The 56044-nt window shown below is 63.0% G+C and carries 53 protein-coding genes and 1 tRNA gene (2 of these 54 only partly in view); 29 read left to right on the plus strand and 25 right to left on the minus strand.

Features of this window, described 5'->3' with window-relative positions:
• The 3 genes in view from ACYG9Y_RS01070 to ACYG9Y_RS01080 are tightly spaced (at most 37 nt apart) and all read left to right on the plus strand, a layout consistent with a single transcriptional unit that may run on beyond the window.
• Positions 1-223 carry the final stretch of an ROK family protein gene (locus tag ACYG9Y_RS01070; protein WP_023698617.1) on the plus strand. The gene continues 653 nt to the left of window position 1, outside the view, so only the last 223 of its 876 coding nucleotides appear in the window; its start codon lies beyond the left edge, outside the window; it ends in the stop codon at positions 221-223.
• On the plus strand, positions 220-990 hold the full coding sequence (locus tag ACYG9Y_RS01075; RefSeq protein WP_023683130.1) for a GntR family transcriptional regulator: 771 nt from the start codon (positions 220-222) through the stop codon (positions 988-990). The genes ACYG9Y_RS01070 and ACYG9Y_RS01075 overlap by 4 nt, the downstream gene beginning before the upstream one ends.
• A 37-nt stretch (positions 991-1027) precedes the next feature.
• Positions 1028-1819, plus strand: a complete 792-nt coding sequence (locus ACYG9Y_RS01080; RefSeq protein ID WP_023686509.1) for a sugar isomerase domain-containing protein — start codon at positions 1028-1030, stop codon at positions 1817-1819.
• Between the two features lie 60 nt (positions 1820-1879).
• On the opposite strand, the gene rsgA is transcribed toward ACYG9Y_RS01080, so the two are convergent.
• On the minus strand, positions 1880-2893 hold the full coding sequence (gene rsgA, locus ACYG9Y_RS01085; RefSeq protein ID WP_245260180.1) for a ribosome small subunit-dependent GTPase A: 1014 nt from the start codon (positions 2891-2893) through the stop codon (positions 1880-1882).
• A gap of 268 nt (positions 2894-3161) precedes the next feature.
• On the opposite strand from rsgA, the gene ACYG9Y_RS01090 reads away from it, so the two are divergent.
• Positions 3162-3299 carry an endonuclease/exonuclease/phosphatase family protein gene (locus ACYG9Y_RS01090; RefSeq protein ID WP_023691904.1) on the plus strand — a complete coding sequence of 46 codons (138 nt, stop codon included), beginning with the start codon at positions 3162-3164 and terminating at the stop codon, positions 3297-3299.
• A 459-nt stretch (positions 3300-3758) separates the two neighbouring features.
• On the opposite strand, the gene ACYG9Y_RS01095 is transcribed toward ACYG9Y_RS01090, so the two are convergent.
• Entirely contained in the window at positions 3759-5354 is a 1596-nt protein-coding gene (locus ACYG9Y_RS01095; protein WP_023737577.1) for a GMC family oxidoreductase, read from the minus strand.
• A gap of 304 nt (positions 5355-5658) precedes the next feature.
• Here ACYG9Y_RS01095 and ACYG9Y_RS01100 point away from each other — a divergent pair, with 304 nt between their 5' ends.
• From ACYG9Y_RS01100 to ACYG9Y_RS01115, 4 genes are all read left to right on the plus strand, one after another.
• Positions 5659-6729: a sugar ABC transporter substrate-binding protein gene (locus ACYG9Y_RS01100; protein WP_023683136.1), complete on the plus strand. Its 1071-nt coding sequence runs from the start codon at positions 5659-5661 to the stop codon at positions 6727-6729.
• 159 nt (positions 6730-6888) lie between these two features.
• Positions 6889-7872 (plus strand): ABC transporter permease, encoded by a 984-nt coding sequence (locus ACYG9Y_RS01105; protein WP_023737578.1) that lies wholly within the window; start codon positions 6889-6891, stop codon positions 7870-7872.
• Positions 7873-7877: 5 nt separating this feature from the next.
• Entirely contained in the window at positions 7878-9380 is a 1503-nt protein-coding gene (locus ACYG9Y_RS01110) for a sugar ABC transporter ATP-binding protein (protein WP_023737579.1), read from the plus strand.
• Positions 9381-9384: 4 nt separating this feature from the next.
• Entirely contained in the window at positions 9385-10353 is a 969-nt protein-coding gene (locus ACYG9Y_RS01115) for an ABC transporter permease (RefSeq protein ID WP_023737580.1), read from the plus strand.
• A gap of 74 nt (positions 10354-10427) precedes the next feature.
• On the opposite strand, the gene gloA is transcribed toward ACYG9Y_RS01115, so the two are convergent.
• A complete protein-coding gene (gloA, locus tag ACYG9Y_RS01120) occupies positions 10428-10838 on the minus strand; it encodes a lactoylglutathione lyase (RefSeq protein ID WP_023737581.1) in 411 nt (136 codons plus the stop codon).
• 157 nt (positions 10839-10995) lie between these two features.
• Here gloA and ACYG9Y_RS01125 point away from each other — a divergent pair, with 157 nt between their 5' ends.
• Both ACYG9Y_RS01125 and ACYG9Y_RS01130 read left to right on the plus strand, forming a co-directional pair.
• Complete coding sequence (locus ACYG9Y_RS01125) at positions 10996-12435, plus strand: FAD-binding oxidoreductase (protein ID WP_023737582.1); 1440 nt, start codon at positions 10996-10998, stop codon at positions 12433-12435.
• 3 nt (positions 12436-12438) lie between these two features.
• Positions 12439-13233: a FadR/GntR family transcriptional regulator gene (locus ACYG9Y_RS01130; protein ID WP_023737583.1), complete on the plus strand. Its 795-nt coding sequence runs from the start codon at positions 12439-12441 to the stop codon at positions 13231-13233.
• Between the two features lie 323 nt (positions 13234-13556).
• Here the strand turns inward: ACYG9Y_RS01130 and ACYG9Y_RS01135 are convergent, their stop codons facing one another.
• The 4 genes from ACYG9Y_RS01135 to ACYG9Y_RS01150 form a co-directional block, all read right to left on the minus strand.
• Positions 13557-14441, minus strand: a complete 885-nt coding sequence (locus ACYG9Y_RS01135) for an AraC family transcriptional regulator (RefSeq protein WP_031253193.1) — start codon at positions 14439-14441, stop codon at positions 13557-13559.
• Between the two features lie 220 nt (positions 14442-14661).
• The gene (locus ACYG9Y_RS01140; protein WP_023749079.1) at positions 14662-14925 is read right to left on the minus strand and encodes a hypothetical protein; all 264 of its coding nucleotides are present in this window, start codon (positions 14923-14925) and stop codon (positions 14662-14664) included.
• 327 nt (positions 14926-15252) lie between these two features.
• Positions 15253-16881, minus strand: a complete 1629-nt coding sequence (locus ACYG9Y_RS01145) for an HNH endonuclease signature motif containing protein (protein ID WP_198018607.1) — start codon at positions 16879-16881, stop codon at positions 15253-15255.
• A 135-nt stretch (positions 16882-17016) separates the two neighbouring features.
• Positions 17017-17919: an NAD(P)-dependent oxidoreductase gene (locus ACYG9Y_RS01150; RefSeq protein WP_023737586.1), complete on the minus strand. Its 903-nt coding sequence runs from the start codon at positions 17917-17919 to the stop codon at positions 17017-17019.
• A 125-nt stretch (positions 17920-18044) separates the two neighbouring features.
• Between ACYG9Y_RS01150 and ACYG9Y_RS01155 the strand changes: the two genes are divergently transcribed.
• From ACYG9Y_RS01155 to ACYG9Y_RS01165, 3 genes are all read left to right on the plus strand, one after another.
• Complete coding sequence (locus tag ACYG9Y_RS01155; protein WP_023737587.1) at positions 18045-18785, plus strand: FadR/GntR family transcriptional regulator; 741 nt, start codon at positions 18045-18047, stop codon at positions 18783-18785.
• Positions 18786-19011: 226 nt separating this feature from the next.
• Positions 19012-19998 carry an aldo/keto reductase gene (locus ACYG9Y_RS01160; RefSeq protein WP_023737588.1) on the plus strand — a complete coding sequence of 329 codons (987 nt, stop codon included), beginning with the start codon at positions 19012-19014 and terminating at the stop codon, positions 19996-19998.
• A gap of 208 nt (positions 19999-20206) precedes the next feature.
• Complete coding sequence (locus ACYG9Y_RS01165; protein WP_023737589.1) at positions 20207-21355, plus strand: extracellular catalytic domain type 1 short-chain-length polyhydroxyalkanoate depolymerase; 1149 nt, start codon at positions 20207-20209, stop codon at positions 21353-21355.
• 53 nt (positions 21356-21408) lie between these two features.
• Here ACYG9Y_RS01165 and ACYG9Y_RS01170 read toward each other — a convergent pair whose 3' ends face one another.
• The 4 genes from ACYG9Y_RS01170 to ACYG9Y_RS01185 all read right to left on the minus strand — a co-directional run bounded on the left by ACYG9Y_RS01170 (position 21409) and on the right by ACYG9Y_RS01185 (position 24033).
• Positions 21409-22029 carry a hypothetical protein gene (locus ACYG9Y_RS01170; protein ID WP_031253194.1) on the minus strand — a complete coding sequence of 207 codons (621 nt, stop codon included), beginning with the start codon at positions 22027-22029 and terminating at the stop codon, positions 21409-21411.
• Between the two features lie 181 nt (positions 22030-22210).
• Positions 22211-22816 carry a general stress protein gene (locus tag ACYG9Y_RS01175; RefSeq protein ID WP_023671087.1) on the minus strand — a complete coding sequence of 202 codons (606 nt, stop codon included), beginning with the start codon at positions 22814-22816 and terminating at the stop codon, positions 22211-22213.
• A gap of 31 nt (positions 22817-22847) precedes the next feature.
• Positions 22848-23600 carry a DUF4142 domain-containing protein gene (locus ACYG9Y_RS01180; RefSeq protein WP_023728480.1) on the minus strand — a complete coding sequence of 251 codons (753 nt, stop codon included), beginning with the start codon at positions 23598-23600 and terminating at the stop codon, positions 22848-22850.
• A gap of 259 nt (positions 23601-23859) precedes the next feature.
• Positions 23860-24033 (minus strand): hypothetical protein, encoded by a 174-nt coding sequence (locus ACYG9Y_RS01185; protein WP_155923304.1) that lies wholly within the window; start codon positions 24031-24033, stop codon positions 23860-23862.
• Positions 24034-24178: 145 nt separating this feature from the next.
• Between ACYG9Y_RS01185 and ACYG9Y_RS01190 the strand changes: the two genes are divergently transcribed.
• The 4 genes from ACYG9Y_RS01190 to ACYG9Y_RS01205 all read left to right on the plus strand — a co-directional run bounded on the left by ACYG9Y_RS01190 (position 24179) and on the right by ACYG9Y_RS01205 (position 27128).
• Positions 24179-24529, plus strand: a complete 351-nt coding sequence (locus ACYG9Y_RS01190; RefSeq protein ID WP_023671090.1) for a hypothetical protein — start codon at positions 24179-24181, stop codon at positions 24527-24529.
• A 196-nt stretch (positions 24530-24725) separates the two neighbouring features.
• On the plus strand, positions 24726-24935 hold the full coding sequence (locus tag ACYG9Y_RS01195; protein WP_023671091.1) for a hypothetical protein: 210 nt from the start codon (positions 24726-24728) through the stop codon (positions 24933-24935).
• Positions 24936-25451: 516 nt separating this feature from the next.
• Positions 25452-26000 (plus strand): dihydrofolate reductase family protein, encoded by a 549-nt coding sequence (locus tag ACYG9Y_RS01200; RefSeq protein WP_023737591.1) that lies wholly within the window; start codon positions 25452-25454, stop codon positions 25998-26000.
• Between the two features lie 693 nt (positions 26001-26693).
• Entirely contained in the window at positions 26694-27128 is a 435-nt protein-coding gene (locus ACYG9Y_RS01205) for a hypothetical protein (RefSeq protein ID WP_023671095.1), read from the plus strand.
• A 406-nt stretch (positions 27129-27534) separates the two neighbouring features.
• On the opposite strand, the gene ACYG9Y_RS01210 is transcribed toward ACYG9Y_RS01205, so the two are convergent.
• The 7 genes from ACYG9Y_RS01210 to ACYG9Y_RS01240 form a co-directional block, all read right to left on the minus strand.
• Positions 27535-28347 carry an SDR family NAD(P)-dependent oxidoreductase gene (locus ACYG9Y_RS01210; protein WP_023737593.1) on the minus strand — a complete coding sequence of 271 codons (813 nt, stop codon included), beginning with the start codon at positions 28345-28347 and terminating at the stop codon, positions 27535-27537.
• Complete coding sequence (locus ACYG9Y_RS01215; protein WP_023737594.1) at positions 28344-29369, minus strand: sugar phosphate isomerase/epimerase family protein; 1026 nt, start codon at positions 29367-29369, stop codon at positions 28344-28346. The genes ACYG9Y_RS01210 and ACYG9Y_RS01215 overlap by 4 nt, the downstream gene beginning before the upstream one ends.
• Complete coding sequence (locus tag ACYG9Y_RS01220) at positions 29366-30133, minus strand: SDR family NAD(P)-dependent oxidoreductase (protein WP_023737595.1); 768 nt, start codon at positions 30131-30133, stop codon at positions 29366-29368. Before ACYG9Y_RS01220 ends, ACYG9Y_RS01215 begins: the two co-directional genes overlap by 4 nt.
• A 44-nt stretch (positions 30134-30177) precedes the next feature.
• Positions 30178-31284 (minus strand): ABC transporter ATP-binding protein, encoded by a 1107-nt coding sequence (locus tag ACYG9Y_RS01225; RefSeq protein WP_023737596.1) that lies wholly within the window; start codon positions 31282-31284, stop codon positions 30178-30180.
• A gap of 25 nt (positions 31285-31309) precedes the next feature.
• Positions 31310-32215, minus strand: coding sequence for a carbohydrate ABC transporter permease (locus tag ACYG9Y_RS01230; protein WP_023671100.1), 906 nt, complete (start codon positions 32213-32215; stop codon positions 31310-31312).
• The gene (locus ACYG9Y_RS01235) at positions 32208-33143 is read right to left on the minus strand and encodes a carbohydrate ABC transporter permease (protein ID WP_023700958.1); all 936 of its coding nucleotides are present in this window, start codon (positions 33141-33143) and stop codon (positions 32208-32210) included. Before ACYG9Y_RS01235 ends, ACYG9Y_RS01230 begins: the two co-directional genes overlap by 8 nt.
• 93 nt (positions 33144-33236) lie before the next feature.
• On the minus strand, positions 33237-34502 hold the full coding sequence (locus ACYG9Y_RS01240) for an ABC transporter substrate-binding protein (protein WP_023737597.1): 1266 nt from the start codon (positions 34500-34502) through the stop codon (positions 33237-33239).
• 145 nt (positions 34503-34647) lie between these two features.
• Here ACYG9Y_RS01240 and ACYG9Y_RS01245 point away from each other — a divergent pair, with 145 nt between their 5' ends.
• The gene (locus tag ACYG9Y_RS01245) at positions 34648-35853 is read left to right on the plus strand and encodes an ROK family transcriptional regulator (protein ID WP_023737598.1); all 1206 of its coding nucleotides are present in this window, start codon (positions 34648-34650) and stop codon (positions 35851-35853) included.
• Between the two features lie 29 nt (positions 35854-35882).
• Here the strand turns inward: ACYG9Y_RS01245 and ACYG9Y_RS01250 are convergent, their stop codons facing one another.
• Positions 35883-36962 carry an aminopeptidase gene (locus tag ACYG9Y_RS01250; protein ID WP_031253196.1) on the minus strand — a complete coding sequence of 360 codons (1080 nt, stop codon included), beginning with the start codon at positions 36960-36962 and terminating at the stop codon, positions 35883-35885.
• Between the two features lie 196 nt (positions 36963-37158).
• Positions 37159-37392 (minus strand): hypothetical protein, encoded by a 234-nt coding sequence (locus ACYG9Y_RS01255; protein ID WP_023686482.1) that lies wholly within the window; start codon positions 37390-37392, stop codon positions 37159-37161.
• 185 nt (positions 37393-37577) lie between these two features.
• Here ACYG9Y_RS01255 and ACYG9Y_RS01260 point away from each other — a divergent pair, with 185 nt between their 5' ends.
• Both ACYG9Y_RS01260 and ACYG9Y_RS01265 read left to right on the plus strand, forming a co-directional pair.
• A complete protein-coding gene (locus ACYG9Y_RS01260; protein WP_023737600.1) occupies positions 37578-39578 on the plus strand; it encodes an AI-2E family transporter in 2001 nt (666 codons plus the stop codon).
• Positions 39579-39707: 129 nt separating this feature from the next.
• A complete protein-coding gene (locus ACYG9Y_RS01265) occupies positions 39708-39866 on the plus strand; it encodes a hypothetical protein (protein WP_023726519.1) in 159 nt (52 codons plus the stop codon).
• Between the two features lie 431 nt (positions 39867-40297).
• Here the strand turns inward: ACYG9Y_RS01265 and ACYG9Y_RS01270 are convergent, their stop codons facing one another.
• Entirely contained in the window at positions 40298-40666 is a 369-nt protein-coding gene (locus tag ACYG9Y_RS01270) for a response regulator (RefSeq protein ID WP_023737601.1), read from the minus strand.
• A 155-nt stretch (positions 40667-40821) separates the two neighbouring features.
• Here ACYG9Y_RS01270 and ACYG9Y_RS01275 point away from each other — a divergent pair, with 155 nt between their 5' ends.
• The 3 genes from ACYG9Y_RS01275 (at position 40822) to ACYG9Y_RS01285 (ending at position 48468) form a co-directional block, all read left to right on the plus strand.
• The gene (locus ACYG9Y_RS01275; RefSeq protein WP_023737602.1) at positions 40822-42615 is read left to right on the plus strand and encodes a PAS domain S-box protein; all 1794 of its coding nucleotides are present in this window, start codon (positions 40822-40824) and stop codon (positions 42613-42615) included.
• 192 nt (positions 42616-42807) lie between these two features.
• On the plus strand, positions 42808-43101 hold the full coding sequence (locus ACYG9Y_RS01280) for a hypothetical protein (RefSeq protein WP_023704064.1): 294 nt from the start codon (positions 42808-42810) through the stop codon (positions 43099-43101).
• A gap of 408 nt (positions 43102-43509) precedes the next feature.
• The gene (locus ACYG9Y_RS01285; protein ID WP_156929733.1) at positions 43510-48468 is read left to right on the plus strand and encodes an autotransporter outer membrane beta-barrel domain-containing protein; all 4959 of its coding nucleotides are present in this window, start codon (positions 43510-43512) and stop codon (positions 48466-48468) included.
• Between the two features lie 903 nt (positions 48469-49371).
• Here the strand turns inward: ACYG9Y_RS01285 and ACYG9Y_RS01290 are convergent.
• Positions 49372-49770: a hypothetical protein gene (locus tag ACYG9Y_RS01290; protein WP_023683172.1), complete on the minus strand. Its 399-nt coding sequence runs from the start codon at positions 49768-49770 to the stop codon at positions 49372-49374.
• A 509-nt stretch (positions 49771-50279) separates the two neighbouring features.
• On the opposite strand from ACYG9Y_RS01290, the gene ACYG9Y_RS01295 reads away from it, so the two are divergent.
• Complete coding sequence (locus ACYG9Y_RS01295; RefSeq protein ID WP_023683173.1) at positions 50280-50732, plus strand: BA14K family protein; 453 nt, start codon at positions 50280-50282, stop codon at positions 50730-50732.
• Positions 50733-50898: 166 nt separating this feature from the next.
• Here the strand turns inward: ACYG9Y_RS01295 and ACYG9Y_RS01300 are convergent.
• A tRNA-Ser gene (locus tag ACYG9Y_RS01300) sits at positions 50899-50988 on the minus strand.
• 359 nt (positions 50989-51347) lie between these two features.
• On the opposite strand from ACYG9Y_RS01300, the gene ACYG9Y_RS01305 reads away from it, so the two are divergent.
• The 4 genes from ACYG9Y_RS01305 (at position 51348) to ACYG9Y_RS01320 (ending at position 54325) form a co-directional block, all read left to right on the plus strand.
• Positions 51348-52103 carry a DUF2569 family protein gene (locus ACYG9Y_RS01305; protein ID WP_023735054.1) on the plus strand — a complete coding sequence of 252 codons (756 nt, stop codon included), beginning with the start codon at positions 51348-51350 and terminating at the stop codon, positions 52101-52103.
• A 105-nt stretch (positions 52104-52208) separates the two neighbouring features.
• The gene (locus tag ACYG9Y_RS01310; RefSeq protein WP_023683176.1) at positions 52209-52532 is read left to right on the plus strand and encodes a hypothetical protein; all 324 of its coding nucleotides are present in this window, start codon (positions 52209-52211) and stop codon (positions 52530-52532) included.
• A gap of 252 nt (positions 52533-52784) precedes the next feature.
• Positions 52785-53774 (plus strand): BMP family lipoprotein, encoded by a 990-nt coding sequence (locus ACYG9Y_RS01315; protein WP_023683177.1) that lies wholly within the window; start codon positions 52785-52787, stop codon positions 53772-53774.
• A gap of 89 nt (positions 53775-53863) precedes the next feature.
• Positions 53864-54325 (plus strand): GNAT family N-acetyltransferase, encoded by a 462-nt coding sequence (locus ACYG9Y_RS01320; protein WP_023691864.1) that lies wholly within the window; start codon positions 53864-53866, stop codon positions 54323-54325.
• On the opposite strand, the gene ACYG9Y_RS01325 is transcribed toward ACYG9Y_RS01320, so the two are convergent.
• Positions 54320-54706, minus strand: a complete 387-nt coding sequence (locus ACYG9Y_RS01325) for a hypothetical protein (RefSeq protein WP_023735053.1) — start codon at positions 54704-54706, stop codon at positions 54320-54322. The genes ACYG9Y_RS01320 and ACYG9Y_RS01325 overlap by 6 nt on opposite strands.
• A gap of 13 nt (positions 54707-54719) precedes the next feature.
• Positions 54720-54926: a SlyX family protein gene (locus ACYG9Y_RS01330; RefSeq protein WP_196813821.1), complete on the minus strand. Its 207-nt coding sequence runs from the start codon at positions 54924-54926 to the stop codon at positions 54720-54722.
• Positions 54927-55144: 218 nt separating this feature from the next.
• Between ACYG9Y_RS01330 and ACYG9Y_RS01335 the strand changes: the two genes are divergently transcribed.
• Positions 55145-56044: the 5' portion of an ABC transporter ATP-binding protein gene (locus ACYG9Y_RS01335; protein WP_023698756.1), read on the plus strand. It continues 633 nt past the right edge of the window; only the first 900 of its 1533 coding nucleotides appear in the window; it begins with the start codon at positions 55145-55147; its stop codon lies beyond the right edge, outside the window.

Consider the following 56044-nt stretch of genomic DNA (forward strand, 5'->3'; position numbering starts at 1 on the left):
AGGCGCTGTCGCGCTGCTCGATCCGCAAGCGGTTCTGATTTCGGGTGGTTTGGCGGAGGCGCTGGATGTGATCCGGCCGCCGCTGCTTGCAGCGCTGCGACGCCAACTGCCGCCGCATCTGCGCGGCATCGACGTCAAGCCCGGAAAATTCGGTCCCCGCGCCGGCCTCGTCGGCGCGGCGCTGGCCGGCGCCGTTGGGCAAGGGTGGAGGCATGTGCGATGAGCGAAGCAAGCTTTCAGCAGCCGGACCGCAGACGGCCGGAGCCGCTCTGGTATCAGGTCGAAGAGGCGATCCGCGCCATCGTCAAGAGCGGCGAATGGGCAACGGGCGACCAGATCCCGGCGGAGGACAGGCTGTGCGCCCTGTTCGGCGTCAGCCGCATCACGCTGCGCCACGCCTTGCGCAACCTCGAGGAGGCAGGACTGCTCAGGCGCGAACATGGCCGCGGCACGTTCGTGCGCTCGACCACGCTGGTCGCCGGCACGCGCGAGCTGACCAGCTTCACCCAGGAGATGGGCAATATGGGCGTGGTCGCGGGCTCGCGCCTGCTCGACTGCAGCCTGACCACCGCCAACGCGGCGGCTGCCGGCGCGCTGGAGATCGAGGAAGGCGATCCGGTGGTGCGCATTCGCAGGCTGCGGCTCGGCAACAACGAGCCGATCGGCATTCAGACGGCGCAGCTGTCGGCCGTGCGCGTGCCGGGCTTCCTCGATGCCGGCCTGCTGCAGGGCTCGCTCTACGAGGCGCTGGAGCGCCATTACGGCATCGTGCCGGTGGCGGCGCGGGAAAACTACCGGGTCGGCGCGGTCGGCGCGGCGGACGCCGAACTGCTCGACCTCGCTGTCGGCAGCCCGGCCTTCGTCGTCGAACGCATCACCACCGACGAGCGCGGCCCGTTCGAATTCACCGTCTCGATCATGCGCGGCGACCGCTACGAAATCCGCTCGACGCTGCGCGCCGGACGCGTGCCGCTGAACCCGAGAAGCTGATCCATTCCAGACCGACACAGCAAACAGGAGTACCCACGTGTCCGATCTCTACATCCACCGTCTCGCCGCCCTCATCGACCAGGCTGCGAAAGCCAATGAAGAGGCCTTTGGCCAGGCCGCCAGCCGCTTTGCCGACTCGCTCGAGGGCGGCGGGCTGGTGCATCTCTATGGCTCCGGCCATTCGGTGCTGCCGGTGCAGGAAGTGTTTCCGCGCTATGGCAGCTATGTCGGCTTCAACCCCCTGACCGACCCGCGCGTGATGTGGCACAATGTGCTCGGCGCCGGCGGCGTGCGCGAGCTTTTGTGGCTGGAGCGTACGGAAAGATACGCCGAAAAATTCCTCGACCACCAGCCGCTCAACAAGGGCGATTCGATCATCATCTTCGGCCATAGCGGCCGCAACTCGTCGGGCATCGACACCGCGCTCTACGCCAGGAAGCGCGGCATCTTCGTCGTCGCGGTCACCAGCAAGAACAATCTGGACAAGCCGGCGACGCACTCCTCCGGCAAGCGGCTGGCCGATGCCGCCGACCTCGTCATCGACACCTGTTCGCCGATCGAGGACGCCATCGTGCCGGTCGAGGGCTGGAGCCGGCCGGTGTCGGGCTCATCGACGGTGCTTGCCATGATCCTGGCGCATGAGCTGATCGCGCGCACCGCCGAGCAGCTCGCCAAGCGGGGCATCGAACTGCCGGTCTTCGCCTCGCCGACCATTGCCGGCGTGACGTTGCACGACACCGACGTCATCTATGGCGTCTACCGCGAGCGTATGCTGGAGGCGCAGCAGAAGCACCTGCCGACCTTCCAGGCAACGATGCGCGGAGAGTGAAAAAAGGGAGGCCCGGCACATGCCGGGCCTCCGACGTCTCGTTCCGCAATTCCTATCCTCTCAACGCCGCTTCGGGCGCCCGGCAGGCGATTTGTTGCCGCGTGGCCCGCTCTGAACCGGCGTGTTGCCCTGGTTTTCCTCCGACAGCTTGCGCCAGCGGGCAAGGCGCTCGGGGTCGAGCGTACCCGCCTTCAACGCAGCCTGCACCGCGCAGCCCGGTTCGTGGACATGGGTGCAGTCGCGGAACTTGCACAGCGGTGCGAGCTCGGTGATTTCGGCAAACAGCGTGTCGATGCCGGAGGCGACGTCGCTGACATGCAGCGTGCGCATGCCCGGCGTGTCGATCACCCAGCCGCCGCCGGCAATGGCGTGCAGCGATCTGGCTGTGGTAGTGTGGCGACCCTTGGCATCGTGCTCGCGAATGCCCGCAGTCTGTTGCGGCGATTGCTGCGCCGATCCGGCCAGCGTGTTGACCAGCGTCGATTTGCCGACGCCGGAGGAGCCGACCAGCGCCACCGTCTGCCCTGCGCCACACCAGGGAGCAAGCGCCGCTGCGGCATCGGCGACGCGCGGGTTCAGCATCACCACGGCCAGTCCACGCTGCAGGGCGGCGGCCTGGCGTTGGTAAGCCTCGGCATCGTCAGCGGTGTCGGCCTTGGTCAGCAGGATCACCGGCGTCGTTCCGGCCTCGTTGGCCAGCGCGAGATAGCGCTCGAGCCGGGCGATGTTGAAATCGGCATTGCAGGACGTCACGATGAACAGCGTGTCGACATTGGCCGCGGCCAGCTGCGGCACCCTGCCTCCCTGTGTGCGGCGCTCCAGCACCGTCTTGCGGGTCAGGCGGCGCCGCAGCAGATGCGTATGCGGCTCGACCAGCACCCAGTCGCCGACGGCATAGTCGCCGGTGTTGGTATTGGCCGGCAGCGTCAGATCCACTGGCCCTGACAGAGACAGACCGGCCAGGCGGTCGCGGTGCACCGAGGCGATGCGCGTCGGCACTAGGTTTGCCTCATCGGCTTCAAGCTGGTCGCCGAAGAAATCCGTCCAGCCCAGGCTTGCGAGGGAAGCCGTCACGGTTTTGACCACGGGGACGGCGTCACAGACATCGGAGAGTATCCTTTGGCAAAATGGGCGCGGACCCTCGGGGCGGTTGTTCAAGCCGTGTATGGGCGGCATGGCGGCATTTGGCAAGCCGAACCGCGCCGATGGCCAAGCCGTTTCGCGCACCGCGTGGAACGCATCGAGGCGGTGGTTCGCTGAACGTCACCAGACACGGAATCCTATCGTGGCACCTATCCGCGTCGCGTGCGTCGAGGGTCGTTCAACATTGAGGAAAAGTCCTATGCGCTTACGCGTCGTTACTCTCAATGTCTGCAACACGGAAGGCGAACCGGAGCGCCTGGCGGCCATCAACCGGGAGCTGAGGCGGCTCGACCCCGATCTGTCGCTCTCCAGGACGTCGTCCAGACAGCCGATGTGAAATCCCTCGATACGCTGCCGATGGTCTTGATTTGCATGCCACGCATCAGGCCTCGTCGTCGACCTCGAAGTTGGCAGGGACGGCTGAGGATGGCAGGTCGAGAAGCCTGCCAAAAGGGGGAGGGGGATGGCCGGTACCGCAGGGGGCGGGGGGTTGGGATGGGGTTGCCTGAAGCACCGGCCAAAGCGGGACAAGTCCCACGCCCACAAGCTAGCAGAGCTTGGATCGGTTCATATGGTGTGATCGCGGAACTGGCGCAAAAGCGCTTTCACATCCCCGCGCAGGCGTCGGCAACGAGCCCGCAACCGGGGGTTTCCTGTCGGTTGGTGGGTTGCGCAAGCGTCGGTTGAAGGCGCTGCGGGAGGCTGTCGTTTTTAGTGCGGTTCGAGTGCTATGCGCTCAGCGACAGGTGCTCAAGGCAGGGCAATCGCGTGGCGCCACCACATGCGATTGTCCTGCTTACGCCACCGGCAGCGTTCGCCCCGCAATCAGATCCGCAGCCTTCTCCGCAATCATGACCACGGCGGCGTTGGTGTTCGACGACACGATGCTTGGCATGACCGAGCTGTCGCAGACACGCAGGCCTTGCAGCCCGCGCACGCGAAGCTCGGGGTCGACGACGCTGTCGGCATCGCCGCCCATCCGGCAGGTGCCGACTGGGTGATAGGCGCTGCGGCCATGTTCTCGGGCGAAGGCTTCGAGTGCTGAGCGCCCCTGCATCGCCTTGCCGGGCAGATGCTCGCGGCTGATGTATCTGGCGAAGGCTGGCTGCGACAGGATTTCGCGGCTGATCTCGATGCCGTCGATGGCGCGTTCGAGATCATAGCGCTCGGCGAACGGGTTGGGGTCGATGATGGGCGCATCGCGCAGGTCCGCGGACTTGAGCGTGACGCTGCCGCGCGAACGCGGGCGCACATGGTAGGAGTTCAGCGTGCAGCCATTGCCGCCGGGAACCGAGCCGATGCCTTCCTCGACGCCGGCGCCGGGCAGGAAATGGAACTGGATGTCCGGCGTCTTCTCCGCGCGGTCGCCCCACCAGAAGCCGCCGGCCTCGACGATGTTGGAGGCCACCGGCCCCTTGCCGAACAGCGCATATTCAAGACCGGCAACCGCCTGCCAGCGCTTCTTCTTGTAACGGTCGATGCCATGCGGTCCGTTGAGCTCGGCGACGACATCGACGTCCATGTGATCGTGCAGATTCTGGCCGACGTTTTTGGAATCGTGGACCACCTCGATGCCGTGATGGCCGAGATGCACGGCCGGGCCGATGCCGGACAGCATCAGCAATTTCGGCGAGCCGATGGCGCCGGCGGCGACGATGACTTCGCGCTCGGCGCGGAGCAGTTCGGTGCGGCCATTGACGATGATCTCGACACCGATGGCGCGGCCGTTCTCGACCACGATGCGGCTGACGGAGGCGTCGGTGCGTAGCGTCAGATTCTTGCGGCCGAGCGCCGGCTTCAGATAGGCGACCGCCGTGCTCGAGCGTTTCCCCCGACGCGTCGTCGTCTGGTAGAAGCCGGCGCCCGCCTGCTCACCGGCGTTGAAGTCGGCGCGGAAAGGAAGGCCCGCCTGCTGCGCCGCCTTGACGAAGATGCGGGTCAGCGGATGCGGCGCGCCGCTGGAGACGCCGAGCGGGCCGTCAGTGCCGTGCTGCGCATCGGCAAAAGTGTCGTTGCCCTCGGAGCGGACGAAGTAGGGCAGCACGTCGGCATAGCTCCAGCCGGCACAGCCATCGTCGGTCGCCCAGCCATCGTAGTCCTGCGGGCAACCACGGGTGAACACCTGGGCGTTGATCGAGGAGCCGCCGCCCAGCACGCGGGCCTGCGGATAGACCATGGTGCGGCCATCGATCTCCTTGCCGGGCGCGGTGTCATAACCCCAGATCAGCGGCCCCGACGTCATCTTGAAGAAGCCGACCGGCAAATGGATGTAGCGGTCGGTGTCGGGCGGACCGGCCTCGAGCAGCACGACGGACACGTCCGGGTCCTCGCTCAGCCGGGCGGCCAGAATGCAGCCAGCCGAACCGCCGCCGACAATGATGTAATCCGTCATTTCCACTCCCGGGTTCTCTTTGTTGGAGCATGATCTCCGGACAAAACGGTTTCTCGATTTGTCCGAGAAAACCGGTTCCCACTTCTAGGGATCATGCTCCGGCGGGCGATGAAATCACCGCCCCTTCCTCTTGCGCGCGACGATCTCAAGTCGCTTGTGCCACGTCAAGAGAAAGGGTATGGTTATCGTGTTGAAGGGTTGTCGTACAAGTGGAGGAGCTTGACGATCCTCACCAGGAGGTCCCGGCCGCGCTCCCTGCGCAAGATGCCGGGCGGAACAGAATTCAATCGGGAGGTTTCGAGGTATGAACGACACGAAGAATTTTGCGGTCAACCGGCGCACGCTGATGATGGGCGCCACCGCCGGCGTGGCGGCACTCGCCATGCCGAGCGTGCTGCGCGCGCAGGACAAGCCGACGCTGGTGACGTCGATCCGCTCGCTGTCCAACCCCTATCACGCGGTGTGGAAGACCGGCGCGGAAGCGTATGCCAAATGGGCCGGGCTGGAACACGTCACGCTGGTTTCGGAAGGCAACAGCGAGAAGGGCATTGCCGACATCAAGGCGATGCTGGCCAAGACCGGCGGCAACATGGTGCTGAATTCCGATCCCAACGACACGCCCGATGCGCGCCCGATCGTCGAGGCCTGCGCCAAGGCCGGCGCCTATGTGGTGACGCAGTGGAACAAGCCGGGGGATCTGCACCCGAAGGATTTCAACCCGAACTATGTCTCGCATATCGAGTTCGACGGCATCGACAGCGGCAAGACCATCGCCGAGATCCTGTTCAAGACCATTGGCGGCAAGGGCGGCATCGTCGCACTCGGCGGCCTGATCTCGACCACGGCGGCGATCGAACGCAAGAAGGGCCTCGATGCGGCGCTTGCCGCCAACCCAGACATCAAGCTGCTCGATTTCCAGGTCGCCAACTGGAAGTCGACCGAAGCCTTCGACCTGATGGGCAATCTGCTCACCCGCTTCGGCGACGACATCAAGGGCATCTGGGCGGCCAATGACGATATGGGCTCCGGCGCACTGGAAGCGCTGCGTGCCGAAAACCTCGCCGGCAAGGTGCCGATCGTCGGCGTCGACGGCATCAAGACGGCGGTCGATGCGGTGCGCACCGGCGAATTCGCCTGCACGGTCACTTCGGATCCGTTCTGGCAGGGCGGCATGGGTCTCGCCATCGGCTACAACGCCAAGATCGGCAAGTTCGACCCGACCAAGGAGCCGCCGGAGCACCGTGAGTTCTACGGCAAGGCGGTGCTGATCTCGCACGACAATGTCGAGGAATATTACAAGACCAATGTCGATGCGAAGCCCGAGATCGACTGGAACGATCTGTGGGGCCGGGTCACCGGAGCAATCCGTACCTGATCCATCGGAGTGGGCTGCACCTCCCTGGCGGCCCGCTTCCTCCCGCAGCCGTCGCGATCCCCTTGTCGCGACGGCTGTCACCAGCAGACGGGAAGCGGTTTCTTGACAATCCATACAGAACCCCTGAAGTCCGTTTCGGACATCGAGCGGACGACGCCTATGACATCGTTCCCCGGCCGCATCGCGACATTCCTGGGCGGCAGGCGCTGGCGCAGCCTGGCGCCGCTGGCGGTGCTGATTGTACTCTGCGTACTGATCGCCATTGCCAATCCCAATTTCATCGAGCTGCGCAATCTGGTGCGGCTTGCGAATTCCGCCGCCGTGCCGCTGACCTTGGCGATGGGGCTGACCTTCATCATCCTGATGGGCAGCATCGACCTTGCAGTCGAAGGCACGCTTTCGGTCGCGGCGATGGTGCTTGTTCTGCTCGCCGCCAATGACGGCAACGGCAACGACTATGGCTGGTGGGCGGTGCTCGCTGCCATCGCCGCCGCCACCGCCATGGGCTTCGTCAGCGGTCTCGTCCAGACCATGCTGCGCATCCCGTCCTTCATGGGCACGCTCGGCATGTGGTTCATCGGCCTCGGCCTGTCGGTCTATATGCTGGGCGGCACGGCCATCAAGCTGAACGACGCCTCGATCCGCGACCTGGCCTTGCACCGTTTCCTCGGCCTGCCGGTGGCGGTCTGGGTCGCGTTCGGCGCGTTCCTGCTCGCCACCGTCATCCAGTATCACACCAAGCTCGGCCGCCACATATTGGCGATCGGCGGCGACGAGGATGTCGCCAAGCTCTCGGGCGTCAATGTGGTGCGCGTGCGCATCACCGCTTTTGCGCTGGCCGGTTTCTTCTTCGGCATTGCCGGTGTGCTTGCCGCCGCACAGCTCGGCCAGTCGCATGCCGTCATCGGCGACGGCAGGCTGTTTGCAGCGGTCACCGCAGTGGTCGTCGGCGGCACCGCTTTGACCGGCGGCGAGGGCGGTGTGGTCAACACGCTGATCGGTGTGCTGATCGTCACCGTGCTTGCCAATGGCATGATCCTGCTCGGCATCTCGCCCTACATCCAGCAGACGGTGCAGGGTCTGATGATCATTGCCGCGGTGGCGCTGTCGCTCGACCGTGTCCGCCTGAAAATCGTCAAGTGAACGCCATGCTGCAGGCGTCCAACATCATCAAGAATTTCCCCGGTGTGCAGGCGCTGCGCGACGTCTCCATTGAGGTGCGGCCCAATGAAGTTGTCGGGCTGATCGGCGAGAACGGCGCCGGCAAGTCGACGCTGATGCGGGTGCTGGCCGGCGGCTACCGGCCGGATGGCGGCTCGCTCACACTGGACGGCGAACAGCTGCGCATGCGCAACGCCCGTGATGCGGCCAGGCATGGCATCGGCATGGTGTTCCAGGAGCAGTCGCTGGTGCTGAACCTGACGGTTGCCGAAAACATCTATCTCGGCGAAGAGGACCGCTTCACCCGCTTCGGCCTCGTCAATTGGCGCGCCATGAACGCAGCGGCGCGGCGGCAACTGGCCAAGATCGGCATCGACATCGACGTCACCGCGCGCACCTCCGAACTCACCTTCGCCGCGCGCCAGGTGGTCGAGCTCGCCAAGGCGCTGACCCTGGAAGAAGTGGTCGAGCGGCAGTTGCTGATCCTGCTCGACGAGCCGACCTCGGTGCTCAACGCCGCCGACATCGAGGTGCTGTTCGCGCGGGTGCGGTCGCTCAAATCCCGCGCCAGCTTCGTCTTCGTCTCGCACCGCCTCGACGAGGTGCTCAATATCTCCGACCGCGTCTACACGATGAAGGATGGCGCCGTCGTTGCCGAACATCGTGCAGCCGAAGTCACCGCGCCGGAGCTGCACGAGATCATGGTCGGGCGCGGCCTGCAGGCCGAGTATTATCGCGAGGCCCGCCAGCTGGCGCCGCGCGATACCGTGATGGTCGAGGCCAAGGGCCTTGGCGCCAACGGTTTCTATCACGGCGTCGATCTCTCGATCCGGGCGGGCGAGATCGTCGGCATTGCCGGCGTCGTCGGCTCCGGCCGCGAGGAGGTGACGCGCACCGTTGGCGGCTTCGTCCAGCATGATGCGGGCGAGATGAAAATCGCCGGCGATGCCGTGCGCTTCTCCTCGCCGGAACCGGCGGTGCGCAAGGGCATCGGCTATGTCCCGCGCGAGCGCCGGCTCGAAGGGCTGGTGATGTTCCTGTCGATCGCGGAGAACATTTCGCTGGCCGATCTCTCCAGCGTCATGCGCCATGGCGCCATCGATTATGGCAAGGAGCGCCGGCTTGCCGCCGACTGGATCAAGCGGCTGCGCATCAAGGCGCCCGGTCCCGATGCCGCCTGCCGCAAGCTCAGCGGCGGCAACCAGCAGAAGGTGGTACTGGCGCGCTGGATGACGGCGGGCTCGCGCATCCTGGTGCTCGACCATCCGACGCGCGGGCTCGATGTCGGCGCCAAGGAAGAGGTCTACGAGCTGGTGCGCGACCTCTCGGCGCAAGGCGTGGCGATTCTTTTGATTTCCGACACGCTGGAGGAAACGATCGGCCTGTCGCACCAGGTGCTGGTGATGCGCGACGGTGCAATCACCGCGCGCTTCGATGCCAGCCCGGCCAACAAGCCGAACCAGGTCGACCTTCTCAGGGCAATGGTGTGAGCCGATGAATGAAGCGCTCTCCATCAGGCGGGTTTTCGAGGGCAAGTGGACGCAGGGCGCCATTCCGCTGGTGCTGCTTGTCGGCCTGCTTTTGATCATCGAGATCGCCGCGCCCGGCTTTCTGACCGGCGAGACCGTGGCGCTTTTGTTTGCCAACACCGCCGTGCTGTTCATCCTGGCGACCGGCGTCACCTTCGCCATCCTGCTCGGCGGCATCGATTTGTCGATCCAGGCGGTGGCATCGCTGGCCAGCGTCATCCTGGCGCAATTGCTGCCTTCGCTCGGCCTTGCCGCCTTTCCGGTGGCGATCCTGTCGGGGCTCGCCTTCGGCGTGTTGAGCGGCGTCGTTCACGTCAAGCTACGCGTGCCGTCCTTCGTCGCGACACTCGCCACCGGCGGCGTGGTCACCGGCCTGGCGCTATGGGTTTCCAACGGCCGCGCCATCACCATCGAGGAAGGTGGCCGAGAAAACACGGCGTGGATCAACGCCACCATCATTGGCATTCCGGTGGTGGTGCTGATTTCGGCGGTCATCGGCATCGCCGCCTTTCTGGCGCTGCGCTACACACGCTTCGGCCGCCAGGCGATCGCGGTCGGCGCCGGCGAGCCGGCGGCGTGGGCCGCGGGCATCAATGTCGACCGCACCAAGATCATCGCCTTTGCCGCGTCGGGTATGCTCGCGGCCATCGCCGGCATCGTGCTGGCAGCCAGGCTGTCGAGCGGTTCGCCGGTGCTGGCCAACCAGCTGCTGCTGCCGGCCATCGCCGCCGTCATCGTCGGCGGCACGGCGATCACCGGCGGGCTCGGCGGCGTTGCCCGCACGGCGGTCGGCGCGCTGATCATCTCGATCGTGCGCATCGGCATGACCTTCGTCGGCGTCAATATTTTCCTGGAAAACATGGTGTTCGGCGCGGTGCTGATCGCTGCCGTCGCCATTACCATCGACCGCAGCAAGATCGCGGTCATCAAGTGATCCCGCCTCCCAGGCAAGCGCGGACAGGACGGGACCGCATCGGCGCGAGGCCGATGCGATCCGGCCCGATCGGATTACATCGTGTCGAGGCCGATCAGCTCGATCTTGTAGCCGTCGGGGTCTTCGACGAAAGCGATGTGGGTGGTGCCGTGCTGCATCGGGCCGGGCTTGCGCGGGATCTTGGCGCCGCGCTTTTCCAGTTCGGCGCAGACGGCGTAGATGTCGTTGACGCCGAGCGCCAGATGGCCGAAGCCGGTGCCGATCTCGTAGGGCTCCTCGCGGCCCCAGTTCAGCGTCAGCTCGACGACGGCTTCCTTTTCCTCGGGGCCGTAGCCGACAAAGGCGTTGGTGAACTTGCCGCCGGGGTAGTCGTCGCGGCGCAGCAGGGTCATGCCGAGCACCTCGGTGTAGAAGGCGATCGACTTGTCGAGGTCGAGCACCCTGATCATGGTGTGCATATAGCGAAATCCCGGGGCGTCGCTCATTGGGGAAGTCCTCCGAATTCTGTGATTTGCGGGTCTGATCATCCACATCGAACGCTTGGCGGCAAGCCTCGCTTGATGTTCTCAATCAGGGTTGTATGATAACACGACAACGCCGGTATTTGTCCAGCCGTTTTGCCGAGGGGCCCAGAGCCAATCCATGAATGCCGTGCCGCTACCCTCCGCATCGCAGATCGCAGCCCTGGCCGGCTTGCTGCCGAATGGCGGGCTGCTGACCGAGGAAAATCTGGCGCGCTACAGCCGAGATTGGTCGGGCGATCATTTCGGCCGGCCGCTGGCGGTGGCGCGGCCCTCTTCGGTGGAGGAAATGTCGGCGCTGATGCGGTTCTGCCATGCCGAGCGCATTCCGGTCGTGCCGCAAGGCGGCCTGACCGGGCTCGTCGGCGCCGCAGTGGCGGCGGATGGCGGCGAGATCGTCATCTCGCTGGAGCGCATGAACAAGATTCGCTCGATCAGCCCGATCGACTTCGCCATCGTGGTCGAGGCCGGCTGCATTCTCGAGGACGCCAAGCGCGCCGCCGAAGCGAGCGACTGCCTGCTGCCGATCACGTTCGGCGCGCAGGGCAGCTGCCGCATCGGCGGCAATGTCGCCACCAATGCCGGCGGCTTCAACGTGCTGCGCTACGGCATGACGCGCGACCTGGTGCTTGGCCTCGAAGTGGTGCTGGCCGACGGCCGCATCTGGAACGGGCTGAAAGTGCTGCGCAAGGACAATCGCGGCTATGATCTGAAGCAAATCTTCATCGGCTCGGAGGGCACGCTCGGCATCGTCACCGCGGCGGCGCTGAAACTATTCCCCAAGCCGACGCAGATCGAAACCGCGCTGGTTGGCCTGCGCTCCGTCGAGGACGCGATGGCACTCTATGCAAGGGCGCGGCGCGATTGCAGCGATTTGCTCACCGCCTTCGAGCTGATCCTGCGCGGCGGCATCGAGATCACCATGCGCGAGGGCAAGGATTTTCCCGATCCGCTCAGCCAGCCCTATCCCGTCTATGTGCTGATCGAGGTGTCGTCGGGCGGGCTGATCGACCTCTCCAATATGCTTCTGGATTTTCTCGGCAGCGTCGAGGACATCGTCGAGGATGGCGTCATCGCTTCGACCAGGGCTCAAGGTGAGCGGTTGTGGCTCTACCGCGAGATCATGGTCGAGCGGCAGGGCAGGGGAGGCCGCTACCTGCGCACCGATGTGTCGGTGCCGATCTCCAGGCTTGCCGATTTCGTCACCGATGCGCTGGCCGCCTTGGAGAAAGCCCGGCCCGACGCGCTGGCCGTCACCTACGGCCATGTCGGCGACGGCAACATCCACCTCAACGTCGTGCCGCCGGAAGGCATGGGCACCGAGGCGATGGAACATCTGTTCGAGCAGGCGGAAGCCGAGATCTTCACCGTCGTCGATCGCTATGGCGGCTCTATCAGCGCCGAGCACGGCATCGGCCGGGTCAAGCAGAAGGCGTTCCTCGAACGCATCGATCCGGTGACGCTCGACCTCGCCGCCGGCATCAAGGACGCATTCGACCCGCGCCACATTCTCAGTAACGGCCGCATTCTGGCGTCCGCACCCGCCGTCGACTATAGGTGAGCGATGACGCTGAAACTCGACAAGGTCAATCGCGGCCCACACCTCTCCACTCTGGTGGCCAGTTCCATCTCGCGCGAGATCGCGCAAGGCCGGCTGAAGCCGGGTGACCAGCTGCCGACCGAGGCGGCGCTGGCAACCACTTTCGGGGTCAGCCGCAACGTGGTGCGCGAGGCGATCGCGCGGCTGCGCTCGGAAGGCCGAATCTGGTCGCAGCAGGGGCGCGGCGCCTTCGTGGTCGAGAGCAACAACCCGACGGTGCTGACCATCGACCATGAGACGCTGCAGCGCGCCGACTCGTTTCGCAATCTGTTCGAACTGCGTGGCATCCTCGAAGTGCAGGCGGCGGCCCTTGCCGCCAAGCGGCGCAGCGACGCCGATCTCAAAGCCATGGGCGATGCGCTGTCCGGCATGCGCGCCGCCCCCTATGGCAGCGTCGCCTGGTTGCGCAGCGACCTCGAATTCCACCGCACCGTCGCCGAGGCGACGCGCAATTCCTACATGGGCCAATTCCTGGTCTTCGTGTCCGAGCGGGTGCGCGAAAGCATTCTCGCCGCCGGCAACCAGCAAAAGTCGGACGACATGGCCCGCATCACGCTCGGCGAACATGAGCGCATCCTGAGAGCGATCCGTGCCGGCGACGCCGAAGGAGCGCAAGCGGCGATGCGCGACCATCTGGCGGGCGCGGCGCTGCGGGTGGGGTTGCATGAGGGGGAAACTGCGGAGATAGCGCCGGGGCCCGAGGCGGCGTCTCCGGTACGGCATTCGCGGTTGCGGAAGGCTGTGCGCGGGCAGGCTTAGGGATAGCCTTGCCTTATCCGCGCGCTGGGCCAATCGCCTATGGCAGCGCTGACCTCCACTCCGTCTCGGCTTCGCCGAGCCACCTTGCCGGGGCGAGCCACGGGTCTCGCCCGTCCTTCGGACCCCCCATTTCATGGGGGATGAGGAAATGCCAATCTCCGAGATCGCAGCCCTTCAAAAGCTTGGGTTTCCTCTCCCCCACGAATGCGGGGGTAGAGGTGGCTCGGCGAAGCCGAGACGGAGTGGGGGAGCGCCATATCAGATTTCACACGGTCGTCGGCTCAACCAGCTCAGGGCCGGAGATAGGCCGCCACCCCACCGCGCTATTTCAGCGGCAGAAACAGCTCAAGCACCACCTCGCGCACCGGTCCGTTCGACGAAAAGTGCCGTTGGCAATAGATCGGAAAGTCGCGCGCCTCCTCGCCACTGGCCGGAAGCCATTCGCGGTACAGGTAAAGCGCTGCCGGCTCGAGATTGTTGGTGTTGCCGGGATAGCGCAGCACCGCGCAGCGTCCGCCGGGGATCACGCCGGCCTTCATCTGCGCGTCCTCGATCGGCCCGCCTTCTACCGGCAGGTCGGTTCCGGCACAAATATCCATGCTGTAATCGGCCGGGTTCGCCGGCTCCCTTTCGGAACGGAAGATGTTGAAGGTCGGGCTTGTGTGGGGCGAGAGGCCGGCCGCCTTGCGCCAGGCGATGAAGCGCTGGATGGTGTCCTGGAGCGTCGCCCGGTCGCCGCGATGCTCCATGATCGCCACCGGCGTCGGGGGCACATCGCGGATCATCACGTCGGCGGGTTCGAAGATTATCTGCATGAGCGTGGTCCTTGCTTTGTCGAGCGGCCCGAAGGCCATGAGCCACGCCCCCCAGTCGGGAGACTTCCGGAAAGACGAAGGCGATTGTCCGAACCGTTGCCGAAAGGCGCGGGCGAAGGCATCCGGTGCGTCGTAACCGGCATCCATCGCTATGTCGGTGACGCTTTGGGCGTCGCTCTCGGCAAGCCGGTACGAAGCGCGCTTCAGGCGGGCGAGCTGGACATAGCGATGCACGGACAACCCGAAGGTTGACGTGAACTGCCGGTGGAAATGGTATTTCGAGAACGCCGCGACGCCGCTCAACGCTTCCAGGCCCAGATCGCCGTCCAGATGCTGGTCTATGTGGTCCAGCACCCGCTGCATCCGGGCTTGGTAGTTTTCAAGTGGCGTCATCAAACGTCTCGTCCTGCGTGGCGACACCAGATAGGCGGTTCCGGACATGTCGCGCTCGACCGATCTTGCGGTTTGACATGGATGGACGCCAGCGGTTGCATAGGTCGCGCCTGACCTGCTCTAGAGGGATGCGGTTGCGGAGCCGGCATCATAGGCGCGGGAAACAGCGTCTCCGATGCGGCATTCGAGGTTGCGGCTAGGGGGCCGGACAGGCGACAGCTCAGTTTGTGGCCGAACGAAACAGCACGACACCATCCTCGGCAGCAATCTCTTGCACTTCCGATGCGTAAAAGAAGTCGCTTTCTAAACCTTCTTGGGGCGGCGTGACGTTCGTTGAAATGTGGTCGAACTGCTCACCCAAATCGCGGCCATACACGATGTTGAGTACTCGATGGGTGGTGCCACTAGTCAAGGTGACGAGCGAGTTGGACCCATTTCGAGAGACCAGCAATTTAATGACGTATTCGCTTTCCCGAGGGGTCATATTGGCTCAGACCTTGTAGCCCTTAGCCACCGGCGTGCTCCCGCATGCAGTACGCACACGGGCCAGTGTCGGCGTAACGCGGTCCCAAAGTTCCCATATATTTGCTGGCCTCAGCTAGGGTTGGAAAGCCCGCTGAAGGGAATCGAGGATGCCAGAAAGTTGGCCCGGTCCCTTTATCCTGATTTTCCATACCTTGGCCTTCTCGGCAAAACTTGCATTCCCCAATGTGTATGCGTGCTCGTCCGCTAGGTGGAATAACTTTGACAAAAAACCCCATATCACCTCCGGAGCAGTCCGAGCGGTTCGTCGAAGCCGCCCATATAATTGCTAAGATGGTCCCTGAGCCGTCCTAGTGGCCCGGTAATCCTTGTAGGTTGCGTCGCAGTAAGGATGCGCTATCGCTTCGTTGGATTGGCGATTGTCGCCCCCAGCCCTTTTTGGGTTAATATGGTCCCCGTGAAATGAATTCCGATGCCACAGTCCGTGGCAGTAAGGACACTTAGGAGCTCCGGGTAGGGCTGCATCCCATATCGCTGCAGTGGTGGTTTTGGGTGCGAACTTGCCGGTGCCGGGCTTTTTGTCCGCTGCTGCCATGCGGATCATTGGATCCTTAAATCGAAGGAGACCGAAATCCTTGTGCTCATTCATCGTATGGATCACCTCGTCATAGGTTTTTCCATCCATCAATAGCTGCAAGGCGAGGGACCAATACCGGTCAAGCCACGGTGTGCTGCGATCACCGCTGCCGTTTTTATGAATGATTTCCGTCATTACCCATTTGTGGTCTATCAGAAACCGTTCCATTTCGCTTCGAACGTCGCAAAAACGGTTTGCTTTCCCCTCCGCAAAGATTCGGTCAACTATCTGCGACCACGCGAGGAAGGCCCACGGTGAAAATGCCCCGCCACGGGTGTAGAAATAAACAACCGGATGCAGACCGAGAGACGTCGGTTCCTTGCTAGTTAAACGAGACACCGTCCTCCAAACGCGCTTGAGATATTTGGCGGTGTCAACTCCTTCGACATCAGGTTCTAGGCGGTCTTTTATCTTCGCCCCCGTGGAGTCCGCAGCCTTTGTCGCGTTAACCTGGTTGACTAGATCAAAAACAAACGGGAGGACGCTGTACCCGCGACCGGCGACCGGAACGTCCAACGTGTCGACCGTGCCTTCAGGCATCGGCGGCCTGTAGAGGGCGGCGTAAATGTCCTTCGACGTGTCGACAATAATCTTCTGCACACCCTCGGGGAATTTCTGCCAGTAGGCATATCCGCTGCCGCCGTGAGCGATTGCGCGAGATGCAATTGCGGACGCCGATTCTCGCGAACGAATAATCCGTTTTTCAGTCTTATCCAGAGGGGTGGCCGCGTCGTTGATTGTAAAGAACGAATCTTCCGCTGCCTTAGCGCTGGTTGCAGGAACCCATTGAGCTACAAAAAACGTAATAGTTAGATTGCTCATCCGTGCTGTCTGAGAATCGGTGACGACACTTGGGTGCGTCAACCCAGCTTGGTAGAGCTTGAATTTTCCGATGCCCCTATCGATAAGCGTTCGTGTTTTCCTAGCCAGCGCCTCTTGTTCTGGTGGTAAGCGCGGTCCGAAAAGCGCCTTCGAACGATCCCCGTCTCCGTAGTCGTCATAAATCCACGCCATAAGGGCAGAGATGCGATGGGCGCCGTCTACCACGAAATTGAACTGGCCGGCACGCCAGAGGATGACAGCAGGGACTAGCCGCCTATCCAAAAAGTCGGCCACCAGGTCGAAGATTTTCTTAGGAGACCAATGAATAGTTTCTCGCTGAAATTCCGGCTTACGCAAGAATTTGGCAAAGAAATCATTCTCCATGAAGAGCGTGTAGGTAAGTTGTGTAGGACCCGTTTCGCCGGCTACCACACCCTCGCCAACAGATAAGTCAGCCCGCGGGATTAACGCATCGAGATTTACCCCGTTCGCTGCCATGCCATCTACCCACCCGATTTCGATGGTGAGTCTTATCTCACCTCGTCCCATCGGCATAGTTGGTGCGCGAGGTATAGTATGCTGAGTTTTCGCTGAGACGGGCTAACGAGATCGGCGTTTATCGCTTCACTCCCGTCACTCCGCCGCCGCCACCAGCGACACCCCATTCAACCCCGCTACAATATCCGACAGCGCTGGCACGAATTTCTCGCCGTGGCCAGTCGTGACCGCAGTCGCAAAGCCATTGCGCACCGCAGCGCCGATCGGGTTGGCGATGCCGGCGGCCTGGGCGAAGGAGGCGAGGTAGGTCATGTCCTTCAGCGCGTTGGCGATGGCGAAGCGTTGGGCGTTTTCGTTGCGGTTGAGGACGAAGTCGAAGAAGGCCTGGTAGAAGCCGCAATCCATGCGGCTGCCGGAGATGACGCTGTTGAAGACCTGCGGCGTCAGGCCGGCCTTGGCGCCGAGGCTCAGCGCTTCCGAATAGATCGCGGAATAGCCCATCGAGATGAAATTGTTGAGCAGCTTCATGGTGTGGCCGCTGCCGGTTGGGCCGGTGTGGACGATTCGAGCAGCGAAGGCTTCCAGCACCGGCCGTGCGCGGGCGACGATCTCGGCCGCACCGCCGACCATGACGTCGAGCTTGCCTTCCGTGGCTTCTTTGGGCGTGCGCGCCAGCGGCGCGTCGATCAGCGTCATCCCCTGCTCCGCGAGGTCGGCGGCAAGCGCTGTCGTCGATGACGGATTGGAGGTCGAGCAGTCGATGATCAGCAGCGGCGTCTTGGCCGCAGCAAGCCCGTCCGCGCCCTTGACCAGCGCTTCGACCTCGCGCGAACCGGTGACGCACAGGATGACGATGTCGCTCGCGGTGGCGAGCGCGCGCGGGCTTGGCGCTTCGGTGGCGCCGGCGGCGATCAGCCGGTCGGCGGCCGTGCGGCTGCGGTGGACATGCACCGTCAGCGGCCAGCCCTTGCGCAGCAGATTGTCGGCCATGCCGGCGCCCATACTGCCCAGGCCGATGAAGCCGATGCGTTCTTTCATGCAATCCTCGGGTTTTTTCATGTAATTCTCCTTGGACCCACACCGGCGGGCTCACCTTTCGTCACCTTGCGGCGAGCACCTGTCGATGCAATCCTTTGAACAAGAATCGAACCGGAGTCGCGCTGATGGCGGAGCCCATGACTTTCGACGCCATACCGCAGGCGCCCAACCTGCGGACGGGTCTGGTCAACACGCTGATTGCGCAGATCGAATCCGGTGACCTTGCGCCGGGGCAGCGGCTGCCGACCGAGCAGGAGATTGTTGCTGCCACAGGCGTCAGCCGCACCGTGGTGCGCGAGGCGCTGGCGGCGCTGCGTGCGCGCGGGCTGATCACCACGCGCCAGGGGCTCGGCGCCTTCGTCGCCAAGGATCCGCCGCCGAAGACGTTTTCCGTGCTGCCCGACGATCTCGAATCGATCGACGAGGTGCTGCGCGTGCTCGAACTGCGCATGGGCATCGAGGTGGAAGCGACCGGCCTTGCGGCCCAACGGCGCAGCGAGGCGGCGCTTCAACAGATGAGCGCGCGGCTCGACGCGCTGGACGCGGCGGTGCGCGCCGGCGGCTCCGGCTCGGAAGAGGATTTCGGCTTCCACCGCGCCATTCTGGCGGCGACGCAGAACCCGAATTTCACCCGGTTGTTCGACACGTTCGGCAGCGCCATGGTACCGCGCCATTGGACGCGGCTCGATCGCATGACCGAGGATGAGCGGGAAAAATATCTCGACCGCATGCAGCGCGAGCATCGCGCCATTCTCGGGGCCATCGAAGCCAGGGACGTCAACGCCGCGCGCCGCGCCATGCGCAGCCATCTGACCAAAAGCTATGCCCGCTTCGAGGATCTGCGCGACAAGGCTGTTCACGATTAGGGAGCCAACCACGGTTGACCGACTGCTCATCCGGCGACCCCGCCGAGATAAAGTTGGCGCATCAGCGACATGTTCCTCCCGGCTCCAAATTGTTGCAATCTTGCCGGGTTGTCATACAACCCTGTAGTCTGGTAAATCCCAGGAAGAGGGATGTCAATCGCGTTGCCATGCGGTATGAGGCTCCCGAAATCAGAACCGTCATCAAAGCCGCAAGTCAGGAAGCAAAATGGAGTCACGGAAATTTGGCCGTACCGGCAGATCAGTCAGCGAGATCGGCTTCGGCGCCTGGGCGATCGGCGCCGCCTGGGGCGAGGTCAATGACGACGATGCGGTCGCCGCCCTGCATGCCGCGCTCGATGCCGGCGTCAGCTTCCTCGACACCGCCGACGTCTATGGCGACGGCCGTTCGGAAAAGCTGATCGCACGGGTGATGAAGGAACGCGGTGGCGCGCGCCCGTTCATCGCCACCAAGGCCGGACGGCGGCTGCCGAAGCAGACGGTCGAGGGCTACAGCGTCGAGAACCTCACCGGCTGGATCGACCGCACCCTGAAATACCTCGAGACCGACACGCTCGACCTGGTGCAGCTGCATTGCCCGCCGACCGATCTCTACTATCATCCGGAGGTGTTCGAGCGTCTCGACAAGCTCACCGAGCAGGGCAAGATCCGCAATTACGGCGTCAGCGTCGAGCGTGTCGAAGAGGCGCTGAAGGCGATGCAATATCCCGGCGTCGTCAGCGTGCAGATCATCTTCAACGCCTTCCGCCAGCGCCCGGCCGAGCTGTTCTTCGACCAGGCGAAAAAGAACGATGTCGCCGTCATCGCCCGCGTGCCGCTGGCCAGCGGCCTGTTGTCCGGCAAGTTCAGGGCGGACACCAAGTTCGAGACCACCGACCATCGCCTGTTCAACAGGAAAGGCGAAGCCTTCGATGTCGGCGAGACGTTTTCGGGCGTGCCCTATGAGGTCGGCCTAGCGGCGGTCGAGAAGGTGCGGCCGCTGGTGTCAGGCGACACCACGATGGCGAAATTCGCTCTGCGCTGGATCCTGATGTTCGACGCTGTGACGGTTGTCATTCCCGGCGCCCGCAATCCGGCGCAGGCGGTTTCCAATGCGGAAGCGGCGGAGCTTGCGCCGTTGTCCTCCGAGTCGATGGCCAAGGTGAAGGCGGTCTACGACGAGAACATCAAGCCCTACGTGCATCAGCGCTGGTAACCCGGCGCCTGCCGGCCTCGATCGGCTGACTGACCAGAGGTCAGCCGGGCCAAATTGCGTTCGTCCGTCACAAGCCGTGCAGCGGATTCTATGATCCATCGGTCATTTAATCGGCCGCGCCGCTTGTTATTGTGCAGTGCAGCAACGATATTGCTGCGTGTGCGTTGTGTGCACGAGTCTGCCCATTCCGGCGCGCAAGGATACCGATTTGCGAGACATATCCGATACGATCGCCCGGCTGAGCGCGATGCGCGGCCGGCGAGCCGGTGCAGGACAGAGCAAGGACGATCACCTGTCCGAGATGACAGGGTTCAGGTCCAATCCCGGCGCCTTGCGCGCGCGGTTTTATCTCCCTGAAAACCTGCCGAAGCAGGCAGCGCTGGTCGTGGTGCTGCATGGCTGTACCCAGAATGCAGCCGCTTACGATCATGGTTCCGGCTGGACCGAACTTGCTGCCGAGCAGGGTTTTGCCGTGCTTCTCCCCGAGCAGCAGCGCGCCAACAACGCCAATCTTTGCTTCAACTGGTTCGTGCCGGGCGATGTAAGCCGCGACAGCGGCGAGGCACTGTCCATCCGCCAGATGATCGAGGCGGCGGTGGTCACCCACGGTCTCGACCGCAAGCGGATATTCGTCACCGGTCTTTCCGCCGGCGGCGCCATGGCGGCGGTGATGCTGGCGACCTACCCGGACGTGTTTGCCGGTGGCGCGATCATTGCCGGGCTTGCCTATGGCAGCGCCTCGACCATCCCCGAAGCCTTCGACCGCATGCGTGGCCATGGCGGCCCGTCCAGAACCGACCTGCAGCGTCTGTTGCGGGAGGCTTCGCCGCACAAGGGGCCGTGGCCGAGGATTTCGATCTGGCAGGGCTCGGCCGACACGACCGTGGTGCCTTCCAATGCCGACGCGGTGCTGGCGCAATGGCAGGGCGTGCACGGCCTCGCTCAAGCGCCGACACGCACGGAAAAGGTCGACGGTCAGAGCCGAAAAGTCTGGTCCGATGGCAAAGGCCGCGACGTGGTCGAGGCATACAGCATTGCCGGCATGGGCCATGGCACGCCATTGCAGGCGAGCGGCGACAATGCTCTCGGCAAAGCAGGGCCGTTCATGTTGGATGTCGGGATTTCCTCGACGCGCCACATCGCCCGTTTCTGGGGGCTGACGAAGCCAGAGGTACGACGCACGGCGAAAGCCAAGGCCGCTTCAGGCACTGCATTGCAGCCTTTCTCGCCGAAGGAAAAACCGCGAGCTGTCCGTGTCGATCCGGCCCCGGAGCCTGTCAATCCGCCAGGCGGTCCGGCGGGCGGGATTACCAAGGTCATCGAGGACGCGCTGCGGGCAGCGGGATTGATGCGCTGAGGCGGAGGTTCGCCCCGCACACGCCCAAAGGAAAATGGCAAGCGCCAGCATCATTATCGCAGCAGGCCTTCGTCCTCGAACGCATCCCAGCCGTTCAGTCCGGGCGGCGGGCCGTCCGTGTTCCGGGCCTTCCTCGCAGTGCGCGCCTGGCCGGTGCCCTTTCCCGCGCGCGTCAGCGCGGCCTTGCCCGCGCCGCGCCGCCTGTTCTCGGCGACTTCCTGGACATCCTGCTCTCTCCAGACGGTTGCCAAATCGCGGTCCAGGACGTCCTCGATGTGCCGCGGGTCGAAAACGTGGAAGGTGACAGACTTTGATCGACCACGCATCTTGACCGTGCGTGTGCCGGTGCTTTGCAGCCGACCGTCCTTGAGCCATTTGTGACGCTCGCGCGAAGAGATCGTAAGGATATCCTCGACCTCGCGCGGAAGCACAGGCAGCGCCTCCACTCCCTCCAGTGTTTTGGAGATACTGGCAGAGGCGGCCTTGAACGCTTCGGCTTCGGATCTCGACATTCGCAATGCGATGCGGCCCGTCTCGGCCTTGACGTGCTTCCTGACTGCCCATGGCAGGCGGGCTCTGACTTCACGTTCGATCCCCTTGGAGCGCACGGCGGACCCGAGTGTCGCTGACGGCGACAACGGCCATTCGGCAATCAGTTGCGGGGACGGGCTCATGCTTTCCTTGGGCTGGTTTCGTTGGCTCGATGCTAACACGGCAAGAGCCGGTCAAGCCAAGGCAACAGCGAAAAGGGGCAGGTCCGAAGAGAACCGCCCCTTATGGCCGAATTTGAACGCCGCTTGCTGTGCGCCGACAGCACCTTCGGCCCCGCCGCCGTGCGGCGACGGGGCTCGATGATCAGAGTGGGCTGGCGTTGCGCGTTTTGTCGCGCTCGGCCTCGATGTCGGTGTAGGGGTCGGCATTGGCATCGAAGCCGGTCCAGCCACCGGCTTCATAGGCGCGTCGGCGGTCTTGCAGATCGACCGAGTTGGACTCGCCAAGAATACGCTCGGCCTCGTCGGCGAGTTCGTCACTGACCCTGGCGGTCACCATCGTGCCACCGCGGCGAACGCCCTCCGCATAGACATGCGCATCCCTTTCGGGGACGCCGGACTCGGTCAGCGCCCCGACGATGCCGCCGGCAGCGCCACCGACGACCGCGCCGCCAACGGCGCCGACCGCGGTGGCGGCCAGCCATCCTGCGGCCACGACCGGACCGACGCCCGGAATGGCCATGATGCCGAGCCCTGTCAGAAGCCCGCCGGCGCCGCCAATGACGGCTCCGAGACCGGCGCCGCCGGCTGCATCCTCGGCGGCGTTGGAGGTGTCGCCATCGTCGTACCAGTCGTCCGAATTGTTGGCGACGATGCTGATGTCGGCCTGCGGCACGCCGATTGCCTCCAGTTCGCCGACGGCATCGGAGGCATCATCGTAGTTGTCGAAAAGTCCTGTTACGGTTTTCATGGTCTTGATCTCCTCGATCTGGTTCAGAGGTTCAGTTGGCGCCGGCAACGACGTTGCCCTGATAATCGAGCGCCACGGTCGTGGTCTTGCCATCCTTGGTGGCCTGACCGCGCCAGATGCCCTGGTCGTCTTTGGTCAGCTTGGACACGCCGGAGAAGCCGGCATCCTGAATGCGGCTCTTCGCCTGATCCTCGGTGAAGCTGTTGGCACCCGGGACCGGGGCGGCCGGATTGGTGGTGTCGGTCGTGCTCACGGCCGGGGTGGTGGAGCTGGTGGTCGACGATGCATTGTCGGTGGAAGCGATCTTCTCGACCATTTCCTGATGCATTTTGAGCGTCGGCAAGGTCTCGGAGGCGAAGGTCTTCAGCTGCGCGTTGTCGCCGTCCTTGGCATAGCTCTCGAACAGCGTGACCGCCTCCGAATGCGCATCGCGCTGCATCTGGACATAGGGCTTGTCGACGGCATCGTTGGCATTCTGCAGAGCCTCCAGATCGGCCTTGTGCTTGGCGTCCAGCTCCGTCGGCACTTTCAGCTTCTGTTCGCCGGCGATGGTCGCAAGCTTGGCGTTGGCGGCGCCGTGATCGTCGATCATCTTCTTGGCGAAATCCTTGACGCCTTGATCCTGGGCCTTGCCTTCTGCGATCTTGCTGGAGTCCACTTCGAACAGGCCGCCGATGGCAGCCTTGTCGACAAAGTCCTGAGCACTGTCGGCGGCGAAGGCGGGCAGGGCGAAGACCATGGCTGTGGCGGTGGCCAGCGAAGCTAGAAGAACACGTGTTTTCATGGACAGAGATCCTCGTGGGGCACACATCGTGCTGTGAGCCTAACCAGTGCGGCCAAGCTTTGTTCCGCCGCCCAAGCGTTATAACCGGGAGGGTCGATGCCGCGATGATGGCCCCTCATCCTCGGATTTTGCGCCTTTGCGATGTCGACGCGTGGCTCGGACGGCGACCCGCTCGATGGGCGCCTTGCAAGTCCATCGCAAAGGGAAACGAGGCCTTCGCCGCCCGCAACGAATAGCGCCCGCGGTGGCCTATCGAGGTTCAGCGATCGTTGCGTTCGAGGCGGCGCGCAACCTCTGTCTGGGCGACCTGCAGCAGCGTGTCTATTTCGAACATCGCCGCCGCATGGCCGCCGTCGCGAATGACACGGCGGGCGCGGTGGAGCAGGTCGGAGACCGTCCGCAGCGTTTCAGCATGGCTCGATCGATTCGACAAATGCGTGCCCTCCATCAGCCACAACCGTTGGATCGGGAGAGTGTTCCCAAAGTTGGCGGCCGGCCCGGCGAATGACCGTGACGGCAGGCAGCGGAACCATCCTTGTCCGTTGGCCGTTCCCCTTGCCTCAACGAAAGGAACAGCCATGGCCGAGAACGACACCCCGAAGGACACCCCGAAGATTTCCGCCCGAGAGGCCCAGGAGGCCCTGGAGAAGCAGGTCGCATCGCTGAAGCGCGAGATCAGCAAGATCAACCGGACGCTCGCCGAACGCACAGAAGATGCCGTCGGCGAAGCCGGCGGCTGGTATGGCAGCGCGACCGAGCGCGCGGCACGGGCAACGCAGCAGCTGAGATCGCAGGCGCAGACGGTGTCCGAAGCCGTCCAGCAAAATCCCGGCACCATCAGCAGCGCTTTCGTGCTTGGCGGCATTGCCGGGCTGTTGATCGGCATGCTGCTCGGGCAAAGCCAGGAACGCGACCGAAGCTGGTTCTAGCGGCGTATCTTATGACCTATTGCGCCCGCTGGCTTTGCTGGCGGGCTTTGTATGGACCAGATCACTGTGGCTTTGAGTGAAAAATTCCCCGCTCGTTCGAAACGGGATTTGTGGTCGGCGCCGCCTGCGCGGCGCCCTCGACAGTTGAGTTTCCCTGCCGCGGTCGTATGTTGTTGACCGTAGTGGAGGATCACAAATGCCCATTCGACGCAAAGCCACCGAGGCCGGCGTTTTGCAGCCATCCGAACTCGAGCTGTTGGGCCGTGTATTCGAGCAGCTTAAGCGCGACGGTCAATCGCCGGAAGCACGCGACGCCATCGCATCCCGGATTATCGCGAACTATATGGCCGGCGTGGTCGACGAAGCCGAGCTCGTCAGTCTTTCGAGGCAACCGCTGGGCCGGTAGTGCGCTTTCCATTCCGGGTTCAGAAGAGTTTCAGGTCGTCAAATCAGAGGGATAAGGCAATGCCGGCTGACCCACCGATAGAGCGACGGTCGCTTATCCGTGATCTTGTTCTGAAGGAAGCGACAATCCGCGTTGGCGACGCCAGTATCAATTGTCTGGTTTGTAACCAGCACGCCCATGGCGCGGAGCTACGGGTGAAGGCCGATATCGCAATCCCCGACCGTTTCGTGCTTCACGTGCCGGTCGATCATACCAGCTATCGCGCCGTGGTGCGGTGGAGACGGAACGAGCGACTTGGGGTGCAGCTTGATTCGGGAAGGCAGGCCTAGATGGCGGTAGCCGGGACGGATCACCCAGCTGTTCAAGTGCAGGGTTGATGGGACAAGGCAGGGCTCGTTTGCGGCACGAACGCTTCTTTCCATGCTGCTTGCGATTTGCAATCAGTTGCTATAGCGTCTGACTGCTTGCAAATTACAAGCGGTTAATCCGTGAACCGGCTATGCGAAGGCGCTGCTTATGGCCAAACTTATCTTGGGAATGAACGTTTCCATCGATGGCTATGTCGATGACCTTGCCGGAAATCTGGTCATGGGCGCACCAAGCCAGAAGCACTTCGAGTACTGGATCGAGACGATTCGCAACCATGCCGGCGCTGTGTATGGCCGCCGGATGTACGAGGTCATGCGCTATTGGGACGATGATCACGCGGAATGGGACGCTCCGCTTCGCCAGTTCGCGATACTCTGGCGCAAGCTGCCCAAATGGGTCGTTTCGCGCACACTTTCACGGGTAGGCCCAAACGCCACCCTCATCTCCGGCGATATTGAAGCGCAGATTCGCGAGATCGCGGCCCGCACGGAGGGTACCCTGAGCGTTTCCGGTCCGGAACTGGCCGGCCTTATGACCAGGCTGGGGCTGATCGAGGAGTATCACCTGCACGTGAGGCCGTTCGTGCTCGGCAAAGGCAAGCCTTTCTTCCACGAGGCAAGGCCTGCGCTGCAACTGGTGTCGAGCACATTGATCGATGACGATACGGTTCATATGATCTATGTGCCGCGAGGCTGAACGATAAGGCGCTTCAGCGCCAACATGCGAACCAACACGTACGTTCGCAGTGGGCCTGGTCCCGGCCTTCGCACCGAGGTCTCACATGTCAGCTTGCGTGCTGGGTACCCAAGCAGCAGAGGGTCTGCTGTCGGCCGAAAATCTGCCGGTCAGCAATGCGCCCCATGCCGGTCAAAGAGGCCTTGCCGCCGTTCCTCCATAAGCAGACATTGCAGACCTACAAGGACATCGCTTTTACGACCGAAGCGCCGCTTCGGTTGGTCCTTCAGTGACCTGGCGGCCCAAGGGCGTCGTCCTCCACCGCCCGCCCTCGTCCGCAACTCACCGTTGCCAGCGGCTCTGCTCCTGGCCTTCCCGCGATGACCGAGCGGGTAGTGAAACATCATGGTCAAGCCTGAAAAGCAAGGTCCAACCTAGCCGCCTTTCCAGGCCTGCGTCATCATCGTCCAGCAGTTCAGGATCCTGCGTGCGCCAGCCGGGTCCGTCGGGTCGGCCGGCCGCACAGTTTTTTTCATCCCGCTGGAACATTGGCGAAGGAATGCAGTTGGTGTCGCTGCAGATGCCGCCGCGCGGTGCCTGTGGGCGATTGGTGGCAACACCTGATCGGCCGCCGCTCCTTTACGAGGCGGCTTAGCGTGTGAGCCAATCCTGCAGCAAAGGCCTAGGGATTGGAACGACCAACAGGAGGCAGTCATGAAGCACCAGACACTCGATCAACTCCAGTCAGTGGCGGACATCAGTCCACTATCGCCGGCTCTGCTGGCTACAAGGACGCAACGGATAGAGCGGTGGGCGGAACTGCTCTATCGAAATCCGACGCGCTCCCTTGTGGCTCTCACCGGGACTGAGCATCTGCATCCCTCTGTCCGCGGAGAAGCGCGCGCGGTCGGATCGGCGATCAGTGTCGCCTTTGACGATCCACTGCTGCGTGCATCGGGCATGCAATCGGATACCTACGGGGAAGCCAGACGCTTCTTCGAACTCTCCGATTGGCAGTTGCATGAGATCGTCTGCAGTTGCCACACCGGCGCCACCATGCAGGCTGGCTGGGCCGCCGGGCGTGTCCGCAGGGTTCTCAATGGGAGCAAGATATTGGCTTGGCTGAGAAAAGGATTCATGCCGCACTGAGACACAGCGCTTGCGCCTGAAGAAGCATGCAGGCTCCAGCAGAGATTGCATCGGCTCCGCGAAGGCATGGCTGACTCAATGGAGTAGGGCGGCCGAGTTGCTTGCGACTTCAGAAATGACGTTCACCATTGCTTAGTGGACCTCGTCAGGGTGACCGGCAATTTCGTGAATAGCGAGTACCAGCGCCAGTTTCGACCAACCGGTCGGCATCGCCTCGTGACCAAGCGGGGTTACTTATCCTCGGTGCGTCACATGTGCGCTTCGTCAGCGGTATAGCCTGTCAATCCCTCCACAGCCGTTTTGACGCTGCGAAAAGCTCGAGGCGTGAGGGGGCAATTTGACCCAGGAATCCCGAAAACGGACCTTCCGCTTTCGGCCCCGAAATTGAAATTCGAGGCCTCCCCCATCACCCCGGAAAGATCGTAAACCCGCCATCGACGCGGAGCACCTGCCCATTGATAAATCGTGCGCGGGGGCCGGCTAGAAAGGCCACCGCCTCGGCGATCTCCTCCGGCTCGGCATAGCGGTTCAGCGACTTCTTGCTGGAATCCATGCGCTCCGGATCGACCACGCGGGTCGCCTGGAAGCGTGCCGTCTTGGTGGCGCCGGGGCTGACCGCGTTGATGCGCACGCCGTCGTCGATCAGTTCCTTGGCGAGACAGCGCGTGTAATGCACGACCGCGGCCTTCAAGGTGGAGTAAACGACCTCGGGCGAGCAGCCGAGATGTGCCGCCGCCGAGGCGATGTTGATGACGGAGCCGCCGCCGCGCTGCTTCATCGGCGGCACGAAGGCCTGGCAGACCAGCATCGTGCCGATCAGATTGTTCTCGGTGAGCACGCGGATGTCGTCGAGTTCGATGTCGAGGGCGTTGTTCGGGTTCGGCTTGCCGCCCTTGGCGCCGATGTCGCCGCCAGCGCAATTGACCAGCACATGGACGTCGCCGAGATCGGCCTCGATCCTGCGCTTCATCTCGGCCACCGCCTTCTGGTCGCCAATGTTGCCGGTCACCGACGTGACCTTCGTGCCGTGCCGCTTCAGGCGCTCGACCACTTCGCCGAGATTGGCGAACTCGCCGTATTTGGCCGGCGCTTCCTCGTCCATGTCGTGGATCGCGACATTGGCGCCGAGTTCCGCCAGGCGCTCGGCCATCACCCGGCCGAGGCCACGGCCGGAGCCGGTTACGAAGGCGGTCAGTCCATCGAGTTCACGTGCCGTCATCGGATCTTCTCCATCAAACCAAATTTGCGCATGTTGGCGGCGCTGCGCCGGATCATGTCGAGCTCATAGGAAACCAGTGAGACGTCGGCTTCGCGCTCCCAGGGCGTGCGGGTGTCGGCATCGTCGGGCAGCCGGTTGCGCTGGGCTGCCGCCAGGCAGGCGGCAAACTCGCGCGCCGTCTTCGGGGGATAGCCTCGCCACCAGTCGTCGCTGAGATAGCGGACATGCCGGGCCTCCAAGGCGCCCGGTTCGAGAACGGCGGTCAGGCGATCGTGGTGCTGGCCAAGAATTGCGAACAGCTCGGCAAACGGTACCGCACCGTCGCCGATGGCGCAGCGGATCAGCCGGTAACCTTCGGTCGTGAACTGCACGCGATAATCCTTGAGGTGGACATGGCGGACATAGGGGGCGATCACCTTCGTAAAATCGAGCGGCGCTTCGCCGACCGGGAACGTGTTGCCGGTGTCGAAGGTGACGCCCACACTGCCACCACCGAGGGCGCAGAAATCGACGAGTTCCCGGCTGGTAAAGTCCTGGTGGTTTTCGATCGCAAGGACATACCCTTCGGCATTCGCGCGGGGACCCCATTCCACCAATCGCTCTCGAATGATGCCGACGTACTCGCTCCATTTTTCGCCGGCGGCGTTGCGGTCGCCGCAGAGAACCGGCGTCAGCGCCGTCCGGATGATTTTGGCTTTGAGCAGGCGCGCGGCCCGAAACGCATCGTCGAGCGGCTCGCCCACCAGCAGGCCGCCGCTGACGACCGGCGCGATGCCAATACCGGCGAGCCGTTCGCGCAGCGCGATCACCGCGTCGTCGGAAAGCTCGGTCAGCCATGGCACCCAGATCTCCAGCACGCGCGCGCCGAGATCGGTCGCGAGCGCGATGAAACCATCGAGCCCCGCAGGTCTAGGATTGGCGCGTGGCGTGCCGCGGCCCTGGAGGCCGAGATGATAGGTCAGGCCGTAGGGGTTCAGGCCGACCTCGAGCATGAAGCGATCCTTTGAGTCAGGTGTGGTCATCTCAGGCCGGCATCCACGGTGATCGACTGCTTGGTGATCATGCGGCTGTCGTCGGCGGCGAGGAACAGCACCGTGCGCGCGATCTCCTCGCCGAGCAGAACCTTGCGGATCACCTGGCGCTGCACGACCTGGTCGACCGAACCTTGGGTCTTGTACCAAAGCTCCCGCTGCCGGTCGGTGATGACGGCGCCCGGCTCGATGGCGTTGACGCGGATGTTGTCGGGGCCAAACGCCCGCGCCAGCGCGAAGGTCAGCCCGACCACCGCAGCCTTGGCCGCCGCATAGGGCGCCATCTCTGACGCGCCGAAACGCCAGGCGATCGAGGAAAAATTGACGATCGAACCAAAGCCCAATTCCTGCATGTGCGGATGCACGGCCTGGGCGGCAAAGAAGTGGTGCCTGAGGTTCACATCCTGGGCGTGGTCCCAGTATTCCTGCGTCACGTCGGCGACGGAGAGGCGATTGTCGTCGGCGGCGTTGTTGACCAGCACCGCGACAGGCCCCAGGCGGTCGCGCACCGTGCCGATCGCGGCCTGCAGGGCAGAGATATCGGTCACGTCGCAGCGCAGGAACAGGGGCGGATGCGCTGCCGTGGCGGCGAGGTCGCGGGCAAGCTGCTCGCCGGCCTCCTGCTGCAGATCGAGAAACGCGACGCGCGCGCCATTGGCGCAGAAGGCGCGGACCGTGTCGGCGCCGATGCCCGACGCACCGCCGGTGATCAGCACGACACGCTCGGACAGGCTCGGATAGGTGGCGAAGGACAAGGCGGAACTCTTTTCAGATCAAGCTTCGGTCAGATCGGGTCAGATCAGATCAGGCGTTGGGTCGTCGGGTCGAACAGGCAGGCACGCGCCATGTCGATGCCGAGCGTCACCGTCTCGCCCATAAGCGGCGTGCCGTCGGGGTCGAAACGGCCGGTGATCTCCTTGCCGCCCAGGCGCAGGACGGCCATGGTCTCCGCGCCTGTCGGCTCGACCAGTTCGACCACTGCATCGATCTGCGCGATGCCCGGCTTGCGGCGCGCGAGGTCGGGATCGAAGCGGTAGATGTGCTCGGGACGGATGCCGAGCACAAGCTGTCGCGGCGTGTCGGATGGGAGCGCCTGGACGATCGGCAGGCTGGCCGTCTTGCCGTCGGCGGTCTGCAGGACGACAGTCGGGCGGCCGTCTTCCTGGCTCAGTTCCGCGGCCAAAAAATTCATCGCCGGCGACCCCATGAAGCCGGCGACGAACATGTTGGCCGGACGGTTGTAGATCGTGGCGGGATCGTCGAATTGCTGGACCTCGCCCTGATGCATCACGGCGATGCGCGACGCCAGCGTCATCGCCTCGACCTGGTCGTGGGTGACGTAGACGGTGGTCTTGCCGACGCGGTGATGCAGCTTCTTGATTTCGGTGCGCATGTCGACGCGCAGCTTGGCATCGAGATTGGAGAGCGGCTCGTCGAACAGGAACAGTTTGGGATCGCGAACCAGCGCCCGGCCCATGGCGACGCGCTGGCGCTGGCCGCCCGAGAGCTGTCCGGGCTTGCGGCCAAGCAACGGCTCGATCTGCAGGAAGGCAGCAACTCGACTGACGGCCTCGTCCTGCTGCGGCTTCGGGACGCGGCGGCTTTCCATGCCGAAGGTGATGTTCTCGCGCACCGTCATCGTCGGGTAGAGCGCGTAGGACTGGAACACCATGGCGATGTCGCGGTCCTTCGGCGGCACCGAATTGACCAGCCGCCCGTCGATGCGGATCTCGCCGGAGGTAACGGTTTCAAGCCCGGCGATCATCGCCAGCAGAGTGGACTTGCCGCAGCCGGAGGGTCCGACCAGCGCGATGAACTCGCCGTCCTGCGCCTCGAGATCGACGCCCTTCAGCACCTCGACCGCACCGTAGTTCTTGCGCAGCGATCGGATGGTCAATGTCGACATGCGATGCCCTTCACTTGATCGCGCCTCATTTGATGGCACCTTGCGTCAGGCCGCGCACAAAATACTTGCCGCCGAAGAGATAGATCAGCAGCGGCGGCAGCGCGCCGATCAGCACGGCGGCGCTCATGACATCGTAGGCGCGCACATTGGTGCCGCTTGCCGTCAGCGCGACGAGCGCTGCCGTGATCGGCTGTTGCTGCCCGGAGGTGAAGACGACGCCGAACAGATATTCGTTCCAGATGCCGGTGAACTGCCAGATCACCGTGACGATCAGGATCGGCGAGGAGAGCGGCAGAATGATCTTGCGGAAGATGCGCCAGAAGCCGGCGCCGTCGATGCGCGCCGCCTTGATCAGGTCGTCGGGGATGCTGACGTAGTAGTTGCGGCAAAACAAAGTGGTGAACGAAATGCCCTGGATGACGTGGATGAGGACGAGCCCGTAGACCGAATTGCTAAGGCCGAGATTGCCGAGGATGAACGCCCACGGCATCAACGAAATCTGGCCCGGAATGAAGACGCCGAGCAGCATGCAGGTGAACAAAGCTTCCGAACCTCTGAAGCGCCATTTCGACAGGATGTAACCGTTCATCGCGCCGACCGCCGTCGAGATGATCGTGGCCGGGATCGTCATCTTCAGGGAGTTGTAGAAGTTGCGCTGCATGCCCTCGCAGGTGCCGCCGATGCAATAGGTGCTCCAGGCCTGGCCCCAGGCATCGAGGCGGAAGCTGCGCGGCAGCGAGATCAACCCGTTGCGCGCGATCTCCTGCTGGTCGCGGAATGAATTCAGCACCACCACCAGCAACGGGACCAGGTAGATCGCCGCGAAGACGACCAGCAGCCCATAGATGGCGAAGCGGGTGAGAAAATGCCGGCGCGACGCGACTGCGGCAGCGCGACGGTCGAGCGACTGGTCCAGGGAGACGTCAGCCATGGCCGGCTTCCTTGCGCCGGCGCCAGACCACCCAGAATGAATAGGGCACCAGCACCACGGCAACAGCGGCAAGCATCATGATGGCGGCGGCCGCACCTTCGCCGATCTGGCCGCGTTGGAACATCAGGTCATAGACGTAGATGGCGGGGAAGGTGGTCGAGATCCCCGGGCCGCCTTTGGTCAGGGCCGCCACGAGGTCGAAGGTCTTGATGGCGAACTGGATCTGGATGACGGCGACCGCCAGGAAGATCGGCGCAATGGTTGGCAGAAGCACCTTGCGATAGATGCGGAACGTCGATGCGCCGTCGATCTGCGCGGCCTTGACGAGGTCCTGATCCACCGAGCGCAGGCCGGCCAGGAACAGCGCCATGGCAAAGCCCGAGGCCTGCCAGACGCCGGTGATGATCACCGCGTAGATCGCATAGTGCCGGTCGCTGGCGAGTGCGAAACTGAAGCTCGCCCAGCCGAAACCGCGCACCATGGCCTGGATGCCGTCGGTCGGATTGTAGAGCCAGCTCCAGACCGTGCCGGTGACGATGAAGGAGACGGCCAGCGGATAGAGGAAGATCGTGCGCCAGGCCGCTTCGCCGCGCACGCGCTGGTCGATCAGGATCGCCAGCAGCAGTCCCACCGCCATCGAGCCGACGATGTAGAAAGCGCTGAAGAAAAACAGGTTGTTGTAGGCGATGTTCCAGCGCCGGTTCGCCCACAGCGACGCGTAGTTGTCCAGGCCGACGAAGCCGTAGGTCGGCAGCAGCGAGGAGTTGGACAGCGAGATATAGAGCGTCCAGCCGGTGAACACGAAGACGTAGACGAAGCTCGCCACGAGAGAGGGGCCGAGCACCAGCAAGGGCATCGCGGAGCCCAGCCGCTCGCGCCAGGGGCGGGCGGGCGCCGGTACCGACAGGATCAGGTCGTGATTTGACATTCAGAGCACGGAGATTGGCAGAGCACAGGACTGGCGGAGCGCGGGACCGGGATGGCGGATGGCCGGGTGCGGATGGCGCCCGGCCATTCCCGTCTATTTCTGTGCTTCCGCCGCGTCGGCCATCGCATTGGCGCCATCCTCGGGCGACATGTCCGGCGTCGCCACGAACTCGGTAATCGAGTCCATGATCGCGCCGCGCATCTTCTGCGGGATTGTCATGTTGTGCGCCATCGAGCGGACCAGCGTGCCCTCCTTGATCGAAGCCTGCAGATCCTTCTGCGAGAGCTGCTGGCACGGATTGAAGCCCTTCGACAGATCGATATCCAGGCGTGCGGGGATCGAGCCCTTGGCCTGGTTGAAGACCGTCTGGAAGTCGGGCGACAGGATCAGGCTGGCCAGCAGCTTCTGGCCGTCGATGTAATCCTGGTCCTTCTGCTTGAAGAACACGACCGAGTCCGAGTTGAGGATGAAGCCGGGTTTGCCCCAATCGGTCGGCGCCTGGGCGCAGACATAGTCGGTGCCTTCCTTGAAGCCAGCGGCGGTCAAAAGGCCGATCGTCCAGTCGCCCATGATGTGGAACGCCGCGTCGCCCTTGCCGACGAGCGCCGACATCGAATCCCAGTCGCGGCCGACCATGCCCGGATCCATGTACTTGCTCGTCATCAGGCGCATCTGCGTGAAGGCCTTGACCATCCCCGGGCTGCGCATGGACTCGACATCGCCTTGGACGAAGGCCTTGCGGTAGAGATCGATGTCCTGGCCGTAGAGCACGACCTCGAACACCGTCGAATCCGTCCAGTCGGCGGTCGAATGCGAGATGCAGATCTTGCCTGTGGCGACGATCTTGTCGCAGGCCGCATTGAACTCGGCCCAGGTCTTCGGCATTTCCGCCACGCCGGCCGTCTGCATGACCTTGGGCGAGGCCCAGAGCCAGTTGATGCGGTGGATGTTCATGGGCGCGGCGACCCATTTGCCGGTCGGCTTCATCACCGGAAGCAATTCCGGCGCCACCACTTTCTCCCACCCTTCCGAGGCCGCCAACTCGTCGAGATCGGCGGTCATGCCGGTCTCGTTCCATTCGGCGATCTCAGGGCCCTTGAGCTGCACGGCAGGCGGGGCATTGCCGGCAATCACGTCGGCGCGCAGCTTGGCCAGCGTATTGGCGGTGTGGCCGGCGATCGAGGTCTGTTCCCATTTGCCGCCCTTGGCCGTGAACATCTCGCCGAGCTTGGCGATCGCCTGGGCGTCCGATCCGGTCGCCCATTGGTGCAAAAGGTTGGTCTTGGGCTCGGCGAAGGCTGTTCCGGCGAAAAATGTGCACGCAGCAGCGGCCGCAAGCGCGGTCATGACGGACTTCATCGTTTCACTCCCATATCGTGTTGCACGGTTCGTCTCGACCGCTTATGGCCGCGGTTTGAAGCCGCCGCCAGCGAGATGCGTCAATCTCGAGTTCTTTCCAAGATGACATATTGGAGCTATCAGTCAACGATGTTTATGTTGAGCCATGACAAAACCTTCGCTTAGAACCTGGCTGATCGACAGACCCTCCGCGTCGCCGGAGAGCATGATCGTGCGCTGCCTGAGCGAGCGCGGCGCACTCTCCGCGTTGCAGATCGCACGCGCCACCGGCCTGGCGCGCTCGACGGTGTCAACCGCGCTTAACGGCTTGAAAAAGTCTGGAATGGTGATCGAAGCCCCGACCAGCCGCGACGGCATCAGAGGCATCGGCAGGCCAGCCGCGGCGGTGACGCTCAATCCGACAGCGGGCACCTGCGTCGGCATTCACCTGGCTCTTCAGCAGATACGGCTCATCGTCGCCGATGTCTCGCATTCCGTCATTGCCGAACAAAATATTCCAATGGCGCTGGACTACCAGCCGCAACAGGCGGCCCAGGCGGTCAAATCGGCAATTGCCCAATCTTACAGGGAAAACGGTCTGCCGGTGGCGGGGCTCCTGGGGGTTGGTGTCTCCGTCTCCGGCCCTGTCAGCCGCGATGGAGTTGTGCTGCGCGCCAGCATGGTTCCAACATGGGCCGGCGTCAACATACGAGATGTGTTTGGACCCGTTCTGGAACAGCCGATCTTCGCCGACAACGAGAGCAACTGCGCGGCCATTGCCGAGCTGATGTGGGGTGCGGCCGTCGGCCAGGACGATTTCGTGCTGTTCAAGATCGATCTGGGTGTCGGCGGGGCCATTGTCCAGCATGGCCGGCTGGTGACGGGCGTCGCCGGCGGCGCCGGCGAATTCGGGCACATCAGCATCGATCCCGGCGGCGACCTTTGCCGATGCGGCAATCGCGGCTGCCTGGAGCTCTACGCGAGTTTTACCCGGCCGCTGGAACAGATTTCGCGTGTCGTTGGGCGGCAAGTCACCATGGACGATGTCATCGCCATGGCCGAGCAGGGCGACGTCAGGGCGTTGCGGATGATCGAGGATACCGCCGAGATCGCCGGCCGGGGTCTCGGCCTGATCGGCTCGGTGCTCAATCCGCCGCTCATCATCATCGGCGGCCACATGGCTTTGGCAGGGGACATTCTGTTGACGCCGCTGATCGCGTCCTATGAACGCCATACGCTGATCAAGTCCCGCGATGTCGCTCCCGCCCTGCGCACGCGCATCATCGTTGGCAAGCACACCGAGAACGATGCCTTGCTGGGCGCGGTCGGCCTCGTTTTGAGACACCAGACGAAGGAACTGTCGCTGGGGTGATCGTCAGGACCAGCCTGTGCTTGTTCAAGTCAATTGCATGTGTCCGCAGCCTTGAGCGCTTCGGCGCGAAACGATTTGGGCAAATCCGCGATCCGCCGGACAGAAGCGTAAAACCTTGGATAGTCGCCCGAACACAGGTCGAACAAGCGAAGAAAGGCCGGAACCTGTTCACCGTAGACGGCAGTCGCGGCGAGCTTTGCGTTGTTGATCGGGGCAGCGAACCAGGCGTCGTATCCCCGGTATCCCGCCCAGTGCTTGTCGCGCATCTGCCTGTAGCGCGCCCGCATCCTCTCGATCGCGGCCGCCTTGGCAGTCGCCATCTGCTCCGGGGTACGGGGACTACCATAGACCTGCCTTAGCTCGTCGCGCGTCCTCGCCACCAGCCCGAGAAAATCGGCGCTGCGTTTGCGATCGGCTTCGTAGCGGCGCAATCCGGCCCGGTCGCCGGCGGCGCGCAGCCATTTCCTGACGCCGCTGGTTTCGACGGTAACGGCGAATGCCTCGTTGAATGCGGAATCGCCATCCACATAAAGCCGCTGATGCGCCAGTTCATGAAAAACAAGGCTTGCGAGATAGGTGTCGTCCTGACGCAGCATGGTGCTCAGCAGCGGGTCACTCGACCAGCCAAGCGTGGAATAGGCGGTGACGCCCGAGACATAGACGTCGAGGCCTTGTCTTTGAAGCTCGACAGCGCTTTCAGCCGCGGATTTCCGGGAGAAGTAACCCCGGTATGGAACGCAGCCGAAGACCGGAAAGCACCATGTTTGTGGCGCGAGCGAGAATTGCGGCGCGGCAAAAACGGCCCAGGTCACGGCGTCGCGATGGATGTCGACATAGCTGCGGTAGCTGCTGTTCTCGGGCAATGCCAGTTCATCCGTCGCAAACCGTCTTATCGCGCTCGCCAACGTCAATTTCGCGCGCAATGCCTCGGGCGTCGAAGGGTCAAGGATGAGTTTCCCGACATTCCTGCGCGCGGCCATGATCTGCGCGTGACCCTGCAACGACTGCGCGTAGTAGGAAATGCTCGTGCAGCCGGTCGCCCCGGACGCCATGATCGCCGCGGCAAGCATCCGAAGAACGCGCTTCACTGTTTGCCCACCCTTGCCCATCTCCCCATGCAGCAAACGTCCTGGTCACCCTCAAACAGGAGGCACCGGTTTCCGTCAAGAGCTGCAGGGTAGGGGGCGACACCGACCTGGGCAGGGCGATGCGGCCATTCGCCTACGATTGACGAAAGGCCGCCGCAGGGCGGAGCGAGCGAGATACGGACCGTCCGGAGGCGCGGTTCCCCCAAGCTGCCGCGCGCTACTGGTCCGAAAACTTCACGCTCACGCCGCGCTGGCGAAAATAAGCCTGCATCAACTTACGGCCCGAGCGGTTGTTCTGCGCCAATTTGGCCGGATCGAACACCGCCTGTTTTGCGCCCTCTCGTGTCAGCGCGGCCTTGAGCGTCGCGATATGGGCGTCGATGTCGGCATTGTCCGCCCGCAGCGAGGCATAGATACTTTCGGTCGCTTCGGCCACAGTCGGTTCGCTCACAGATGTCGTCCTTTGGTTGGTTGGGCGGCGGCTTTACCACAGATTTGCGGCTCCGACGATATCGACTGAACCGTCAGAGCACAGCACCCAGGGCGCAAAACCGTAAAACGTATGTATTCGGCCCTGCTAAACATTGCCCGGCAGGCGAATGGGTCTAACTATCGCTAGGAAACGGGGGGAATCACGTGGCTGCCAATCGTCGAAACGACATCTCATCGTCCGAGCGAGGGCTAGGACGGATTCTTGCGGCAGGCAATGCCCATCCGCGCACAACTCTGCCTACCGTGGCAACCATCGTCACGACAGTAGCTGCGCTATATTTCGGTCGTGAGGTGTTCCTTCCCATTGCCATCGCGCTGCTTTTGACCTTTGCGCTGGTGCCGATGGTCTCCGCACTGAAGCGTGTCGGCTTGCCTCGGCTGCCCGCAGTGCTTCTGAGCGTGATTGGCGCGTTCGCGGCCCTGGGCCTGTTCAGCTTCATTGTTGCGACCCAGGTAAGCGAGCTTGCTCAGAACATTTCCGTCTACCAGACAAACATTCTGACCAAGGTGCGTTCCCTCAAGGAGACGGGCGTTGGTGGCGGCATAATTGCCAGGCTGAGCGGGGTGATCGAGCGCGTCGGTCAGGAGATCGACAAGCAGGATGTGGCGCCGCCTGCGGCCGACAAGCCCCGGCGCGAGCCCGTACCGGTCGAGATCGTCGCCCGCGAGAGACCTCTGGAGGTATTGCAGAACATCATCGGACCGTTGATCAGCCCGCTGGCATCAGCTGGCCTGATCATCATCGTCGTCATCTTCATGTTGCTTGAGCGCGAGGATCTGCGCGACCGGTTTATCCGCCTCGTCGGCTATGGCGACCTCCATCGCACAACGCAGGCATTGCAGGATGCCGGCAAACGGGTTGGCCGTTATCTGATCATGCAATTGGTGGTCAACATCGTCTACGCGATACCAATCGCAATTGGCCTTTGGGTGCTCGGCATTCCCAACGCGCTGCTGTGGGGGTTGCTGGCACTGGCGCTGCGCTTCGTTCCTTATATCGGCCCTGTTATCGGCATGCTGCTGCCCTTGTTTCTGGCCTTGGCGGTTGCGCCCGGCTGGTCGCTGGTGCTGTGGACCGCCGCACTGTTTGTCGTCATGGAATTGTTAACCGGCAACGTCATCGAACCGTGGCTCTATGGCTCGCGCACGGGACTTTCTCCTTTGGCAATCATCGTTGCGGCAATTTTCTGGACATGGTTGTGGGGGCCCCTCGGCCTGGTCCTTTCGACGCCGCTGACAGTTTGCCTCGTCGTCCTCGGGCGACATGTTCCGCAGTTCGAATTTCTCGACGTCCTGTTTGGCAACGAGCCCGTCCTTGAAGCTCACGCCCGGCTCTATCAACGGCTCCTGGCCGGCGATCCCGACGAGGCAACTGACCATGCCGAGGAGATCCTCGAGGAGAAGTACCTGATCGATTTCTACGACACGGTCGCCATTCCTGCTCTCCTGTTGGGCGAGCAGGACCGCATGCGTGGCGTGATGGGCGATCAACAGCGAAGGCAGGTGGCGGCGAGCGCCCAAATTCTTGTGGCAAATCTTGCCGACGATGCACAGGAAGAGGCAAGCGAGGAAGATGCGCCGACAACCACCGCGGAAGGGAGCGCGAGCAGGGAAACAGATGGCGTCGAAGAGGAAGAGATCGAGCTGCCCGACGGCAAGGACATGTCGGTGCTTTGTGCCGGCGGTCGCGGCGAACTCGACGATGCCGCTGCCGCCATGCTCGCTCAGGTGCTGGAGGTGCAAGGTGCTACGGTGGCGAAGGCCAGTTTTGTCGATATGGAGCCGGCAGGTATTCGTCGTCTCGAACTAGAGGCGATCGACACCGTCGTGGTCGGTTTCCTGAACCGGGATTCGCTCAAGCATGCCCGCTTTCTGGTCCGGAGACTGAAGCGCGCCAAGGCAGGTTTGAGAATTGGGATTGTGTTCTGGTCAGACGCGGAGCAGGGCGATGTCGGGCAAGAAAGGCAAGCTTTGGCCGCCGACATCAGCGCCGATTTCGTAGCCCACGGCATGGTCAACGCTGTGCTTGGCGCACTTTCTCCAGCGCCAGCCGTTCCCCTCAAAGTCGTTTCGAAACGCCGCGACCGACGCCGTCCGGCCCCTCGAAAACGGGCCCCGGCCCAGGCGACGGCCGCAACAGCCTAGCCGCACCGCCATGTTTCAGATTTCCGCGCCGGCGCTGAAATGTCTGGTGCGACGGCAAGATCGTCCCCACTCGCAAACCATGGAACAATCTCGCGGCCTTGCGGTTCCTAACGTCGAAGGAGACCCCCCATGCTTAGATTCCTTATCCGCCTCGGCGCGATCTATGCGGCGTTCCAGATCGGCCGGGAGTTCGGCCGCAAGGAGACCGAAGTCGTGCTCCTGCCGCCGCCCGTTGACTACGAGCGGCACCCGACGTCAAGAAACGAAACCGAGTTCGGAGAGACATAGGACCGCTCAATCTGTCTGGTCGATCTGGCCCATGCTGGCGCCGTCCTGCGGGGGGCGCATTATCATGCGAACGGACCGGCCACTTGGCTGTGCCAGGATCGATCCTCGCAACGCAATAGTTGAGCCGTTATCTCTGCCGTTCAAACGCGGCACAGCGAGGTTGACCGTGCGTCGAGGAATGAGTCTCTCTCAGATCTTGGCGTTGAGCCGATGGAGAAGGCATGATCAGCACGGGCAAGCACGACCCTAAGAAAGTGGAAGGGTATGAAGCACTGGTGCTGTCAATTGCCAGGGAGAGCGGGCATCACCGAGGATCAAGCGCGCGACCTTGTTCGCCTGATCGGCACCGGCCGCAATTCGCTGCTCCGTGAGGCGCGGCAGCTGCTCCGGCAGCGCCTGGCTATTTTAGACCAAAGGTGCTCAGAGCACGGCTATCCCGTCGCCTTCTGCTGCCCGGCGGTCATCGCTTTGAGAGCTCGGACCACTTCTGCAGGTCCGGCGGGTTTCATCACTCTTACGCCAGACGAGAACGCTTCGGGGGTTTCCTCGACCCCCAAGCCGGAATAGACGATGAAAGGAACCGCCCGCCCTGCCAAGGTTTTTGCCGCGTCAACAGCCTCGCCGTCCGACAGCCTGACGTCCAGGATCGCTGCGGCGGGGGTATGGTCCGCAAGAAAACGTTTCGCCTGGGAACATGTCGCTGCCAATGCCACGGCAAAGCCCGCCTCCGAAAGAGTGGACTCCATATCCAGTGCTATCAAGGCTTCGTCGTCGACGACAAGGACCAAGGGTTTGCCCATGCGCGGATGATCGCACGTTTGTAGATGGAAGACGAGTCGAGGCTACGACCCTTTTAGGGTCCGTTTCCCGTACGCAGCTGGTCGAGATCGCGAGCAATGGGAACCAACTGATCCAAGCCGCATTATATTTGGTTGGACTGGACAAGGTGTTTGGGATGCATGAAGCAACACAGGCGACTGTTGTCGCCTTCGAAAACCCGGGAGTGTCCAGCAATGACAGTCTGGATTTCGATTACAAGGATTTCTTCGAAAACGGCGCCGTTGCCCTGCATCTGGTGAACGCAGACGGCGTGATCGTGCATGCCAACCAGGCTGAGCTCGACCTTCTCGGCTATCCCGCAGAGGACTACCTCGGTTGCCACATCGCCGAGTTCTATCCCGACCGGGACGTCATAGAGGACATTTTGGGTCGCCTTGCCAATGGCGAGAAGATCGTAAGATATCCGGCGCGATTGAGGGCCAGCGATGGATCGATCAAGCACGTCGAAGTCACCTCAAGCGGACATTTCCGGGACGGCAAGCTGATCAACACCCGGTGCTTCACGGTCGATGTAACCGACTTGGTGCACACCCGCTCGGAGCTCAGGCAGCATGACAGTACCTATCACCAGATACTCGACGGCCTACCCGTCGCCATCTACACGACCGATCAGGATGGGACGATCACCTATTACAACCGCGCCGCGGCCGATCTGGCAGGCAGGGAGCCTGAAATCGGCAAGGATAAATGGTGCGTGACGTTCAAGCTGTTCACTGCCGACGGCAAGGAATTGCCGCACGATGAATGCCCGATGGCCATCGCGCTCAAGGAGAACAGGCCGGTCCGCAATCAGGAAGCTGTTGCGCAGCGTCCCGATGGATCGTTTTTTCCGTTCCTGCCCTACCCGACACCCCTGCGGGACGAGCACGGCGCTCTGATTGGCGCCGTCAACATGCTGCTGGACCTGACGGACCGCCAACGTGCCGAAGAAACCAGGCAGCACCTTTCGGCGATCGTGGAATCCTCATTTGACGCTATCGTCAGCAAGGATCTCAACACCATCATAAAAAGCTGGAACCAGGGCGCCGAACGGCTTTTCGGCTATACCGCCGAGGAAGCGATTGGCCGGTCGGTGACCATGCTGATCCCCGAAGACCATCAGGACGAGGAACCCCGCATCCTCCAACGCATTCGCCGTGGCGAGCGCGTCGAACCATTCGAAACGACCCGCCAGCGCAAGGACGGCAGCCTGGTTCCGGTTTCGCTGACGATATCGCCCGTGCGTAACGCAACAGGGCAGATCACCGGCGCATCGAAGATAGCGCGAGACATCACGTCGGCGAAGGAGAATGAATATCGCATCCGCATGCTGATGCGCGAGGTCAACCACCGGGTGAAAAACCAGTATTCGGTCATCCTGTCGATGATCCGGGAGACCAACAAGCGATCGGAGACGCCAAAACAATTTGAAACCCAGGTGCGCGAGCGCATCATGGCGTTGTCACGATCTCACGACCTGCTTGTATCGGCGGATTGGAAGGGTGCCACGATCAGCGACCTTTTGGCGGCCCAGGTCGAGCCTTTCCCGCGGGGGGATTTGATCGAAATGTCGGGCCCATCATTGGTGCTCAGTCCCAACGCAGTTCAGTATCTCGGGATTGCCTTCCACGAACTGGCGACCAACTCGGCCAAATACGGGGTGCTCTCAGGGGACAAGGGCCGGATTTCGGTCACATGGGGCATCACCGGTTCCGGTGGTTCGAGGCTCTTTCACCTCACCTGGGTCGAAAGCGATGGTACGCAGGTTCAGACTGTCGGACAAGGTGGCTTTGGAACCGTTGTGCTGAAGCGGGTTGCGCCCGCAGCGGTCAGTGGGCAGGGAAATCTCGAACACGGTCCGCATGGCATAACATGGGGCTTGGAAGCGCCTTTGGCTTCCGTAGCAGCTTCTGCCGTCCATGAAGCTTAGAAGCAGGAAGCAGCCCTGCAACGAGCATTCGTCAATTGGAAGCCCTTGATGCGGCCTTTGCCGAGCGAAAACCCCGTTTCCGCTAAAGATCGCCAGAGCCATTGCTAAAGTCGGCAGAGCAAATCACCGGCAGAGGGCGCATTTCGTTGCACGGAACGGGACAGGACCGGCGTAGCCAGAGGCGAGGTAACTATGGACATCGACGAGTTCCGTGCGACCCTTCAGGGTGTAGAGCCCCCGGCGAATCTTGGGATGGCGCTCCACGCTCTATGGTGGGATAGACAGGGCGATTGGGAGCGGGCGCATGAGTGTGTGCAGGCCAACGAATCTGATCCGGCCTCTGTATGGGTTCATGCCTATCTGCACCGCAAAGAAGGCGACCTTTCTAATGCAGCCTACTGGTACCGCCGCGCCGGGCAGCCTGTGGCAACTGGCAAGCTAGACGCAGAGTGGGAGTCGATTACAGAATCACTTCTTGCAGGATAGTGAGGGTCGCCCAAGGGGCAGCCTAGCGCCTCATCGCCCCGTAGAGGCGAAACTCACCTCCGCCCGATGGGATCGGCTGGGCCCAGGAGGTCCGAACGTTTCCGCATAAATTCATGCAGCGAGATTGTTCTCGCGATTCCGTAAGGTCTCTGTTTAATAAGCTATATCTAATATTGACTATTTTCTGTCGGTCAAAAGTCGCAGACTTCATTTTACTGATCACCGTTAGCTTCTTGGTAGCTCTCACGACTATAAACTTCTTGCGGGCGAATAGCTTTCATGCTGCCTTCGCGCACTCAGGAATCAGGGAGCTTAGGCATGGCGGAGCGGATTGCGCGTGATGGGTTTTGGGTTTTGCATCTCGCGCGCTTGCCGCAAGTCGTGTCGCTTCGCTCCGGCACTTCCGCCTTGACGATCCTAACTGTTGCCCTTGCGCTGAGCGCCGCGCCGGCTCGGGCCGATGGCGGCAATGGTAGCAGCGCAGGCGCTGGACAAGGTGGCGTTGACGGCGCGCTCGCGAGTGCCACGGGTCAGAATGCCGCCAATGGCGCGACCGCTGGTGGCGGTGGTGGCGGCATTGACCTCACGACGGGTGACGGGGCGCCAGGAGGATCGGGAGCGGTAAGTGGGACAGCCAACAACCCAAATGGCGTTGCCGGTGCCACTGGTGCTACGGGTCTGGTCATCTCGACAGACGGGACCATTGCAACCAGCATCAGCGGCGGGGCCGGCGCTTTGGGCTCCCCTGGCACGAATGGCGTCGTCAGGAGCGGCGGCGGTGGCGGTGGCGGTGTGGGCGTCAGTGCCACGGCCGACGTTACAGTCACTGGCACAGGATCGGTGAGTGGTGGCACTGGCGGCCGAGGTGGGACCAATGGCAACAGCGGCAGCGGTGGTGGCGGCGTCGGCATATTCTCGTCCGCAAACGTGTTTGTAGAGGCGGGCGGCAGCGTTACCGGCGGCACGAGTCTTTCCACAATTGGGGTCCAAGCAGGTGGTGGCGGCGGCGCAGCTGCCATCGTCCTGATGGGCGGCGGGACAATCCAGAACAGCGGGAATCTGCTCGGGGGTGCCGGTGGAAGAACAGTTCTCGGCGGCGGTGGGGACGGTGGCGCCGCTGTTCTGCTGCTTTCAGGTGGAACCGTCATCAACAAGCTAGGTGCGACGATCGTTGGCGGCAGTGGCGGTCAGGGCTCCTTGGCAGGCGGCGATGGCGCCGCAGGGATCAAGGGCGCCAACATCGCGGTCATCAATGCGGGTACGATCAGCGGCGGTGCCGTCGGCACCGGTGGCGGAACGCCGGCAGCCGGCAAAGCCATCCAGTTCACCGGCGGCGTCAATTCGCTGGAGATTCAGGCCGGCTCCACCATCATAGGCAATGTGGTCGCTTTCAGCGCCGCGGATACATTCAAGCTGGGTGGCGATATCAGCGCCAGTTTCGGTGTGTCGCAGATCGGCGCTGGCGCCAAATATGACGGGTTTGGGTTCTACGAGAAAACCGGAAACAGCACCTGGACCCTAACGGGGACGACAACTGCCGTCACGCCTTGGACCTTGTCCGGCGGGACCCTGCAAATTTCGAGTGACAACAATCTGGGCGCCCTCTCGGGCGGCTTGACCTTCGACGGCGGCACGTTGCGCACGACCACCAGCTTCGCCACCAATCGCAATGTCCTGATCAATTTGACCGGCGGGTTCGACATGGTGGCAGGCACGCAGTTGGACGTGTCAGGCCAGGTGACCGGCACCGGCACACTGGTCAAGAGCGGCGCCGGCACGCTCAACGTCAGCAATTTGTCCAACAGCTATACGGGTGGCAACATCGTCAATGCAGGAACGCTTGCCGGCAACACCGTGGCGATCCGTGGCGACATCCTGGACAACGGCGCTGTCTCGTTTCTCGACCTCGGCCCCCACACCTTCGGCGGAAATATCTCCGGCTCGGGCAGCGTCGACATCGAAGGCTTCGGCACGCTGACGCTGACCGGTGCCAACACCCACAGCGGCGGCACCAAGGTCGGGACCGGCAAAAGCATCTCGGTCGCGTCGGACCAGAATCTGGGTGCCGCTACGGGCCTGCTGACACTCGACGGCGGCGAACTCGGCACGACAGCAAGCTTCGCCATGAGCCGCGATGTCAAGCTCACTTCCGCCTATGGCTACTTCCGCGCGGCGGCGGGTACGACGCTGACCGCGAATGGCGAGCTGAGCGGCGTGGGCGGCGTCTACAAGGAGGGCGCCGGCACCCTGGTGCTCAACGGCGACAGCACCTATTCCGGCCGCACCACGGTCGACGGGGGCAAGCTCGTCGTCGAAGGTTCGCTTGGGAATACCGAAACGACGGTCAACAGCGGCGGCACGCTGGGCGGCTCCGGCTCGATAGGCGGCGCGGTGATCGTCGCCGATGGCGGTGTGCTGGCGCCGGGGTCCAGCCCTGGCACGCTTACGGTCGGATCGCTCAGCCTGAGCTCCGGTTCTATGCTCGACTACGAGCTCGGCCAGGCGGGCATTGTCGGCGGCGGTGTCAACGACCTGATCGAGGTGACCGGCGCGCTGACGCTGGACGGCAGCCTCAACATCACCGATGTCGGCGGCTTCGGGCCTGGCGTCTACCGGCTAATCAATTATGGCGGCGCACTCACCGACAATGGTCTCGAGCTCGGCAATCTGCCGGCCGGTGTCACGGCCGCCGACCTGACGGTGCAGACCTCCGTCGCCAACCAGGTCAATCTCGTCAGCAGCGTCGGCACCGACTTGCTCTTCTGGGATGGTGACGCGGCCGGCAATGCCAACAATGATCTGGTCGACGGCGGCAACGGCACGTGGACGGCGACAAGCCTGAACTGGACGACGAGCACCGGCCTGGTAACTGGCGCGATGAAGCCGCAGCCCGGCTTCGCCATCTTCCAGACGCTCGGCGGCACCGTCATCGCCGACGGCAGCGCCGGCGCGCTTGCGATTACGGGCATGCAATTCGCCGCCGATGGCTACCGCATCGAAGGCGACGCCATCACGCTTGATGGCGCTGGCGGCGAGAGCATCATTCGGGTCGGCGACGGCACGGTGGCCGGAGCAGGTTACACCGCCACCATCGCCTCCGTGCTAACCGGGACCAGCAGCCTGACCAAGACCGATGCGGGCACGCTGGTGCTGTCCGGCGCCAACACCTACACGGGCGGCACCACCGTCCTGGGCGGCGTGCTATCTGTTTCAGCCGACAACAATCTCGGCGTTGCCGCTGGCGGCCTGACGCTCTCCGGCGGGACGCTGCGCAACACAGCGGCGTTCAGCTCGGCGCGCGACGTCACGCTTTCGTCGGCCGGCGGCACCTTCGACACTGTGGCCGACCTGACCTTGTCCGGTGCGATCTCTGGCGCTGGCAGCCTTGCCAAGACCGGCGCCGGCACGCTGACGCTTACGGGAACGAACAGCTATGGCGGCAACACGTTGGTCAGCGCTGGCACGCTGGTCGGCGATGCAACCTCGATTCGTGGCGACATCGGCAATTCCGGCACTGTCGTGTTCGACCAGGCGGCGGACGCCAGCTTCGCCGGCGATATCTCCGGCACCGGCGCAATGATGAAGGATGGCGCCGGCGTGCTGACGCTGTCAGGCACGTCGCTGCTGGACTGGACCGTCAATCAAGGCGGCCTCGTCTCGGCAGCCGAGCGCTTCGGTGGCGATGTCGCGATCGGCGCCGGCGCCTCCTTCACATTCGACCAAGTCGCCTCCGCCAGCTATGCCGGCGTGCTCTCGGGCGCCGGTACGTTCATCAAGGACGGCCAAGGCACGCTGCTGCTTGCGTTGGACAACTCAGGCTTTACCGGCGCCACTACGGTCAGCGGCGGCACGCTTGCCGCGGGCGCTGCGAACGCGTTCAGTTCCTCCTCGCAGTTTTCCGTCGCCTCGGGCGCCACGCTCGATCTTGCCGGCACGTCCCAGACGATTGCGGGGCTGAGCAACGCCGGAACGGTGCGCAACGCGGGTGGCGTCCCAGGCGACACACTTACCGTAAGCGGCGACTATGTCGGCAATAGCGGCGCCGTCGTTCTCAACGCTGCGCTCGGTGGTGACGGTTCGCCGACAGACATGCTGGTGATCGCCGGCAACACGTCAGGGACGGGTACCCTTCAGGTCGTCAATTTCGGCGGGTCGGGCGCCCAAACGGTCGGAGGCATCAAGATCGTCGACGTCGGCGGCGTCTCAAACGGCAGCTTCTCGCTCGACGGCAATTATACCTTCGAAGACGATGCAGCGGTCGTCGCGGGCGCCTACGCATACAGGCTCTACAAGAACGGCGTCAGCACACCGGCCGATGGCGATTGGTATCTGCGCTCGGCCCTGGTCAACGGCGATCCCGATCCGCAGCCGCTCTATTCGCCCGGCGTGCCTCTGTACGAGGCCTATGAAGGGGTGCTGCAGGCCTTCAATGAACTGGGCACCATGCAGCAACGCATTGGCAATCGGTCGTGGGGCGAGGGTGCTACGCCGCAAGGTGCGGACCTGCCAGGCCAGGGCTCGGTCGACGGCAAGGCGATATGGGCGCGCATCGAAGCTGCCCATGCCGAGATCAAGCCTGAGACGTCGACCTCCGGCACGAACTATGACGTGACCACCTGGAAGCTGCAGGCCGGCGTCGATGGCCTGCTGCACGAAAGCGACGCCGGTACCCTGATCGGAGGGATTACGGCCCACTACGGAACCGCGTCGTCGGACGTCTCCTCGATCTTCGGGGCAGGGTCGATCGCTGCCACCGGCTACGGCGTCGGCAGCACGCTCACCTGGTTCGGCAGCGGTGGCTTCTACGTCGACGCGCAGGCCGAGGCGACATGGTATGACAGTGACATCCGGTCGGCCACGCTGGGCACCACGCTTGCGGACGGCAACAACGGTTTCGGCTACGGGCTGAGCATCGAGACCGGACAGAAGATCGCCCTCAACGGCAACTGGTCGCTGACGCCGCAGGCCCAGCTTGCCTATTCCTCGGTCGACTTCGACGCGTTCACCGACCCGTTTGGCGCCGTCGTGTCGCCCGGCAGCAGCAACAGTCTCGTCGGCCGCCTCGGCCTCTCCGCGGACTATGAAGACCAGTGGGTGGACGATGCGGGGCAAGTCAGCCGCACGCACATCTACGGGCTCGGCAACCTTTACTACGACTTCCTCGACGGAAATGATGTCGATGTGTCTGGCACGAAACTGGTCAGCGAAAATCAGGCGCTGTGGGGCGGTGTCGGCCTCGGTGGCTCGCTGAGCTGGGCGGACGGCCGCTACGCCGTCTTCGGAGAAGGGACAGCGCGGACAAGCCTCAAGGATTTTGGCGATAGCCACGCCCTGGGCGCCAAGCTCGGGTTCGCTGTGAAATGGTAGCGGCGATCGAGATGGACATGTCGACCTTGGCTTGAGCGTCGTGTCCGGCACGGTTATGGATCCGGACTTGCGGGCCACCCGGCTCGACGGCCCTCGGACGTTTCCTTACCGGCTGCCGGCATCAAGTACCAGGCTCGCAACCGAAGCACCCTGGCGCTCGATCACAGGGATGCCAGCGCGCTGGACATGCGCTCCAGTCCTTGGCGCAACAGAGGACGCGGGCAGCCGACATTCAGGCGGATGAAGCCTTCGCCGCCAGGCCCGTAGACGCGGCCATCGTAGAGATTAACCTTGGCCCGAACTGCTGCTGCGGGTAGCCGGTTGATGAACTTGCCAGCCGAAGCGTTTGCGCAAGGCAAAACAGCCGGTCGGCCCCGCGCCTCTTTCCCCTACGCAAGAGGTGCGGGCGATGTCGCGGGCTTCAGTCCTTGTGCGGGACGATATAGCGACGGCTCACCGAATCCGCCCCTGTGCCCCGCGTGACGACAATGGTCCTGTATCCCGCGGGAACGGAACCTGTAGCCATCGGATCGATTAAACGGCATCGACCGACAATCTCTCCGTTGGGCGCGTCCGCGAGCCTCCTCGCTAGCGTCAACTGGCATGTGTCAAGGGATCCGAAAACGGCCGGTGATGTACCGAGTGGTTCGCAGACTCCCTGGCCGGGGCTGCAAGAAAGCAAAACTAGCACAGCAGCCGTTACCGGATCCATTTTTGAAGCTCCCTCCGCGAATGAGCCTCAACGCGCTATGTCGCAGTTTGTTTCATTAAGCCCGGTTGTGCCGAGCCCGGCCAGCAGGGGCAGGAAGCCATGCCCACTATATCGCGCTGCCGGAATCGCCAGACGCCGGCAGCAACCAGCGAGATGACAAGGCGCGGATGTAGAGCGGGACGAAGCTTATATCAGTGGTGGGTCTTTCGATCCGCCAGCGTAAGCGCTTCGTCTATTTGTTGGCGCAGGCGGGTGAGGTCGTCCAACCGAAAATCAAGCGGCAGTTCCGCTCCACTCTCCAATCGGAGAAAGATGGCTACAGTGCCGTCCTCTTTCATGGCCAGTTGAGTGCTCGTTATAGAAATGCCCTGCAGTTTTGGTGTCATTTCGGCAGGAAGAGTGGCGACGAGCTTTCCCATCTCGACCGAGAGGGCAGCAATTGCCAAAGGAACACATTGTGCGGAGAAATCGAGTTGGAATCTCTTTGTGTCGATTGATCCAAATGTGACCGACACCGTGCCTAAGGCGGCGTCGATCCCAGATGCTAAAACTACATCCAGAACCGGAGCCTTCATAACCGTGTCCGCCATGGCGTTCCCCCGCTTTGTTGAATCGCAGCAAATCATCATCCCTGCGCCGGCACAAGGACACGCCCAACGCTCCCCGCCAACCATGGGATCTACGCCTTGTCGACAAGTCGCGTCTTCCGCTTCGGCGCTACGTAGCTCTCCACTAAGCGAGCGTGGAAATTCGAACTCGGCGCAATGATAACCCACAAAGACCAAATCTTGCCGTCTATGGTTATGGGAGGGGTTAGGACCAGCAAGGTCCGCGGGATTTGCGGCGTGCGATCCTTCATGAACGTGGATCCCAATCGGGATAGATCTTGGCGGACAGCCTAAAGCCGATTGATGACGAGGCATGGGCGCATTGCATTCTGACTCCGGAGATGGTTGCGAAGCTCTCCGCCTAACCGCTCCGCATCGCAAACGACAGAACCCCGCCAAGTGTGGGGTTTTGTTGTGGCAGGCGGGCGGAACCGGAACGCTCTTAAACCGTTTAAAGCCCATAAGGGACGGCAACGGAAAGATAGAAGATCATGAATAAGATTGTATCGGGTATGCTGGCGGCCACGCTGTCAGTTTCGTTCGCGGCCACCGCCGCTGTGCCTGCAGGTGCAGCGCAAATGTTCACGCCGCAGGCGCCTTCGGCGTCGTCCGATGTGCAGGCGGTGGACTACAAGCCGTGGATGAAGCATCGCGGCGATCGCAATTTCTCGCGCTACAACAATGACGGCCCCTACTGGAACGGCCATCGCGGCTCGCGCCATTACCGACACGGCTATCGCCGCCACGGCGATTTCTGGTTCCCCGCCGGAGCATTCATTGCCGGCGCCCTGATTACCGGCGCGCTCAACAACAACCATCGCGTCTACCGGGGTGGCGATTCGCATGTGCAGTGGTGCTACGATCACTACCGCAGCTACCGCGCCTCGGACAACACCTACCAGCCGAACTACGGCCCTCGTCGGGAGTGCAATTCTCCCTACTGAGATTTTTAACCGAAATGAGAACCCCGCTTCGGCGGGGTTTTTCTTTGTGTGAGGCGTGACGGCGAATTAGGGTTACGAGACCCGACATCGCTGTGAGGGATAAACAAATGCTCCGCCGCCACGAGACTCAAGATATCCGGCTGGGCAAGGTTCCGATCAATGGCGATGGCGGAGAGAGCGGGATTCGAACCCGCGTTACGGTCTCCCGTAAACACACTTTCCAGGCGTGCGCCTTCAACCACTCGGCCACCTCTCCGTCCTTGCATTCGCGCCGGCCGGTTTTGCCACGCGGGTTGGGGAGATGCATCCCTTTGGGATTTGCGGGAAGACCCGCTTGATGGACACCGCCAACCAGCGGATGCCCTTCCCGGCGCCCGTCATTCAAACAGACGCGGGGCTCATCTAGTCGATCCGGCGCCGAATGCCAAGCCATAACGGCAGTCTATTCGCTTTGCCGGCCACGCATCGTTTCGCGGGGCGTTGAACGGCTCCGCTTCTAAGGCGCTTCGGTTCTGAATGGTGTGCACGGGCAAGGCGGCAGGGCCGGCCGCGCTTGACTTCGCCCCTCGCCACCTGTCGAGTGCGGCGGAGGCTTTGCGGGGGCAACGTCCAGACATGACCTCGAGCAATGAACAGCCGGCCAGCGGAACGCCGGCCGGAGGCATTCCAGGCGGGCTGACGCCCGCAGGGCCTCCGGACAGCGGGCTGTCCTTCGTGCCCGTGGTCTGGCTCCTCTTCGTCATGGCATGGTCGGTCTACTGGCTGGTCTCGGCGCGGTGGCTGTTGGAGAGTTCCAGCGTGCCGGACAGGGTCTTCTATTTCGTGCTTGGCGGACTGGCCTTCGACATCGTCACCATCGTGTGGGGGCTTTATCTGCTCGGCCTCGCCTTCAGCCGTTCCGCGCGCTTTCCGCGTCATTTCACCATCTGGCAGATCACCACCATCGCCTGGCGGCTGGCCGAGCAGGTCTATGCGCTGACCGTGCCCGATTTCACCGTCTCCGCCAGGGAGCTTGCGATCGCCGCCACCGAAATCGTCATCGGCCTTTTTTGCATTTACTTGCTGCGCCGCCGCGACGAGGCCAAGGCCTTTTATGCAAGGCCGGAAGCGCAGGCACCGTCAGCCTTTGGTTCGATCGTCGCCGCGCTGGCCGGCATCATCCTCGGCGCCGTCGTCGGCACTGTCGCCGGCTTCGCGCTTGGCGCGGGGATCGCCGAAGCCACCGACATCAGCTGTTTCGAAGGCGGCTGCGGCTACTTCGCCGTGTTCATCGGCCTTGCCGGGCTGGTGGTCGGGGCCATTGGCGGCGGCGTCCTCGGCGTCTGGCTCGTCCATCGGCGGAGCCGAAAAGTGGCCATAGGCGGGCGATAGGCTTCAAATTCGCATATGGCGATTGCACGCCGGGCGTGCGCATTCTATTCCTCGCCTTTGACCGGAAGGTCCTCGGGAGGAACTTGAGGATCGGGGAAGATTTCGATGTTGCGTTTTTTGTTTCGCCTCGCGGCCATGATCGCACTCTCGGTCGCCGTCATCATGGCCGTGCTCGACGCGACGCGCTCGGTGGCGGCTTCCACATTGGTCATGACGCCGCTGAATTCGAGCTGGCTGGCGGTTTCGCCCGACACCCGCGCGGCCTTCGAGACCTTCGTGCGCGCCAAGGTCAATCCGATGATATGGGATGGCGGCATCGCCTGGGTGCTTGCCCAGCCGGGGTTTGCCGTGTTCGCGGTGCTTGCCTTCATCCTCTATGCGATCGGCTACCGGCGCCGGCGGCGCGGCGGAGAATTCGCGCCGGGCTGATGGGTTGTCCCAGCGGACTTGCGACGACAACGCGGCAATCGTCCACAGCTGTCACCGCATTGGGCATGTTTTTCCAACGGGGGGCATGCTTTTCCAAAAGGTCAAAATTCCGCGTGAATTTTGTTTCGGGCCGTGCCAGATTGCCTTGAGCGGGAGGGGAGTACACTCCTGGCTGATGCCGCATGCCTGCCGGAGAACCGGGCAGGCGGGCGGCGCGTAACGGAAAAAAATAACCGACAGGGTGTGGATCACATGAAACGTATCGTTCTCGGCCTCCTGGCCGCAACCGCAATGGTTCTTCCGGCTTTCGCCGCGGATGTCCAGCCGGCCATCCTCTACGATCTCGGCGGCAAGTTCGACAAATCCTTCAACGAGGCTGCCTATCACGGCGCCGAAAAGTTCAAGACCGAGACCGGCACCGCCTATGTCGAGTTCGAAGTGTCGAACGCCTCGCAACGCGAGCAGGCGCTGCGCCGCTTCGCCGAGGACGGCCGCAACCCGATCGTCATGGCCGGCTTTGCCTGGGAGGATGCGCTGAAGGTGGTCGCGAAGGAATATCCCGATCTCAACTTCGCCATCATCGACGATGCCGTCGATATGCCCAATGTCCGCTCGCTTGTGTTCAAGGAAAACGAAGGCTCCTATCTCGTCGGCATCCTGGCGGCGATGGCCTCGAAGTCCAAGAAGGTCTCCTTCATCGGCGGCATGGACATTCCGCTGATCCGCAAGTTCGAATGCGGCTATGTCGGCGGCGCCAAGGCGGCCGGTGCGACCGATGTCATCCAGAACATGACCGGTGACACGCCCGCGGCGTGGAACGATCCGGCCAAGGGCGGCGAGATCGCCAAGACGCAGATCGACCAGGGCTCCGACGTCGTCTATGCCGCGGCCGGCGGCACCGGCGTCGGCGTGCTGCAGGCGGCGGCGGATGCCGGCAAGCTCGGCATCGGCGTCGATTCCAACCAGAACGGCCTGCAGCCCGGCAAGGTGCTGACCTCGATGCTGAAGCGCGTCGACGTTGCGGTCTACACCGCCTTCATGGACGGCAAGAACGGCACCTTCAAGGGCGGCCTGCAAAATCTCGGCCTCAAGGAAGGCGGCGTCGACTACGCCATGGACGACAACAACAAGGCGCTGGTCACCGACGAGATGAAGGCTGCCGTCGAAAAGGCCAAGGCCGACATCATCGCCGGCACGATCCAGGTGCACGACTACACCGCCGACAACGCCTGCCCGTATTGATCTGTATCCATTAGAGTTGAAACCGCCGGGCGAGAGTCCGGCGGTTTTGTTTTTGGGTCTTGAAGGGGGCCGCAACTTGAGAGGCGAGAGTGAAGCCGACCATCGGACCGATGACGGAACGCGATGTTGATGCAGTGGCGCGACTGCGCATCGCCGCCTTTTTCGAGGGCAGCGCAAGAACGTTGAATGAGGACGTCGCCGGGCTTCGCGAGTTGCTCAATGGAGATGGCTTCGAGGCGGCGCTTGTGGCGCGGATAGGGGACGTCCCGGTCGGGACCTGCCTGCTGGTTCGCCACGAACTTGAACCCGCGCATGAGCTGACGCCTTGGCTGGCGGGATTGGTCGTCGATAGCGACCACCGCGGCAAAGGGATCGGCCGCGCGCTGGTTGCAGCCATCGAAGCGCATGCAACCGCGATCGGTGTGGAGAGGACCTACCTCTATACGTGGGTGGCGCGAGACTTCTATGCCGGGCTCGGTTGGGCAGTGGTCGAGTCGTTTGAGCAGGACGGCTACCCGATGCTGCTGATGTCGCGCGAACTCGGCCTATAGCTGTCCGACGAGATAACCCAGCGCAAACACCACCATCAGCGTAATGGCGATAGCGAAGCCGCGTCGGCCACCGAGCGAATGCACGCCGACGCCATAGGGCTTCCGCTCCAGTCTGCCGATCACCGGCTTCGCTTCGTCCTGGCCAACCACACGCATCTGCGGCAGTTCGGCGATGCGTTGCGAGATCAGCCGCCAGCGATCGCTGCCGCCCGATGGCGCACCACGGTCGAGGACATGCATGCGCTCGGCCAGCCGCATCACCGTGTCGCGGAAGGCGGGATCGATCTCCAGGTCGCGCTCGGCACGTTCGCGGTCGCGATCGTTCATCAGGCCAAGCACATAATCGCCCGCCCGCGCAACGCGGTCGCTTTCACCGGCCATAGGCTTCTCCTTGCTACCAGTGCGGCGGTTTGGTTATCGGCACGTCGGGTGCCGATTGTTCCTCCAGAGCCATGAAGCGCCCGGTCAGGGCATCGAGCTTGCGCTGCATGCGTTCGATCGCCGTCCACTGTTCGGCGATCTGGCCCGACAGTTCCTCGATGGTCTTTTCCTGCTCGGCGGCGCGGATTTCCAGCGTCGTCAGCCGGTCGACAGGCATGATCATTCGAAACTCCCCAGGTCCTGGTGCACGCAGTTGCAGCATGATGCGACTGTTGAGCCTTGCATATTAGTGAATGTGAAGGTCTGCGGCCACGTTCGAAATTGACAAGCGCACCGGGATTTGTCGAGAGTGGCCACTGCGCCGCCAATTGGCACGGGTGGGGCATCATGCTAGGCGTTTTGACCAAGCGATAAAAAAATAAGAGTGGGACAGGCTGCATGGCGCAAGCCGCAATCGAACTGATCGGCATCAACAAGAGTTTTGGCGCCGTTCGCGCCAATCGCGACATCAATCTGGAGATCGCACGCGGCACCATCCATGGCATCGTCGGCGAGAACGGCGCCGGCAAGTCGACGCTGATGTCGATCCTCTATGGCTTCTATCAGGCCGACAGCGGCGAGATCCGCGTCGGCGGCAAGCCGGCGTCGATCAAGACCTCCAACGACGCCATCGCGCTCGGCATCGGCATGGTGCATCAGCACTTCATGCTGGTCGACAATTTCACCGTGCTGGAAAACATCATCCTCGGCGCCGAAAGCGATGCGCTGTTGAAAAAGAGCATCGCCAAGGCGCGCTCCGAACTGGAGCGGCTCGAGCGCGAATACGGGCTGGAAGTCGATCCCGACGCCATCATCGAGGAATTGCCGGTCGGCCTGCAGCAGCGTGTGGAAATCCTCAAGGCGCTTTATCGCGGTGCCGAAATCCTGATTCTCGACGAGCCGACGGGCGTGTTGACGCCGGCCGAGGCCGACCATCTGTTCCGCATCCTCAGGCAATTGAAGGACCAGGGGAAAACGGTGGTGCTGATCACCCACAAGCTGCGCGAGATCATGGCCATCACCGACAATGTCTCGGTCATGCGCCAGGGCACGATGGTGGCGACGCGCGAGACCAGCAAGACGACAGTCGGCGAACTGGCCGAACTGATGGTCGGACGGCGCGTGCTGCTGCGGGTCGAAAAGGGCGAGACGGAGGCCGGCGCGGTCAAGCTCGCGGTCAAGAACCTGACGGTGAAAGACCAGCGCGGCGTCACCATGGTCGACGACATCTCCTTCGATATCCACGCCGGCGAGATCGTCGGCATTGCCGGTGTCGCCGGCAACGGCCAGTCCGAACTG

The sequence above is a fragment of the Mesorhizobium sp. W050 genome, assembly GCF_054719535.1.

What these genes read in the sequence shown, in the direction of transcription:
- ACYG9Y_RS01170 (WP_031253194.1), bottom strand. Translation starts at nt 22,029, where the DNA reads ATGAGCCCGTCCCCGCAACTGATTGCCGAATGGCCGTTGTCGCCGTCA.
- ACYG9Y_RS01295 (WP_023683173.1), top strand. Translation starts at nt 50,280, where the DNA reads ATGAATAAGATTGTATCGGGTATGCTGGCGGCCACGCTGTCAGTTTCG.
- ACYG9Y_RS01125 (WP_023737582.1), top strand. Translation starts at nt 10,996, where the DNA reads ATGAATGCCGTGCCGCTACCCTCCGCATCGCAGATCGCAGCCCTGGCC.
- ACYG9Y_RS01160 (WP_023737588.1), top strand. Translation starts at nt 19,012, where the DNA reads ATGGAGTCACGGAAATTTGGCCGTACCGGCAGATCAGTCAGCGAGATC.
- ACYG9Y_RS01250 (WP_031253196.1), bottom strand. Translation starts at nt 36,962, where the DNA reads ATGGGCAAGGGTGGGCAAACAGTGAAGCGCGTTCTTCGGATGCTTGCC.
- ACYG9Y_RS01135 (WP_031253193.1), bottom strand. Translation starts at nt 14,441, where the DNA reads ATGACGCCACTTGAAAACTACCAAGCCCGGATGCAGCGGGTGCTGGAC.
- ACYG9Y_RS01195 (WP_023671091.1), top strand. Translation starts at nt 24,726, where the DNA reads ATGCCCATTCGACGCAAAGCCACCGAGGCCGGCGTTTTGCAGCCATCC.
- ACYG9Y_RS01275 (WP_023737602.1), top strand. Translation starts at nt 40,822, where the DNA reads ATGCATGAAGCAACACAGGCGACTGTTGTCGCCTTCGAAAACCCGGGA.
- ACYG9Y_RS01180 (WP_023728480.1), bottom strand. Translation starts at nt 23,600, where the DNA reads ATGAAAACACGTGTTCTTCTAGCTTCGCTGGCCACCGCCACAGCCATG.
- ACYG9Y_RS01175 (WP_023671087.1), bottom strand. Translation starts at nt 22,816, where the DNA reads ATGAAAACCGTAACAGGACTTTTCGACAACTACGATGATGCCTCCGAT.
- ACYG9Y_RS01100 (WP_023683136.1), top strand. Translation starts at nt 5,659, where the DNA reads ATGAACGACACGAAGAATTTTGCGGTCAACCGGCGCACGCTGATGATG.
- ACYG9Y_RS01145 (WP_198018607.1), bottom strand. Translation starts at nt 16,881, where the DNA reads ATGGCAGCGAACGGGGTAAATCTCGATGCGTTAATCCCGCGGGCTGAC.
- ACYG9Y_RS01290 (WP_023683172.1), bottom strand. Translation starts at nt 49,770, where the DNA reads ATGGCGGACACGGTTATGAAGGCTCCGGTTCTGGATGTAGTTTTAGCA.
- gloA (WP_023737581.1), bottom strand. Translation starts at nt 10,838, where the DNA reads ATGAGCGACGCCCCGGGATTTCGCTATATGCACACCATGATCAGGGTG.
- ACYG9Y_RS01210 (WP_023737593.1), bottom strand. Translation starts at nt 28,347, where the DNA reads ATGACGGCACGTGAACTCGATGGACTGACCGCCTTCGTAACCGGCTCC.
- ACYG9Y_RS01090 (WP_023691904.1), top strand. Translation starts at nt 3,162, where the DNA reads ATGCGCTTACGCGTCGTTACTCTCAATGTCTGCAACACGGAAGGCGAA.
- ACYG9Y_RS01235 (WP_023700958.1), bottom strand. Translation starts at nt 33,143, where the DNA reads ATGTCAAATCACGACCTGATCCTGTCGGTACCGGCGCCCGCCCGCCCC.
- ACYG9Y_RS01245 (WP_023737598.1), top strand. Translation starts at nt 34,648, where the DNA reads ATGACAAAACCTTCGCTTAGAACCTGGCTGATCGACAGACCCTCCGCG.
- ACYG9Y_RS01110 (WP_023737579.1), top strand. Translation starts at nt 7,878, where the DNA reads ATGCTGCAGGCGTCCAACATCATCAAGAATTTCCCCGGTGTGCAGGCG.
- ACYG9Y_RS01265 (WP_023726519.1), top strand. Translation starts at nt 39,708, where the DNA reads ATGCTTAGATTCCTTATCCGCCTCGGCGCGATCTATGCGGCGTTCCAG.
- ACYG9Y_RS01325 (WP_023735053.1), bottom strand. Translation starts at nt 54,706, where the DNA reads ATGGCCGGTGAAAGCGACCGCGTTGCGCGGGCGGGCGATTATGTGCTT.
- ACYG9Y_RS01240 (WP_023737597.1), bottom strand. Translation starts at nt 34,502, where the DNA reads ATGAAGTCCGTCATGACCGCGCTTGCGGCCGCTGCTGCGTGCACATTT.
- ACYG9Y_RS01305 (WP_023735054.1), top strand. Translation starts at nt 51,348, where the DNA reads ATGACCTCGAGCAATGAACAGCCGGCCAGCGGAACGCCGGCCGGAGGC.
- ACYG9Y_RS01150 (WP_023737586.1), bottom strand. Translation starts at nt 17,919, where the DNA reads ATGAAAGAACGCATCGGCTTCATCGGCCTGGGCAGTATGGGCGCCGGC.
- ACYG9Y_RS01140 (WP_023749079.1), bottom strand. Translation starts at nt 14,925, where the DNA reads ATGACCCCTCGGGAAAGCGAATACGTCATTAAATTGCTGGTCTCTCGA.
- ACYG9Y_RS01230 (WP_023671100.1), bottom strand. Translation starts at nt 32,215, where the DNA reads ATGGCTGACGTCTCCCTGGACCAGTCGCTCGACCGTCGCGCTGCCGCA.
- ACYG9Y_RS01315 (WP_023683177.1), top strand. Translation starts at nt 52,785, where the DNA reads ATGAAACGTATCGTTCTCGGCCTCCTGGCCGCAACCGCAATGGTTCTT.
- ACYG9Y_RS01215 (WP_023737594.1), bottom strand. Translation starts at nt 29,369, where the DNA reads ATGACCACACCTGACTCAAAGGATCGCTTCATGCTCGAGGTCGGCCTG.
- ACYG9Y_RS01225 (WP_023737596.1), bottom strand. Translation starts at nt 31,284, where the DNA reads ATGTCGACATTGACCATCCGATCGCTGCGCAAGAACTACGGTGCGGTC.
- ACYG9Y_RS01190 (WP_023671090.1), top strand. Translation starts at nt 24,179, where the DNA reads ATGGCCGAGAACGACACCCCGAAGGACACCCCGAAGATTTCCGCCCGA.
- ACYG9Y_RS01130 (WP_023737583.1), top strand. Translation starts at nt 12,439, where the DNA reads ATGACGCTGAAACTCGACAAGGTCAATCGCGGCCCACACCTCTCCACT.
- ACYG9Y_RS01310 (WP_023683176.1), top strand. Translation starts at nt 52,209, where the DNA reads ATGTTGCGTTTTTTGTTTCGCCTCGCGGCCATGATCGCACTCTCGGTC.
- ACYG9Y_RS01200 (WP_023737591.1), top strand. Translation starts at nt 25,452, where the DNA reads ATGGCCAAACTTATCTTGGGAATGAACGTTTCCATCGATGGCTATGTC.
- ACYG9Y_RS01270 (WP_023737601.1), bottom strand. Translation starts at nt 40,666, where the DNA reads ATGGGCAAACCCTTGGTCCTTGTCGTCGACGACGAAGCCTTGATAGCA.
- ACYG9Y_RS01155 (WP_023737587.1), top strand. Translation starts at nt 18,045, where the DNA reads ATGGCGGAGCCCATGACTTTCGACGCCATACCGCAGGCGCCCAACCTG.
- ACYG9Y_RS01115 (WP_023737580.1), top strand. Translation starts at nt 9,385, where the DNA reads ATGAATGAAGCGCTCTCCATCAGGCGGGTTTTCGAGGGCAAGTGGACG.
- ACYG9Y_RS01105 (WP_023737578.1), top strand. Translation starts at nt 6,889, where the DNA reads ATGACATCGTTCCCCGGCCGCATCGCGACATTCCTGGGCGGCAGGCGC.
- ACYG9Y_RS01075 (WP_023683130.1), top strand. Translation starts at nt 220, where the DNA reads ATGAGCGAAGCAAGCTTTCAGCAGCCGGACCGCAGACGGCCGGAGCCG.
- ACYG9Y_RS01095 (WP_023737577.1), bottom strand. Translation starts at nt 5,354, where the DNA reads ATGACGGATTACATCATTGTCGGCGGCGGTTCGGCTGGCTGCATTCTG.
- ACYG9Y_RS01280 (WP_023704064.1), top strand. Translation starts at nt 42,808, where the DNA reads ATGGACATCGACGAGTTCCGTGCGACCCTTCAGGGTGTAGAGCCCCCG.
- ACYG9Y_RS01205 (WP_023671095.1), top strand. Translation starts at nt 26,694, where the DNA reads ATGAAGCACCAGACACTCGATCAACTCCAGTCAGTGGCGGACATCAGT.